42 protein-coding genes and 1 tRNA gene are annotated in these 53,431 nt (G+C 69.3%); 18 read left to right on the plus strand and 25 right to left on the minus strand.

Annotation, left to right across the window (positions count from 1 at the left end; translation table 11 throughout):
- The 4 genes from dnaG to argA all read right to left on the minus strand — a co-directional run.
- A partial coding sequence (dnaG, locus tag FJ694_RS24415; RefSeq protein WP_157269927.1) for a DNA primase occupies positions 1-1,312 on the minus strand: 1,312 nt, incomplete at its 3' end.
- A gap of 177 nt (positions 1,313-1,489) precedes the next feature.
- On the minus strand, positions 1,490-1,819 hold the full coding sequence (locus tag FJ694_RS24420; protein WP_157269928.1) for an H-NS histone family protein: 330 nt from the start codon (positions 1,817-1,819) through the stop codon (positions 1,490-1,492).
- A 131-nt stretch (positions 1,820-1,950) separates the two neighbouring features.
- A complete protein-coding gene (locus FJ694_RS24425) occupies positions 1,951-2,223 on the minus strand; it encodes an oxidative damage protection protein (protein WP_157269929.1) in 273 nt (90 codons plus the stop codon).
- A gap of 58 nt (positions 2,224-2,281) precedes the next feature.
- A complete protein-coding gene (gene argA / locus FJ694_RS24430) occupies positions 2,282-3,622 on the minus strand; it encodes an amino-acid N-acetyltransferase (RefSeq protein ID WP_157269930.1) in 1,341 nt (446 codons plus the stop codon).
- Positions 3,623-3,809: 187 nt separating this feature from the next.
- Between argA and hrpA the strand changes: the two genes are divergently transcribed.
- Entirely contained in the window at positions 3,810-7,832 is a 4,023-nt protein-coding gene (gene hrpA, locus FJ694_RS24435) for an ATP-dependent RNA helicase HrpA (RefSeq protein WP_198320971.1), read from the plus strand.
- Positions 7,833-7,851: 19 nt separating this feature from the next.
- Here the strand turns inward: hrpA and FJ694_RS24440 are convergent, their stop codons facing one another.
- On the minus strand, positions 7,852-8,370 hold the full coding sequence (locus tag FJ694_RS24440) for a DUF3617 family protein (protein WP_157269931.1): 519 nt from the start codon (positions 8,368-8,370) through the stop codon (positions 7,852-7,854).
- Between the two features lie 227 nt (positions 8,371-8,597).
- Between FJ694_RS24440 and asd the strand changes: the two genes are divergently transcribed.
- The 4 genes from asd to nirD all read left to right on the plus strand — a co-directional run bounded on the left by asd (position 8,598) and on the right by nirD (position 14,382).
- On the plus strand, positions 8,598-9,443 hold the full coding sequence (gene asd / locus FJ694_RS24445; protein WP_157269932.1) for an archaetidylserine decarboxylase: 846 nt from the start codon (positions 8,598-8,600) through the stop codon (positions 9,441-9,443).
- Positions 9,444-9,477: 34 nt separating this feature from the next.
- Positions 9,478-10,881: a PAS domain-containing sensor histidine kinase gene (locus FJ694_RS24450; protein ID WP_157269933.1), complete on the plus strand. Its 1,404-nt coding sequence runs from the start codon at positions 9,478-9,480 to the stop codon at positions 10,879-10,881.
- Positions 10,882-11,316: 435 nt separating this feature from the next.
- Positions 11,317-13,854: a nitrite reductase large subunit NirB gene (nirB, locus tag FJ694_RS24455; RefSeq protein WP_157269934.1), complete on the plus strand. Its 2,538-nt coding sequence runs from the start codon at positions 11,317-11,319 to the stop codon at positions 13,852-13,854.
- Between the two features lie 195 nt (positions 13,855-14,049).
- A complete protein-coding gene (gene nirD / locus FJ694_RS24460; RefSeq protein WP_157269935.1) occupies positions 14,050-14,382 on the plus strand; it encodes a nitrite reductase small subunit NirD in 333 nt (110 codons plus the stop codon).
- A 14-nt stretch (positions 14,383-14,396) separates the two neighbouring features.
- On the opposite strand, the gene FJ694_RS24465 is transcribed toward nirD, so the two are convergent.
- The 3 genes from FJ694_RS24465 to mfd all read right to left on the minus strand — a co-directional run bounded on the left by FJ694_RS24465 (position 14,397) and on the right by mfd (position 20,564).
- Complete coding sequence (locus tag FJ694_RS24465; protein WP_198320972.1) at positions 14,397-16,187, minus strand: sensor histidine kinase; 1,791 nt, start codon at positions 16,185-16,187, stop codon at positions 14,397-14,399.
- 167 nt (positions 16,188-16,354) lie between these two features.
- Positions 16,355-17,071, minus strand: coding sequence for a phosphoserine phosphatase SerB (gene serB, locus FJ694_RS24470; RefSeq protein WP_157269937.1), 717 nt, complete (start codon positions 17,069-17,071; stop codon positions 16,355-16,357).
- A gap of 46 nt (positions 17,072-17,117) precedes the next feature.
- Entirely contained in the window at positions 17,118-20,564 is a 3,447-nt protein-coding gene (gene mfd, locus FJ694_RS24475; protein WP_157269938.1) for a transcription-repair coupling factor, read from the minus strand.
- Between the two features lie 68 nt (positions 20,565-20,632).
- Here mfd and ispD point away from each other — a divergent pair, with 68 nt between their 5' ends.
- Together ispD and ispF are read left to right on the plus strand one after the other, a co-directional pair.
- Complete coding sequence (gene ispD / locus FJ694_RS24480; protein ID WP_157269939.1) at positions 20,633-21,430, plus strand: 2-C-methyl-D-erythritol 4-phosphate cytidylyltransferase; 798 nt, start codon at positions 20,633-20,635, stop codon at positions 21,428-21,430.
- Positions 21,427-21,912 carry a 2-C-methyl-D-erythritol 2,4-cyclodiphosphate synthase gene (ispF, locus tag FJ694_RS24485; protein ID WP_157269940.1) on the plus strand — a complete coding sequence of 162 codons (486 nt, stop codon included), beginning with the start codon at positions 21,427-21,429 and terminating at the stop codon, positions 21,910-21,912. The genes ispD and ispF overlap by 4 nt, the downstream gene beginning before the upstream one ends.
- 138 nt (positions 21,913-22,050) lie before the next feature.
- On the opposite strand, the gene FJ694_RS24490 is transcribed toward ispF, so the two are convergent.
- Together FJ694_RS24490 and ompR are read right to left on the minus strand one after the other, a co-directional pair.
- Positions 22,051-23,424, minus strand: coding sequence for a sensor histidine kinase family protein (locus FJ694_RS24490; RefSeq protein WP_157269967.1), 1,374 nt, complete (start codon positions 23,422-23,424; stop codon positions 22,051-22,053).
- Positions 23,425-23,503: 79 nt separating this feature from the next.
- A complete protein-coding gene (gene ompR, locus FJ694_RS24495) occupies positions 23,504-24,238 on the minus strand; it encodes an osmolarity response regulator transcription factor OmpR (protein ID WP_157269941.1) in 735 nt (244 codons plus the stop codon).
- Positions 24,239-24,413: 175 nt separating this feature from the next.
- On the opposite strand from ompR, the gene FJ694_RS24500 reads away from it, so the two are divergent.
- Entirely contained in the window at positions 24,414-25,130 is a 717-nt protein-coding gene (locus FJ694_RS24500; protein ID WP_157269942.1) for an SIMPL domain-containing protein, read from the plus strand.
- Positions 25,131-25,177: 47 nt separating this feature from the next.
- Here the strand turns inward: FJ694_RS24500 and FJ694_RS24505 are convergent, their stop codons facing one another.
- Positions 25,178-25,948 carry a 3-hydroxybutyrate dehydrogenase gene (locus FJ694_RS24505; protein ID WP_157269943.1) on the minus strand — a complete coding sequence of 257 codons (771 nt, stop codon included), beginning with the start codon at positions 25,946-25,948 and terminating at the stop codon, positions 25,178-25,180.
- Positions 25,949-26,002: 54 nt separating this feature from the next.
- Here FJ694_RS24505 and FJ694_RS24510 point away from each other — a divergent pair, with 54 nt between their 5' ends.
- From FJ694_RS24510 to FJ694_RS24520, 3 genes are all read left to right on the plus strand, one after another.
- Entirely contained in the window at positions 26,003-26,878 is an 876-nt protein-coding gene (locus FJ694_RS24510) for an alpha/beta fold hydrolase (protein WP_157269944.1), read from the plus strand.
- On the plus strand, positions 26,875-29,124 hold the full coding sequence (locus FJ694_RS24515; protein ID WP_198320973.1) for a RelA/SpoT family protein: 2,250 nt from the start codon (positions 26,875-26,877) through the stop codon (positions 29,122-29,124). The genes FJ694_RS24510 and FJ694_RS24515 overlap by 4 nt, the downstream gene beginning before the upstream one ends.
- Positions 29,125-29,247: 123 nt before the next feature.
- Positions 29,248-29,324: transfer RNA gene (locus tag FJ694_RS24520), tRNA-Val, on the plus strand.
- Between the two features lie 106 nt (positions 29,325-29,430).
- On the opposite strand, the gene FJ694_RS24525 is transcribed toward FJ694_RS24520, so the two are convergent.
- Positions 29,431-30,291 carry a lytic transglycosylase domain-containing protein gene (locus FJ694_RS24525; protein WP_157269945.1) on the minus strand — a complete coding sequence of 287 codons (861 nt, stop codon included), beginning with the start codon at positions 30,289-30,291 and terminating at the stop codon, positions 29,431-29,433.
- A gap of 276 nt (positions 30,292-30,567) precedes the next feature.
- On the opposite strand from FJ694_RS24525, the gene FJ694_RS24530 reads away from it, so the two are divergent.
- Entirely contained in the window at positions 30,568-32,133 is a 1,566-nt protein-coding gene (locus tag FJ694_RS24530) for a UbiD family decarboxylase domain-containing protein (RefSeq protein WP_157269946.1), read from the plus strand.
- Positions 32,134-32,364: 231 nt separating this feature from the next.
- Here FJ694_RS24530 and FJ694_RS24535 read toward each other — a convergent pair whose 3' ends face one another.
- Positions 32,365-33,162 (minus strand): YdcF family protein, encoded by a 798-nt coding sequence (locus FJ694_RS24535; RefSeq protein ID WP_157269947.1) that lies wholly within the window; start codon positions 33,160-33,162, stop codon positions 32,365-32,367.
- A 75-nt stretch (positions 33,163-33,237) separates the two neighbouring features.
- On the opposite strand from FJ694_RS24535, the gene FJ694_RS24540 reads away from it, so the two are divergent.
- The 3 genes from FJ694_RS24540 to msrA all read left to right on the plus strand — a co-directional run bounded on the left by FJ694_RS24540 (position 33,238) and on the right by msrA (position 39,111).
- Positions 33,238-36,987: a DUF748 domain-containing protein gene (locus FJ694_RS24540; RefSeq protein WP_157269948.1), complete on the plus strand. Its 3,750-nt coding sequence runs from the start codon at positions 33,238-33,240 to the stop codon at positions 36,985-36,987.
- A gap of 177 nt (positions 36,988-37,164) precedes the next feature.
- Entirely contained in the window at positions 37,165-38,472 is a 1,308-nt protein-coding gene (locus tag FJ694_RS24545) for a PQQ-dependent sugar dehydrogenase (protein ID WP_157269949.1), read from the plus strand.
- A 105-nt stretch (positions 38,473-38,577) separates the two neighbouring features.
- The gene (gene msrA, locus FJ694_RS24550; RefSeq protein ID WP_157269950.1) at positions 38,578-39,111 is read left to right on the plus strand and encodes a peptide-methionine (S)-S-oxide reductase MsrA; all 534 of its coding nucleotides are present in this window, start codon (positions 38,578-38,580) and stop codon (positions 39,109-39,111) included.
- Between the two features lie 245 nt (positions 39,112-39,356).
- Here msrA and pdxH read toward each other — a convergent pair whose 3' ends face one another.
- Entirely contained in the window at positions 39,357-39,995 is a 639-nt protein-coding gene (gene pdxH, locus FJ694_RS24555; protein ID WP_157269951.1) for a pyridoxamine 5'-phosphate oxidase, read from the minus strand.
- Between the two features lie 137 nt (positions 39,996-40,132).
- Between pdxH and FJ694_RS24560 the strand changes: the two genes are divergently transcribed.
- On the plus strand, positions 40,133-40,780 hold the full coding sequence (locus FJ694_RS24560) for a nucleotidyltransferase family protein (protein ID WP_157269952.1): 648 nt from the start codon (positions 40,133-40,135) through the stop codon (positions 40,778-40,780).
- 219 nt (positions 40,781-40,999) lie between these two features.
- Here FJ694_RS24560 and FJ694_RS24565 read toward each other — a convergent pair whose 3' ends face one another.
- Positions 41,000-41,626, minus strand: coding sequence for a gamma-glutamylcyclotransferase (locus tag FJ694_RS24565; RefSeq protein WP_157269953.1), 627 nt, complete (start codon positions 41,624-41,626; stop codon positions 41,000-41,002).
- A 114-nt stretch (positions 41,627-41,740) separates the two neighbouring features.
- Here FJ694_RS24565 and edd point away from each other — a divergent pair, with 114 nt between their 5' ends.
- The gene (gene edd, locus FJ694_RS24570) at positions 41,741-43,549 is read left to right on the plus strand and encodes a phosphogluconate dehydratase (RefSeq protein ID WP_157269954.1); all 1,809 of its coding nucleotides are present in this window, start codon (positions 41,741-41,743) and stop codon (positions 43,547-43,549) included.
- The gene (gene eda / locus FJ694_RS24575; protein ID WP_157269955.1) at positions 43,540-44,172 is read left to right on the plus strand and encodes a bifunctional 4-hydroxy-2-oxoglutarate aldolase/2-dehydro-3-deoxy-phosphogluconate aldolase; all 633 of its coding nucleotides are present in this window, start codon (positions 43,540-43,542) and stop codon (positions 44,170-44,172) included. The genes edd and eda overlap by 10 nt, the downstream gene beginning before the upstream one ends.
- Before the next feature lie 268 nt (positions 44,173-44,440).
- On the opposite strand, the gene FJ694_RS24580 is transcribed toward eda, so the two are convergent.
- The 10 genes from FJ694_RS24580 to FJ694_RS24625 all read right to left on the minus strand — a co-directional run.
- Positions 44,441-45,064, minus strand: coding sequence for an FMN-binding negative transcriptional regulator (locus FJ694_RS24580; RefSeq protein WP_157269956.1), 624 nt, complete (start codon positions 45,062-45,064; stop codon positions 44,441-44,443).
- A gap of 170 nt (positions 45,065-45,234) precedes the next feature.
- Positions 45,235-45,636, minus strand: coding sequence for a lactoylglutathione lyase (gene gloA, locus FJ694_RS24585; RefSeq protein ID WP_157269957.1), 402 nt, complete (start codon positions 45,634-45,636; stop codon positions 45,235-45,237).
- Between the two features lie 471 nt (positions 45,637-46,107).
- Positions 46,108-46,899, minus strand: coding sequence for an SDR family NAD(P)-dependent oxidoreductase (locus FJ694_RS24590; RefSeq protein ID WP_157269958.1), 792 nt, complete (start codon positions 46,897-46,899; stop codon positions 46,108-46,110).
- A 181-nt stretch (positions 46,900-47,080) separates the two neighbouring features.
- Complete coding sequence (locus FJ694_RS24595; protein WP_157269959.1) at positions 47,081-48,865, minus strand: ATP-binding protein; 1,785 nt, start codon at positions 48,863-48,865, stop codon at positions 47,081-47,083.
- A gap of 1 nt (position 48,866) precedes the next feature.
- Positions 48,867-50,039: a hypothetical protein gene (locus FJ694_RS24600; RefSeq protein ID WP_157269960.1), complete on the minus strand. Its 1,173-nt coding sequence runs from the start codon at positions 50,037-50,039 to the stop codon at positions 48,867-48,869.
- A 207-nt stretch (positions 50,040-50,246) separates the two neighbouring features.
- Positions 50,247-51,194, minus strand: a complete 948-nt coding sequence (locus FJ694_RS24605) for an MBL fold metallo-hydrolase (protein ID WP_157269961.1) — start codon at positions 51,192-51,194, stop codon at positions 50,247-50,249.
- A gap of 32 nt (positions 51,195-51,226) precedes the next feature.
- On the minus strand, positions 51,227-51,649 hold the full coding sequence (locus tag FJ694_RS24610) for an ExbD/TolR family protein (protein WP_157269962.1): 423 nt from the start codon (positions 51,647-51,649) through the stop codon (positions 51,227-51,229).
- Between the two features lie 24 nt (positions 51,650-51,673).
- On the minus strand, positions 51,674-52,111 hold the full coding sequence (locus FJ694_RS24615; RefSeq protein WP_157269963.1) for an ExbD/TolR family protein: 438 nt from the start codon (positions 52,109-52,111) through the stop codon (positions 51,674-51,676).
- Between the two features lie 23 nt (positions 52,112-52,134).
- Complete coding sequence (locus FJ694_RS24620) at positions 52,135-52,956, minus strand: MotA/TolQ/ExbB proton channel family protein (protein ID WP_157269964.1); 822 nt, start codon at positions 52,954-52,956, stop codon at positions 52,135-52,137.
- 46 nt (positions 52,957-53,002) lie between these two features.
- A partial coding sequence (locus tag FJ694_RS24625; protein ID WP_157269965.1) for an energy transducer TonB occupies positions 53,003-53,431 on the minus strand: 429 nt, incomplete at its 5' end.

Below are 53,431 nucleotides of genomic sequence, written 5' to 3' on the forward strand. Positions count from 1 at the left end.
GCCCCCGCGGCTGCCCCTGCCACAGTGCCGCGAGCTCTTCCGGCGCCAGCGCGCCGCGCCGCGCCAGCTCGCCCAGCAGCTGCAGCCGCAGTGCGCCTTCGGGCAGCGCGCTCCACAGCGGCTTCGCCTGCGCCAGCATGCGCGCGCGCCCCTCGGCGCTGGCGAGGTCGCAGTCCTGCGCCGCCAGCTCCTGCAGCTGCTGCGATAGCGGCACCGCCTGCGCCACGGCCTGCTCGAAGGCTTCGCGCCCGTGCTCGCGCACGAAGGAGTCCGGGTCGTGCTCCGGCGGCAGGAACAGGAAGCGGAACACGCGCGTGTCGTTGGCATGCGGCAGCGACGCTTCCAGCGCGCGCCCGGCGGCGCGGCGCCCGGCGGCGTCGCCATCGAAGGCGAACACCACCTGGTCCGTGAAGCGCAGCAGCTTGGCCACGTGCTCCGGCGTGCAGGCCGTGCCCAGCGTCGCCACCGCGTGCGGCAGGCCCAGCTGCGCCAGCGCCACCACGTCCATGTAGCCCTCGGTGACGAGCACGTAGCCGCTGTCGCGCAGCGCCGCGCGCGCCTCGAACAGGCCGTAGAGCTCGCGCCCCTTGTGGAACAGCGGCGTCTCCGGCGAGTTCAGGTACTTGGGCTCACCCTTGTCGAGCACGCGCGCGCCGAAGGCAATGACCTCGCCCTTGACGCTGCGGATCGGGAACATGATCCGGTCGCGGAAGCGGTCATAGCGCTTCTGCTCCGGCCCGTCCTCGCCCTGCACGACGACCAGCCCGGCCTCGGCCAGCAGCGGGTCGTCGTAGCGCGGGAACACGCTGGCCAGGCCGCGCCAGCCGTCGGGCGCATAGCCCAGCGCGAAGCGCGCGGCGATCTCGCCCGAGAGGCCGCGGCCCTTGAGGTAGTCGATGGCGCGCGGGCTGGCCTTGAGCTGCTTGCGGTAGTGCGCCGCGGCACGGCCGAGCACGTCGGCCAGTGTGGCCTCGCGCTCGCGCTGCTGCGCGGCGAGCTCCTTGCGGCGCGGGTCGGCGTCGTCCTCGGGCACGGTCAGGCCCACCTGCTGCGCCAGGTCCTTGACCGCCTCGACGAAGTTCAGCCCGTGCTGCTCGGTGAGGAAGCGGATGGCGTCGCCGTTCGCCCCGCAGCCGAAGCAGTGATAGAACTGCTTGCTCGGGCTGACGGTGAAGCTCGGGCTCTTCTCGCCGTGGAAGGGGCACAGCCCGACGTAGTTGGCCCCCGTCTTCCTGAGCTGGACCTGGCGACCGACGATCTCCACGATGTCCACGCGCGAGAGCAGTTCCTGAATGAAGCCGGGTGGGATCATGGCTTGAGTCTAGGCGCAAGCGCCGCCGCCACCGGGCGGGCATGCTGCCCGGACGGGATATTCACGTGGGTTTTCCATGAAGAAAAGCCGCCTCGGGGCGGCTTTTCTTGCGTTGCGGCAATCATTGCCGGGCAAAACTTCGGCAAAACCATGCCGAAAATGCGCCCGCGGACGGCTTCAGGCCGCGTCGGAAATGCTGAAGTCCGACAATTGCTTGCCCTCGGCCAGCGCGGCCTTGAGCCAGCGCGGCTGCAAGCCGCGGCCCGACCAGCTTTCGCCGGTGGCGGGATTGCGGTATTTGGCCGGCACCTTGGCCCGCTCGCCCGAAGCCCCCGCGGCCGCCTTGGCCGAGCGGCGCCCGGCGGTGACATCCTCGACGGACAGGCCATGCTCGGCCATCAGCCGGCGCACGGTCTCGATGGCCTCGGTGCGCTCCTGGTTCTGGGATTCGGCAATCCGGCGCTCCAGTTCCTCGCGCCGTTGCAGCAGTTCCTGCAGGGTGGTCAATCCAGGCTCCTCTTATTGATCGAAGTGACGCCTGAATATATCACCGCCGCAGGTCCGGTTGCCGCGATTCAATTGCCGCGATATTGCCGCCGGGGCCCGCTGCGCCATATTGGAGCGGGCCCCGCTCAAACTCAGGCCGAGGGCGGCACGAAGCCCGTGGGCTGGTCCGCGCCTTCGCCGAAGAAGAAGCGCTCCATCTGCCGCGCCAGGTATTGGCGCGCGCGCGCATCGGCCAAGTTGAGCCGGTTCTCGTTGACCAGCATCGTCTGGTGGCGCTTCCACTGCTCGAAGGCTTCCTTGCTGACGTTGTCGTAGATGCGCTTGCCCAGCTCGCCGGGGTAGGGCGCGAAGTCGAGGCCCTCGGCCTCCTTCTTCAGGTAAATGCACTGGACCATGCGTGCCATGTCGTTTCTCCTCGGGGAAAAGGGGTTCTCGGAAAAATGTGAAGGGTGAAGGCGAAGCTCAGTTCAGCTTCTTGACCAGCACCAGCGAGCGCCGGTCCCAGTTGTACTTGCGCTTGCGGGCTTCGGGCAGCCAGTCCGGATCGACCTGCTGGAAGCCGCGCTTGACGAACCAGTGCTTGGTGCGCGTGGTCAGCACGAAGATGCTCTCCAGCCCCAGCGCCCGGGCGCGCTGCTCCACGCGCTTCAGGATGCGCTCGCCGTCGCCCTGGCTCTGCACCTGCGGCGAGATGGTCAGCGCCGCCATCTCGCCGGTGCGCGCTTCCGGGTAGGGATACAGCGCCGCGCAGCCGAAGATCACGCCGTCGTGCTCGATGACGGTGTAGTTGGCGATGTCGCGCTCGATCTCCGTGCGCTCGCGCCGCACCAGCGTGCCGTCGCGCTCGAAGGGCTCGATGAGCTGCAGGATGCCGCCGACGTCGTCGCTGGTGGCCTCGCGCAGGCTCTCCAGCTTCTCGTCCACGACCATGGTGCCAATGCCATCGTGCGTGAACACCTCCATCAGCAGCGCGCCGTCCACCGAGAAGGGCAGGATGTGGCTGCGCTCGACGCCGCCGCGGCAGGCGCGCACGCAGTGCTGCAGGTAGAAGGCCGGGTCGCTGGGCAGCGTCGGGCGCGGCAGCGCGGCCAGCAGCCGCTCGGCCTCGGCCAGCGACAGCTCGGTGTCGATGGGGCTTTCCGGGTCGGCCAGGTTCTCGCGCAGGCCCGGCATCTCGGTCACGAACAGCAGCTTGTCGGCCTGCAGCGCGATGGCCGTGGCGGTGGCGACTTCCTCCATCGCCAGGTTGAAGGCCTCGCCGGTGGGCGAGAAGCCGAAGGGCGACAGCAGCACCAGCGTGTCGGAGTCGATGGCGCGGCGGATGGCCGCGGCGTCCACCTTGCGCACCACGCCGCTGTGCATGAAGTCCACGCCGTCGACGATGCCCACCGGGCGCGCGGTCAGGAAGTTGCCCGAGACCACGCGCACCGTGGCGTTGGCCATGGGGGTGTTGGGCAGGCCCTGGGAGAAGGCGGCCTCGATCTCGAAGCGCAGCTGCCCCGCGGCCTCCTGCGCGCAGTCCAGCGCCACCTCGTCGGTGATGCGCAGCCCGTGGCTGAAGCGCGAGGTGTGGCCCTTGGCGGCGAGCTGCTCGTTGACCTGTGGCCGGAAGCCGTGCACCAGCACCAGCTTGATGCCCATGGCCTGCAGGATCGAGAGGTCCTGCGCGAACTGGTTGAGCTTGCCCGCGGCAATGGCCTCGCCGGCCAGGCCGATCACGAAGGTCTTGCCGTGGTAGGCGTGGATGTAGGGCGCCACCGCGCGGAACCACGGGACGAAGGTGTGCGGAAAGACAAGGCTCACGGCGGGGCAGCGGGCGGACGTTTAATCCGGAATTCTTGCATGCCCCTGAAAGGGGGAGTGCCGCGCGGGGCGCCGGCCCGCCCGCTTCCCCCGCCGGGGCGCTTGACGCGGCGATGCGTCGCGGCCAAGGGCTTCCCCGCGCCGCGGCGCGGCCCGGCACGGGGGCTGCGGATAATCCCGCCCCGTAATGCCCCCCATCTCCCCCGATACCCGCCCCGCCGCCGCCCCGTCCGCGCCCGCTGCCGCGTCTTCCGCCGCGCCCGCGCCGGCGCCCGCCGCGAACCGCCGTCCCGATGCCGCCCCGCGCCCGCCGCGCGAGCCCCGTGAACCACGTCCGCCCCGCGAAGCGCGCGCGCCCGCCGCCCCGCGCCCGGCCAACCCGATCCCGCCGATCACCTTCCCGGAGAGCCTGCCCGTCAGCGCCCGGCGCGACGAGATCGCGCGCGCGCTGCGCGAGCACCAGGTGATCATCGTCAGCGGCGAGACCGGCTCGGGCAAGACGACGCAGCTGCCCAAGATCGCGCTGGCCCTGGGCCGCGGCCGCGGCAACGGCGGCCGGCTCATCGGCCACACCCAGCCGCGGCGCATCGCCGCCTCCAGCGTGGCCAAGCGCATCGCGCAGGAGCTGAACTCGCCGCTGGGCGACGTGGTCGGCTACAAGGTCCGCTTCCAGGACCGGCTGCAGCCCGGCGCCTCGGTGAAGCTGATGACCGACGGCATCCTGCTGGCCGAGACGCAGGGCGACCCGGAGCTGCGCGCCTACGACACGCTGATCATCGACGAGGCCCACGAGCGCAGCCTCAACATCGACTTCCTGCTGGGCTACCTGCGCCAGCTGCTGCCCCGGCGGCCCGACCTCAAGATCATTGTCACCTCGGCCACCATCGACGCCGACCGCTTCGCGAAGCACTTCGAGTCCGCCAAGGGCCCGGCGCCGGTGATCCACGTCTCGGGCCGTCTCTACCCGGTCGAGCAGCGCTGGCGGCCTTTTGAAGAGGGCAAGGACTTCGACCTGAACGACGCCATCGCCGACGCGGTCGACGAGCTCTGGCGCCAGGGCCCGGGCGACGTGCTGGTGTTCCTGCCCGGCGAGCGCGAGATCCGCGAGGCCGCCGAGCACCTGCGCAAGCACCACCCGCCGGGCGTGGAGATCCTGCCGCTGTTCGCGCGGCTGTCGCAGCAGGAGCAGGACCGCGTCTTCGAGACCGGCGCGCGCCCGCGCATCGTGCTGGCCACCAACGTGGCCGAGACCTCGCTCACGGTGCCCGGCATCCGCTACGTGGTGGACTCGGGCCTGGCGCGCGTCAAGCGCTACAGCTACCGCAACAAGGTCGAGCAGCTGCAGATCGAGCCGGTGAGCCAGGCGGCGGCGAACCAGCGCGCCGGCCGCTGCGGCCGCGTGTCCAACGGCATCTGCATCCGCCTCTATGACGAGGCCGACTTCGCCGGCCGCACGCGCTTCACCGACCCGGAGATCCTGCGCAGCTCGCTGGCCGGCGTGATCCTGCGCATGAAGAGCCTGCACCTGGGCACGGTCGAGGATTTCCCGTTCCTGGAGCCGCCGCCGCGCAAGGCGATTGCCGACGGCTACGCGCTGCTGGCCGAGCTGGGTGCCGTTGACGAGCGCAACGAGCTCACGCCCGTCGGCCATGAGCTGTCGAAGCTGCCGCTGGACCCGCGCATCGGCCGCATGATCACCGAGGCGCGCCAGCGCCACGCGCTGACCGAGGTGCTGATCATCGCCAGCGCCTTGAGCGTGCAGGACGTGCGCGACCGCCCGCTGGAGCAGCAGCAGACGGCCGACCAGCGTCATAAGCCGTTCGACGACGAGAAGTCCGAGTTCAACGGCTACCTGAAGCTGTGGAAGTGGCTGGAGACCTCGCGCGGCGGCGACGGCACGGCGCACCGGCTGTCGGCGCGCAAGCACGAGGCGCTGCTGCGGGAAAACTTCATCAGCCCGCGCCGCGTGCGCGAGTGGCGCGACATCCACTCGCAGCTGCACACCGTCGTGGCCGAGCACGGCTGGCGCCTCAACGACGGCCCGGCCACCTACGAGCAGGTGCACCTGTCCATGCTGGCCGGGCTGCTGGGCAACATCGGCCTGAAGAGCGATGAGGACGACTGGTACCTGGGCGCGCGCGGCATCAAGTTCTGGCGCCATCCGGGTGCGCACCTGAGCAAGAAGCCCGGGCGCTGGATCGTCGCGGCGGAGCTGGTGGAGACCACGCGCCTGTTCGGCCGCGGCATCGCCGCCATCGAGCCGCAGTGGCTGCCGGGCATTGCCGGCCACCTGATCAAGACGCAGCTGCTCGACCCGCACTGGGAGAAGAAGGCGGCCGAGGTCGTGGCGCTGGAGCGCGCCACGCTCTACGGCATCGTCATCTACAACAACCGGCGCGTGAACTACGCCAAGCTCGACCCCATGGGCGCGCGCGAGATCTTCATTCGCCAGGCGCTGGTGGCGGGGGAGTGGGACACCAGGCTGCCCTTCCTGGCCCACAACCAGAAGATGGTGCGCCAAGTGCAGGAACTGGAGCACAAGTCGCGGCGCCAGGACGTGCTGGTGGACGAGGAGCTGATCTTCGCCTTCTACGACCGCCACGTCCCGGCCGACGTGCACAGCGGCGCGAGCCTGGAGCGCTGGTTCCGCCATGCCGGGCGGGCCGACCCGAAGCTGCTGCAGATCAGCAAGGAAGAGCTGATGCGGCACGAGGCCGCCGGCGTCACCAGCGAGGCCTTCCCGAAGACGATCCGGCTGGGCGGCATCGACTGCGCCGCGGCCTACCTGCACGAGCCCGGCGACGCGCGCGACGGCGTGACGGTGACGGTGCCCATCTACGCGCTGAACCAGGTCAGCGAGGACCGCTGCGAGTGGCTCGTGCCCGGCATGCTCGCGGCCAAGGTGCAGGCGCTGCTCAAGAGCCTGCCGCAGCGCCCGCGCGCGCGGCTGGTGCCGCTGCCCGACACGGCGGCCGAGTTCGTGGCGCTCACGCCCTTCGGTGACGGCGGCCTGACCGACACCTTGCTGAAGTTCGTGCGCGAGCGCACCCAGCTGGCGGTGCAGCGCGCGGACTTCAAGCTCGACATGTTGAGCCCGCACCTGTTCATGAACTTCAAGGTGGTGGACGAGCATGGGCGCCAGCTCGGCATGGGGCGGCACCTGCCCACGCTCAAGGCCGAGCTGGGCAGCCAGGCGCGCTCGGCGTTCCAGGCGCTGGCGGCCTTGAAGGTCAAGGCCGCGGCGCCGGCGCCGGCCGCACCGGCTTCAGCGCCTGCCGCGGCGCCGGCTGCCGGCGGTCCGGGCGGACGCGCCGAGCGTGTCGCCAAGGCGCCCGCGCCGGCCCCGGCGCCGGCCGAGCCCGCGAAGTACACGGCCTGGACCTTCGGCGAGCTGCCCGAGCTGATGGAGCTGAGCAAGGGCGGCCAGACGCTGGTGGGATTCCCGGCGCTGATCGACAAGGGCGCGCACGTCGAGATCGAGGTCTTCGACGAGCCCGAGGTCGCGGCCGCGAAGCACCGCGCCGGCTTGCGGCGGCTGGTGGCGCTGCAGATCCGGGAGCCCTTGAAATACCTGGAGAAGAACATCCCCGACCTGCAGAAGATGGCCGTGGCCTACATGCCGCTGGGCACGCAGGAGGAGCTGCGCGAGCAGATCATCGACGTGGCGCTGGACCGCGCCTTCCTGGGCGAACCGCTGCCCGCCGACGAGTTCGCCTTCAAGCGCCGCATCGACGAGGGCCGCGGGCGGCTCAACCTGATCGCGCAGGAGGTGGCGCGCCAGGCGCTCACGGTCCTGGTCGAGTACGCCGCGGCGGTGAGGAAGCTCAAGGACGCGCGCAACCTGCCCAGGGACGCGGCGGACGATATCCAGGCGCAGCTGCAGCGCCTGGTGCCCAAGCGCTTCATCGTGCAGACGCCGTGGAACGCGCTGCAGCACCTGCCGCGCTACCTGAAGGCGATCGTGATGCGGCTGGACAAGTGGCGCGCCGACCCCGCGCGCGACGCGCAGCGCTTGGCCGAGTTGCGCCCGCTGGAGCAGCGCTTCCTGCGCCGCCTCGCCGACCTGAAGGGCCAGCACGACGCGCGGCTCGACGAGTACCGCTGGCTGCTGGAGGAGCTGCGCGTGAGCTTCTTCGCCCAGGAGCTGCGCACGCCGCAGCCGGTGAGCGTCAAGCGGCTGGACAAGGCGTGGGGGCAGATGTCGAGTTGAGCCGGTTTCCGACTCGCGCCTACCTCCCCAACTCCCCACACCCCGCAGAGAGCCAGCTCGCCTGCCCGCTCGCCCGCACCGTGCGTGTGCCGCTGCCGGTGGTGACGGTGGTGGTCGTGCCGAGCGTGTAGTGCTCGGCGTCGAGGAAGCGGGCCTCGCCCTCGGTGTCGCTGGGCACGGGGGCAGTGCAGCGGGTGTGGAAGCGCGCGCCGCCGGCGCCGGGCGTCACGGTGGTGGTGCACGCGCCGCCGCGCGGCGCGCCCGTCCAGCCGCCGCCGGCCAGGTCCGCCGCGCCCAGGCACAGGTGCACGCTGTCGCCGCCGGCCCAGGCCGCGCCCTGCTGCTGCAGCATCGACTCGGCCAGCTGGCGCAGCTGCGGCGGCGCGTCCTTGAGCCGCGCCTGCAGCTCGCGCAGCCGCGCCGCCACGGCCGGGTCGTCGGGCTGCATGCGCAGCAGCCACAGGCCGGGCTTCAGGGTGGGCGTCGGCGGGGGGGCCGCGTGGGCGGTGCAGGCCAGGAAGAGTGCGGCGGCGGCCACGGCAAGGCGTCGGCAGGAAGGCATGGCGGCGAAGGAGAAGACGGCGAAGGGAGCGGGAAAACGGGAGCGGCGGGACCAAGGCCGCCGGCGAACGCGGCGGGGCAGGGCGGGCGAGCATAGGCGGCCCGGCCCGCACACGGTGCAGCGGCCTGCTCGGATGTCCCCCGAAAGCGTGATTGCTGCTCGCTACACTTTCCGGTTTTGCCGCGCCGCACCGGACCACCGCCTTGATTGACCGCCTCTCCGTCCTTGTCCAGTACCTGCTGCCCAAGCAGGCGATGACCGTGTTTGCCGGCAAGGTCGCGTCCTGGCGCGGCGGGGCGGGGACCACGCGCATCATCCGCTGGTTCGTCAAGCGCTACGGCGTGGACATGGGCGAGGCGCTCAACCCCGACATCGCCAGCTACGCCAGCTTCAACGAGTTCTTCACCCGCCCCCTGAAGCCCGGCGCGCGGCCGCTGGCGGTGGCCGACCTGATCTGCCCGGTGGACGGCGCGGTGAGCCAGTTCGGCGACGTGGACAAGGGCCGCATCTTCCAGGCCAAGGGCCACGACTACACCGCCACCGCGCTCGTGGGCGGCGACGCGGCGCTGGCCGCGACCTTCGAGGGCGGCAGCTTCGCCACGCTCTACCTCAGCCCCAAGGACTACCACCGCGTGCACATGCCCTGCGACGGGCGCCTGGTGCGCATGGTGCACGTGCCCGGCGAGCTGTTCTCGGTCAACCCGGTGACCGCGCGCGGCGTGCCGGGCCTCTTCGCCCGCAACGAGCGCGTGGTGTGCGTGTTCGAGGGCGCGCACGGGCCCTGGGTGCTGGTGCTGGTGGGCGCCACCATCGTCGGCAGCATGGCCACCGTCTGGCACGGCGTGGTGAACCCGCCGCGCCCGGGCCGGGTGCGCGAGTGGACCTACCGCGACGGCGCGCCGGTGGAACTGAAGCAGGGCGAGGAGATGGGCCGCTTTTTGCTGGGCTCCACGGTGGTGATGCTGTTCCCTCAGCGCGGACTGAAGTGGAACCCGGCGTGGAAGCCGCTGCACTTCATCCGGCTGGGCGAGCCCATGGCGGCGCGCTGAGCGCGGCGCCCTCCAACAGCCGAGAGACGAGGCAATGGACGAGGCCCTGTGGTGGCCGGCGCCGCACCCGGCGCTGGCGGTGTGGCGGCAGCCCGACGGTTCGCTGCGCTGGCGCTGCAACCCGGCGGCGCAGCGCTGGGGCGAGCGCGCCGGGGTGGGCGAGGCCGACTGGGTGCGCTGGGCGCTGGCCTGCGCCGCGGCACTGCGTAACGGCGACACGGCCGCGGGCTCCTCGCTGGGCCTGCCGGGCACGCCCGCGCTGGACGCCACGCTGTGCCCGCAAGGCGACGACGCGGTGCTGGCCTGGCTGGCGCCGGTGGCCGAGAGCCAGGCCCGGCACGAGCTGGAGCGGCTGGCGCTGGCTGTGCAGGCCGCGGGGCTGGGCGTGTGGGAGTCCGACCTCGACGGCCGCACCCTCTACTGGAACGAGGCCATGTACCGGCTGCGCGGGCTCGACCCGGCCGATCCGCGCCCGGTGTGGCAGCTCTCGCGCCTGAGCAACCATCCCGAAGACCAGAGCCGCCTCAGCGCGCTGCCGCGCCGCCACGTCGAGCACGGCGAGCCCTACGACATGGACCTGCGCGTGCGCTGGCCCGACGGCTCCGAGCACTGGCTGACCACGCGCGGCCGCGCGCTGGCCACCGGCCCCGGCCAGGCCGTGCGCATGGTCGGCATCAACGCCGACATCACCGACCGCGCCCGCGCCCAGGCCGCCGAGCTGCAGCGCGAGCGCGCGGAGCAGGCGAACCAGGCCAAGAGCGCGCTGCTGGCGCGCGTCAGCCACGAGCTGCGCACGCCGCTGAACGCGGTGCTGGGCTTCGCGCAGCTGCTGCAGATGCCTCGCGGCGGGCCGGCCCTGGCCCCGGCGCAGCGGGAATGGGCCCGGCAGATCGACGAGGCCGGGCAGCACCTGCTGGCACTGATCGACGACCTGCTGGAGCTGGCCCGCCCCGACGCCGAGGCCGCCCGCGCCGAGGCCGTGGCGCTGGCGCCGCTGGTGGAGGACGCGCTGCGCTGGAGCGCCACGCAGGCGCGCCAGGCCGGCGTGCGCGTGGTCGCGGAGCTGATGGAGGGCCACGTGGTGCGCGGCGACACGCGCCGCGTGCGCCAGGTGCTGCTGAACCTGGTGTCCAACGCCATCAAGTACAACCGCCCGGGCGGCGAGGTGCGCCTGAGCGGCTGCCGGGACGGCGAGGGCCAGGGCGCGCGCTGCGGCCTGTGCGTGGCCGACACCGGAGCCGGCCTCACGCCGGAGCAGGTGCGGCAGATCGGCCAGCCCTTCAACCGGCTGGGTGCCGAGCGCAGCGGCATCCCGGGCACCGGCATCGGGCTGGCCATCAGCCACGAGCTGCTGCAGCGCATGGGCGGCGCGCTGGAGGTGCACAGCACCCCGGGGCAGGGCAGCCGCTTTACCTTCTGGCTGCCGGCGGCGCAGTGAGCTGAACCCGCTGCCGGGCGCACGCCGGGCGTGCGCCCCCGCACCGTGTCCTTGCGTCGCCTTGGTGCGCCGTGGCCGCCCTTGGTGCGTGCAAACCCCGATGGCCGGGCGCTTCCCCCTTGAGGAGGACTTGGCACAGCCCTTGCGAAGGATGGACCACTCTCCAGCGCAATGCATTGGGGCCCGGCAAATGACTGCCGGCCAACCCCCCGGCCGCGACGATGCGGCCGGTCCTTGAGTCAGCGGCGACTCCCGGCATTGCGAGGCTCCCCTACCTGAATTCGTCCGAAGCCGGCGCCAACCGGTCGCGCCGCCGCATGGCCATTTCGGAGCGATTCGGCGCGGGAAGCACTGGAACCCGGTTTCCAAACCCCTTTCCCACACACCGGCCTGGCGCCGGCCTTTTGAACCTTTCGCATCGGGAAGCAGCGCGTCATGAAAATCCTCGTCATCGGTCACGGCATGGTCGGGCAAAAATTCCTGGAAAGCCTGGTGGACTCCGGCATCGAGCATGCGGAAGTCACGGTGCTGAGCGAGGAATCGCGCCCGGCCTATGACCGGGTACACCTGTCCGAATTCTTCTCGGGCAAGAGCGCCGACGACCTGTCGCTGGTGCCGGCTGGATTTTTCGAGCGTGACAACCTGCTGCTGAAACTCAATGCGCGCGCGACGATCATCGACCGGGAAAACAAGTGGGTAACGGCGTCCACGGGTGAAACGCTGACCTACGACAAACTGGTCATCGCCACCGGCTCCTACCCGTTCGTGCCGCCGATCCCGGGCAAGGACCGCACCGACTGCTTCGTTTACCGCACCATCGACGACCTCGAGGCCATGCTCGAATGCGGCCGGCGCTCGCAAAGCGGCGTGGTGGTCGGCGGTGGTTTGCTGGGCTTGGAATGCGCCAAGGCCCTGCGCGACATGAAACTGCAGACGCACGTCGTCGAATTCGCGCCGCGCCTGATGGCCGTGCAAATGGACGAGGGCGGCGGCCGCATGCTGCGCACCAAGATCGAGGGCCTGGGCGTGGGCGTGCATACCCAGAAGAATACCGTCGAGATCACCACCGGTGAAACCGCCCGGCACCGCATGGTGTTTGCCGACGGCTCGCACCTGGAAACCGACATGATCGTGTTTTCGGCGGGTATTCGTCCGCGCGACGACCTAGCCCGCCAGTGTGGTTTGACGGTCGGCCCGCGCGGCGGCATCGTCATCGACAACCAGTGCCGCACCAGCGATCCGGACGTGTTTGCCATCGGCGAATGCGCCTCCTGGAACGGCCAGGTCTTCGGCCTGGTGGCCCCGGGCTACGACATGGCGCGCGTGGTGGCCAAAACCCTGGCCGGCGAGGCGGCCGATTTCAACGGCGCCGACCTCAGCACCAAGCTCAAACTCATGGGCGTGGACGTGGCCAGCGTGGGCGACGCCATGGGCCAGACCCCGAAAAGCCGGTCGTACCAGTTTGCCGACGAGCGCAAGCAGGTTTACAAGAAAATCGTGGTGTCGGAGGACGGCAAGCAGTTGCTGGGCGCCGTGCTGGTGGGCGATGCCAGCGAATATGGCACCCTGCTGCAGATGATGCTGAACCGCATCGAATTGCCGGAGGCGCCGGAATTCCTGATCCTGCCGCAATCCGACGGGCAAGCCAAGCCGGGTTTGGGCGCTGACGCGCTGCCGGATTCGGCGCAAATCTGCTCCTGCAACAGCGTGACCAAGGCGCAGTTGTGCCAGGCCGTGGCCGGCGGCGTGACGACCATTGGCGCCTTGAAATCGTGCACCAAGGCCGGCATGACCTGTGGCGGCTGCGTGCCGCTGGTGACCCAGGTGATGAAGGCCGAGATGAAGAAACTCGGCGTGGCCGTCAACAACCACCTGTGCGAGCATTTCGCCTATTCCCGCCAGGAACTGTTCCACTTGGTCAAGGTCGGCAAGATCAGGAGTTTCGAGGAACTGCTGTCGAAGCACGGCCAGGGCCTGGGCTGCGACATCTGCAAGCCCACCGCCGCGAATATCCTGGCCTCGGTCTGGAACGAGTTCGTGCTCAAGAAGGAGCATGCCAGCCTGCAGGATTCGAACGACTATTTCCTGGGCAACATCCAGAAGGACGGCACCTATTCCGTGGTGCCGCGCATGGCCGGCGGCGAGGTCACGCCCGAAGGGTTGATTGCCGTGGGCCAGGTGGCGAAGAAATACGGCCTCTACACCAAGATCACCGGTGGCCAGCGCGTGGACCTGTTCGGTGCCCGCGTCGAGCAGTTGCCGCTGATCTGGGAAGAGCTGATTGCAGCCGGTTTCGAATCCGGCCATGCGTATGGGAAATCGCTGCGCACCGTCAAATCCTGCGTGGGCTCGACCTGGTGCCGCTATGGCGTGGACGACAGCGTCGGCCTCGCGGTGGAACTGGAAAATCGCTACAAGGGCCTGCGCGCGCCGCACAAAATCAAGTTCGGGGTTTCCGGCTGCACCCGGGAATGCGCCGAGGCGCAGGGCAAGGACGTGGGCGTGATCGCCACGGAAAAGGGCTGGAACCTTTATGTCTGCGGCAACGGCGGCATGAAGCCGCGCCACGCGGAATTGCTGGCCTCGGATTTGTCCAAGGCCGAACTGGTGCGCATGATCGACCGTTTCCTGATGTTCTACGTGCGCACCGCCGACCGGCTGCAGCGCACCAGCGTCTGGCGCGACAATCTCGAAGGCGGGCTGGATTATCTGAAGCAGGTCATCATCAACGACAAGCTTGGCATTGCGGCCGAACTGGAAGCCGACATGCAGCACGTGGTGAATACCTACCGCTGCGAGTGGAAGGAAGCCGTGACCAACCCCGAAACCCGCAAGCGTTTCCGCCAGTTCGTCAACAGCGACGCCGGCGACCGCCACGTGATTTTCATCCAGGAGCGCGGGCAGATCCGGCCGGCGACGGTGGAGGAAAAGAAGGTGCAACTGGAAAATGCTTCGGCGGCGCAGATGGTCTGACCCGCCAAATCATATCGACGTGCATTCTCTTTTCCGTTCGCCCTGAGGTGTCGAAGGGTGAACGGCCCGCACCGCGTGCGGGCATCCGAGCCTGACGGCTTCACCCTTCGATACCTCAGGGCGAACGGGGTGGTGTTCGCAGACCTGATGCGGTGCGTACAACGCCGAAATTTTTAGTATTCAAGGAATCACGACATGGAAACCACCTGGACCCCCGTGTGCGCCATTGACGACATCGTGCCCAACACCGGCGTGTGCGCCCTGGTGCAGGACCGGCACGTGGCGGTGTTCCGCGTCGAGGACGACGTGCAGCGCATTTTCGCCATCGACAATTTCGATCCGAATTCCCAGGCCAGCGTGCTGTCGCGTGGATTGATCGGCAACCTGGGCGCGCGGATCGTCGTGGCCTCGCCGATCTACAAGCACCATTTCGACCTGAGCAGCGGCGAATGCCTGGAAGCGCCTGACAAGTCGGTCCAGGCTTATGCCGTGCGGGTGCAGGACGGCGTGGTCAGCGTCGCCGTTTGATCACCGGCGGCTCGTCACGGCAGCGCCTCCACCCCGGCCTCCTTCAGGGGCAGCTCGCACCAGAACTCCGAGCCCTGTCCCGGCGTGCCGCGCGCGTCCAGCGTGCCGCCGAGCAGGTGCACCAGGCGCTGCACGGCAGCCAGGCCCAGCCCGGCGCGCTGCGCATCCGGCGCCGCGGCACCGTCGTCGGCCGCGAAGGGCTTGAACAGGTGCTCGCGCTGCCGCGGCGTCAGCCCCACGCCGGTGTCGCGCACGCTGAAGCGCCAGCGGCCGGGCGCGCGCCGCGCGATGCGCAGCGTCACGCTGCCCGCGGGCGTGAACTTCACGGCGTTGGACAGCAGGTGGTTGAGCAGCTGGCTCAGCCGCAGCGGGTCGGCCAGCACCTGCGTGCCGCCGCCCTCGGCTTCGACCTCCAGGCGCAGCGACAGGCCCTTCACGTGCGCCTGCGGCTCGAACAGCCCGATGCAGTCCTGGCCCAGGTCGGCCAGGTCCACGCACGCGTGCTCCAGCGCCTGCGGTCCGGCCGACACCGACTTCGTGAAATCCAGCGCCTCGTCGATCGTGTCCAGCAGCATGCGCCCGGAGCGCTCGATGACCTGCGCCTGCAGCCGCTGCGCGGGCTGCAGCGGCGACTCCAGCAGCCGCCGCGCCAGCCCCTGCAGCCCCTGCAGCGGGGTGCGCACCTCTTGGCTCAGCTGCGCCAGGAAGCGCGACTTCGCGTCGGCAGCCGCCTCGGTGGCGGCGCGCGCGGCGTCGAGCTGCGCCAGCGCGGCACGCCGCCGGCGCAGCAGGCGGTGGATGTAGAGCGTGCCGGCGGCGATCACGGCATCGAGCAGCAGCACGCCCAGGGCCGTGAGCCAGGCGGTTTCGCGCCATCCCGCAAGCATGAGCTGCTCGCGCGTGGTGACGCTCAGCGCCAGCGGGAAGCCGTCCACCAGGTGCGCGGCTGCCACGCGCGGCAGCGTGTCGGCGGGGTCCAACGTGCGGGGCGCGTCGGTGCGCACGGTGGCTGACTTGCGGCCCTGGGCCATCGCCTCGGCCAGCGCGCGCATCGAGGGCGCGTTGCGGTAGGACGTGCCCAGCGCTTCGGGCCGCGGCGGGTGCCGCGCCATCAGCGTGCCGTCGGTCTTGATCAGCAGGATGGCGGTGTCGGCCTCGCTGAGGTTGATGCCGCGGTAGAAGTGCTCGAAGTAGCTGCTCTGGATGCCGGCCAGCGCCAGCCCGATGGGCTGTCCCGACGGCGCGCGGATCTTGCGCGCCAGGTAGAAGGTCCAGCGCCCGGTGCCGCGGTTGCGCACCGGCGCCGACACGAACAGCGCCAGGTCCGGGTCGGCCAGGTGCGCCTTCACGTAGTCGCGGTCGGCCAGGTTGATGGCCGGAGGCGGGAAGCTGCGGCTGAAGTTCAGCACCTCGCCGTCCAGTGCCACCAGGGTGGTCACGTCCAGCAGCGCGATCTCGGCGGCGCGCTCGCGGATGAGTTCGAACGTCGCCCGGCTGCGCGCCAGCTCGCGCAGCCGCTGCTCGCTGTCCACGCCCTGCGCCTGCACGCGGTCCACGATGGCGCCCAGCGCGTAGTCGGCGGTGCGCAGCGACTGCGCGGCATGCTCGGCCGCGGTGGCGGAGAAGTTCTGCAGGTACAGCCGCCAGGTGGACAGCGCGTCCTCGCGGCTGCGCCACAGCATCAGCGCCGCCGCGGCGCTCAGCGCCACGATCAGGAACGCGCCGAAGGCCAGCACCAGCGCCTCGCGGCACAGCTCGGTCAGCAGCGGGGCGCGGGGCGCGCCCGGGGGAACGGCGATCGACATCTCGGGAAAGGCGGGCGGCCACGGGCCGGAGAGCGGGCGGCGCATCCTAGCCGTGCCCGTTCGGGGACGACCCGGCAAAAGAACCGGTTTCCGTGCCGCGTCCGCCAGCAAGCGTTCAGGGCGTGAAGCGCGTCACGCCCGGCTCCCGCGCAGGCGGGGCCCGGCGCTCAGGGCCGCACCACCTCCAGCAGCCGGTCCAGCCCGCCCGTCTCGATGGCGACCATGGCCTGCTCGCGCACCCTGGGCTTGGCGTGGTAGGCCACCGACAGGCCGGCCGCGCCCATCATGGGCAGGTCGTTGGCGCCGTCGCCCATGGCGATGGCCTGGTCCGGGCGCAGGCCCAGCTGGGCGCAGGTGGCCAGCAGCATGCGGCGCTTCTCGGCGCCGTCGCAGATGTCGCCCCAGTCCTGGTCCACCAGGCGCCCGGTGAGCTTGCCGTCCACGATCTCCAGCACGTTGGAGCGGGCGAAGTCGATGCCCAGCAGCGCGCACACCCGCTCGGCGAAGAAGGTGAAACCGCCGGAGACCAGCAGCGTCTTCAGGCCCGCGGCGCGGCAGGTGTCGATGAGCTCCTTCGCGCCGGGATTGGGCTTCAGGCGCTGCTCGAACACCTCGTGCAGGAAGCCTTCGGGCACGCCCTGGAGCATGGCGACACGGCGGCGCAGGCTGTCCTTGAAGTCGGTGATCTCGCCGCGCATGGCGGCCTCGGTGATGGCCGCCACCTCGGCCTTGCGCCCGGCGGCGTCGGCGACCTCGTCGATGCACTCGATGTTGATCAGCGTCGAGTCCATGTCGAAGGCGATGAGGCCGTAGTCGCTCAAGCGCAGCGGCGGCGTGAAGCCGCGGAGGGTCAGGCCGGGGGCGAAGGCGAGGGCGTCGGACATGGCAGCAGGCAGCGGGTCAGGCAAAACCCGTGATTATCCCGGCCCGCTACGCCGTCTCCCGCGCCGGCGCGCCCAGCGAGCGCAGCACGTCGCGGATGAACTGCGCCCGGTCGCGCGCTTCGGGCGTGGCGCGCTCGATGCGCAGCTTGTCGTTGCCCGCAAGCTTGATGTGCCGGTTCTTCTGCACCAGCTCGATGATGCGCATCGGGTCCACCGGCGCGTTGGGCCGGAACGTGATCACCATCGCCGCCGGCGCCGCGTCGATCTTGAGCACGCCATACGGCTTGGCCAGCACGCGCAGCCGGTGCGTGTCGAACAGGGTCTGGCCCTGCGGCGGGAGCTTCCCGAACCGGTCCGTTACTTCCTCCAGCAGCTGGTCGATCTCGCTGGCGCGCTCGGCGCTGGCCAGGCGCTTGTAGAGGTTCAGCCGCACGTGCACGTCGCCGCAGTAGCTGTCGGGCAGCAGGGCCGGGGCGTGCAGGTTGATCTCGGTGGAGGCGCTGAAGGGGCTGAGCAGGTCGGGCTCCTTGCCGTTCTTGAGCGCCTTGACGGCCTCCGACAGCATGTCGTTGTAGAGCTGGAAGCCGACCTCCTGCATGTTGCCGCTCTGGTTCTCGCCCAGCACCTCGCCGGCGCCGCGGATCTCCAGGTCGTGCATGGCGAGGTAGAAACCGCTGCCCAGCTCCTCCATGGCCTGGATCGCCTCCAGGCGCTGCGCGGCCTGCTTGGTCAGGCCCTCCACGTCGGGCACCAGCAGGTAGGCATAGGCCTGGTGGTGGCTGCGCCCGACGCGCCCGCGCAGCTGGTGCAGCTGCGCCAGGCCGAACTTGTCGGCGCGGCTGATGACGATGGTGTTGGCGCTGGGCACGTCGATGCCGGTCTCGATGATGGTCGAGCACAGCAGCACGTTGTGGCGCTGCGCCACGAAGTCGCGCATCACCCGCTCCAGCTCGCGCTCGGGCATCTGCCCGTGCGCCACGGCAATGCGCGCTTCGGGCAGCAGCTCGGCCAGCTTGGCCCGGCGCGCCTCGATGGTCTCCACCTCGTTGTGCAGGAAGTACACCTGCCCGCCGCGCTTCAGCTCGCGCAGCACCGCCTCGCGGATCACGCCCTGGCTCTCGCCGCGCACGAAGGTTTTGATGGCCAATCGCCGCTGCGGCGCGGTGGCGATCACGGACAGGTCCCTCAAACCCTCCAGCGCCATGCCCAGGGTGCGGGGAATGGGCGTGGCGGTGAGGGTGAGCACATCCACCTCGGCGCGCATCGCCTTCATCGCCTCCTTGTGGCGCACGCCGAAGCGGTGCTCCTCGTCGATGATCAGCAGGCCCAGGCGCTTGAACTTCACGTCGGGGCTCAGCAGCTTGTGGGTGCCGATGACGATGTCGATGGTGCCGTCGGCCAGCCCCGCCATCGCCGCCTTGATCTCCTTGGCGGAGCGGAAGCGGCTCATCTCCGCCACCCGCACCGGCCACTTGCCGAAGCGGTCGGTGATGTTCTGGTAGTGCTGCTCGGCCAGCAGCGTGGTCGGCGCCAGCAGCGCCACCTGCTTGCCGCCGGTGACGGCCACGAACGCGGCGCGCAGCGCCACCTCCGTCTTGCCGAAGCCCACGTCGCCGCACACGAGGCGATCCATCGGCTTGGGGCTGATCAGGTCCTGGATCACGGCGTGGATCGCCGCGCGCTGGTCCGGCGTCTCCTCGAAGCCGAAGCTCGCCGCGAAGGCCTCGTAGTCGTGCGGCGAGAAGCGGAAGGCGTAACCCTCGCGCGCGGCGCGCCGGGCGTAGAGGTTGAGCAGCTCCGCGGCCGTGTCGCGCACCTGCTCGGCGGCCTTGCGCTTGGCCTTGTCCCACTGCGCCGAGCCCAGCTTGTGCAGCGGCGCCTCCTCGGCGCTGACGCCGGTGTAGCGGCTGATCAGCTGCAGCTGCGACACCGGCACGTACAGTGTGGCCTTGTCGGCGTACTCCAGGTGCAGGAACTCGGAAGGGCCGTCGCCCAGGTCGATGTTGAGCAAGCCCTGGTAGCGCCCGATGCCGTGGCTCATGTGCACCACCGGGTCGCCGATCTTGAGTTCGGACAGGTCCTTGATCAGCGTATCGACGTTGCTGACCTGCTCCTGCTTGCGGCGCCGGCGCGCGCCGCCGCCGGCCGCGGCGAAGAGCTCGCTCTCGGTCAGGAATTCCAGCTGCCGGCCCTCGGCCGCTTCTTGCCAGAGGAAGCCCGCGGCCAGCGGCGCGGCCGTGATCGCCACCTTCTCGTCGCCGGCCTCGAACTCGGCCAGCGTCGCCACGCTGGGCACCTCGATGCGGTGGTCGCGCAGCAGCTCCAGCAGGCTCTCGCGCCGGCCCTCGCTCTCGGCCACGAGCAGCACGCGTGCGCTCGTCTCGCGCAGGTGCGCTTCCAGCCGCGCCAGTGGCTCGGTGGCGCCGCGGTCCACGCTCACGTCGGGCAGCGGCCGGGCCCAGCCGGTCTCGCCCGCGCCGCGCAGCGAAAGCGTGGCGTGCTCGTTGGCGCGGCCGTAGAAATCCTCGACGCGCAGGAAGAGGGCCTCCGGCGGCAGCAGCGGGCGCTCGGGGTCGTGCTGCAGGAAGCGGTGCCGCTCGCGCGTGTCGGTCCAGAAGCGCTGCAGCGCGTCATCGACCTCGCCGTGCAGCGCCAGCGCGGCGGTGTCGCCCAGGTATTCGAAGATGTCGGCGACCTGGTCGAAGAACAGCGGCAGCCAGTACTCGATGCCGGCGCTGGCGACGCCGGCGGCAATGTCCTTGTAGATGCGCGAGCGCGTCGGGTCGCCTTCGAGCCGCTCGCGCCAGCGGGCGCGGAAGGCGGTGCGCGCGGCCTCGTCCATCGGGAACTCGCGCCCGGGCAGCAGCCGCACCTCCGGCACGGGGTAGAGGCTGCGCTGGCTGTCGGGGTCGAAGGTGCGGATCGAATCGACCTCGTCGCCGAACAGGTCCACCCGGTAGGGCACGGTCGAGCCCATGGGGAACAGGTCGATCAGCCCGCCGCGCACCGCGTACTCGCCGGGCGACACCACTTGGCTGACGTGCTGGTAGCCGGCTAGCGTCAGCTGGCTTTTCAGCGAGGCCTCGTCCAGGCGTTGCTTCTGCTTGAAGTTGAAGGTGTAGGCGGCCAGGAAACTGGGCGGCGCCAGGCGCGCCAGCGCCGTGGTGGCGGGCAGCAGCACCACGTCCACGTCACGCTGCAGGATGCGCCAGAGCGTGGCCAGGCGCTCGGAGATCAGGTCCTGGTGCGGGCTGAAGTTGTCGTAGGGCAGCGTTTCCCAGTCGGGGAACACGGCCACGCGCAGGCCCGGTTCGAAGAAGGCGAGCTCGTCGGCCAGGCGCGGCGCGTCGGCGGGGTCGGCGGTGACGATGGCCAGCAGCCGTTTCGCGTCGGCGTGCTGGCGGGCGCTGCGCGCCAGCAGCAGGGCGTCGGCCGAGCCCGGCGGGCGCGGCAGCGTGAATCGTTTGCCGGGGGCGATGGCGGGCAGTTGCATCGTGAGGGGGGTTGCAGCAGGAGGCGCGCCCGGGGATGGGCGGGGGGCAAATTCTAGAATCCGGCCCGATGACCACCCTCGATCACGGGACGGCGCCGCGCTGCTGGGCGCTCGTGCCCTGCGCCGGCACCGGCAGCCGCTCCGGCGCCGACCGGCCCAAGCAGTACGTATCCCTCGCCGGCCGCACGCTCGTGGCCCACACCCTGGACGCCTTGTCGCGCGTGCCGCGCCTGGCCGCCACGCTGGTGGTGCTGGCGCCGGACGACGACCTTTTCGAGTTGGCCGTGCCCCGGGCCGGCGCCGACGCGCGCCTGTGGACCGCCCGCGTCGGCGGCGCCACCCGTGCGGCCACGGTCGCGGCCGGGCTGGAAGCGCTGCTGGCACGCGGCGCCGCCGAGGCCGACTGGGTGCTGGTGCACGACGCGGCGCGCTGCCTGGTCCGGCCGGAATGGGTGCTGAACCTGATCGCCGCCTGCGAGCACGACGACGTGGGCGGGCTGCTGGCGCTGCCGGTGGCCGACACGCTCAAGCAGGAGGAGGCCGGGCGCGTCGCCGCCACCATCGACCGCGGCGGCAAGTGGGCGGCGCAGACGCCGCAGATGTTCCGCATCGGGCTGCTGCGGCGCGCGCTGGCCGAGGCGGGCGATGCGGTCACCGACGAGGCCAGCGCGGTCGAGGCGCTGGGCCTGCGCCCGCGGCTGGTGCCCGGCGCGCTGGAAAACTTCAAGCTCACCTGGCCGGCCGACTTCGGGCTGGCGGAAAGACTGCTGCAGACCATGGCTCCCGCCACTTCCTCCGCCTTGTCCCCCGCTGACGACGATCGCCGAATGCCCGGCGCCGCCGCCGTGAACGGAGGCGCGCGGTGATCCCGCAGCTTCGCATCGGCGAGGGCTGGGACGTGCACCAGCTGGTCGAAGGGCGGCCGCTGGTGCTCGGCGGCGTGACGGTGCCGCACACGCACGGCCTGCTGGGGCATTCGGACGCCGACGCGCTGCTGCACGCGCTCACCGACGCGCTGCTGGGCGCGGCGGGGCTGGGCGACATCGGCCGCCATTTCCCCGACACCGATGCCGCCTTCAAGGGCGCCGACTCCGCCGTGCTGCTGGCCGAGGCCGCGCGCCGGGTGCGGGCCCAGGGCTGGGACATCGCCAACGTGGACTCCACCATCGTGGCCCAGGCACCCAAGCTCGCGCCGCACATCGACGCCATGCGCGCGCGCATCGCGCAGGTGCTGGGCATCGAGGCCGGGCGCGTCAACGTCAAGGCCAAGACGGCGGAGAAGCTGGGGCCGGTGGGGGAGAAGCGGGCGATCGAGGCGCGGGCGGTGTGCCTGCTCTACAAGGCGTGAGCCGCTGTTGAGGGCGCAACGGTGGCCCGGCTCGCTGACCGAAGTGGAAATGTCGTCATGCCCGCCAAGGCGGGGATGACGAAGTAACTATCGAACCGCAACAGCTACCGGCTCACAAAGGGCGCTTGCCGTCCTGCCTCACGGCGCCCGCTTCAGCCGCACGTGCGCGATGAGGCCGCCGTCGGGCGCGTTGGCCAGCTCCAGCCGCCCGCCCATGCGCTGCAGCGACTTGTCGACGATCGCCAGGCCCAGCCCCGCGCCGGTGGCCGCGGTGCGGGCCGTGTCGCCGCGGTAGAAGGGCGTGGTCAGCTGCGCCAGGCGCGCCGGCGGCACGCCGGGGCCGTGGTCGCGCACGCTCACCACCACCCACGGGCCGCTGCGCGTGTAGCTCACCAGCACCAGCGCCGGGCCGCCGCCTTCGCCGCGGCCGTAGCGGCGCGCGTTCTCGAACAGGTTGGCGAAGACGCGGCCGAGCTCGGTGTCGTCGGCCAGCACCATCAGGTCGATGGCCACGCGCGCGCTGATGCGGATCTGCGTCGGGTCGCGGAACGCGGCGGCCTCGCGCTCGATCAGCCCGGACAGGTTCACCGGGATCAGCGGCGCGTCGCCCGGGCGGGCGTAGTCCATGAACTTGTCGATGATGGCGTCGAGCTGGTCGATGTCCATGGCCATGTTGCGCCGCGCTTCCTCGTCGTTGACGCTCATCTCGGCTTCCAGGCGCAGCCGCGCCAGCGGCGTGCGCAGGTCGTGCGAGATGCCGGCGAGCATCACGGCGCGGTCTTCCTCCACCTTGGCCAGCTCGCGCGCCATGCGGTTGAAGCCCATGTTCACCTCGCGGATCTCGCTGGTGAGCGTGTTCTCGTCAAGCTGCGACTCGTACTCGCCCTCGCGGATGCGGCTGGCGGCAAAGGACAGGTCGCGCAGCGGCTGGTTGATCAGCCGCGCGATCGCCGCCGAGCCCAGCAGCGTGGCGATGAAGGCGATGCCGACCCAGACGAACCAGGTGCCGCCGGTGAGCGGGTACACGCGCGTGGCCTCGGCCTGCAGCCAGTAGGCGTCGCGCTCGATGGTGAAGCCCACCCACAGCCCGTCCACGCCGTTGACGCTGCGCGCCAGGATGGTGTCCTCGTCCAGCCGCGCGCGCAGCTCGCGCCCGATGCGGCGCGTGAAGCGGTCGGTCTCGAAGGGCTCCCATCGATGGCCGGGCTCGCGCGGCAGCACCTTGACCGCCTCCTCCTCGCTCATCGTCTTGACGACGGCGACGCGGTGGATGCTGTCGGAGTAGCGCAGCGCCGCGCGCGACAGGTTCACCAGGCTGGCGATCTGCTGCGCCGACTGCACCGCGCGCGGCTCCAGCTCCAGCGCGCGCAGCGTCTGCACCCACGCGAAGATGCCGCCGCCCAGCAGCAGCGCCAGCAGGAAGAAGGTGCGCCAGAACAGGCTCAGCGCCACCGACTGGCGCGGCCGGCTCGGCGCGCGCCGCGGCCACAGCCGGCGCAGCCGGCGGCGCATGGCCCGCAACTTCGTGGTGGGCGCCGGGGGCTGCCGCGTCACACCCTCGGCCGAGGACATGGTGGAGGTGTGGCCCGGCTCAGCTCGCGCCATCGGGGACGAAGACATAGCCCACACCCCACACGGTCTGGATGTAGCGCGGCTGCGCCGGGTCGGGCTCGATCATCTTGCGCAGGCGCGAGATCTGCACGTCGAGGCTGCGGTCGAAGGGCTCGAACTCGCGCCCGCGCGCCAGCTGCGCCAGCTTGTCGCGCGACAGCGGCTGGCGCGGATGCCGCACCAGCGCCTTGAGCATCGAGAACTCGCCCGTGGTCAGCGCCATCTGCTCGCCGTCCTTGGTCAGGCGGCGCAGCGACAGGTCGAACTCGAAGGGCCCGAAGGTCACGATCTGCGGCTCCTTCGACGGCGCGCCCGGCGCCTCCAGCGCGGGGCGCCGCCGCAGCACGGCATGGATGCGCGCCAGCAGCTCGCGCGGGTTGAAGGGCTTGGGCAGGTAGTCGTCGGCGCCGACTTCCAGCCCGACGATGCGGTCCACGTCCTCGACCTTGGCCGTGAGCATGATGATCGGCGTAGAGTCGTTGGCCGCGCGCAGCCGGCGGCAGATCGACAGCCCGTCCTCGCCGGGCAGCATCAGGTCCAGCACGATCAGGTCGATGGTCTCGCGCGTGAGCACGCGGTTGAGCGCCTTGGCATCCTCGGCCAGCAGCACTTCAAAGCCTTCCTGCGTCAGGTAGCGGCGCAGCAGGTCGCGGATGCGCGCATCGTCATCGACCACGACGACGCGGTCCGGTCGGGGGTTGGCAGGGGTGTTCATGGCAGGCTCCCTATTTGTAACGGCGGCATTGTGAACAGGTTGGCAAGCAGGTTTTGACCGGTTTCCCACCTCTGTTACAACTCTTTCGGTGCCAACCTTGGCACGGCGGCGTTACAGAGTGTCGCCTCGCTACCCCTAAAAGAGGCATGTCCACCCCCTCCATGGAGCCCCCCCAATGAGAGTTTTGACGTTCCTGCCATCCTTGGCATTGGTTGCGCTGGCCACCTTCGGCATGGCCGCTCAGGCGCAGACGACGCTCAACGTCTCGCCGCCACAGCGCGTGCTCACGCTCAGCGCCAGTGCCAGCATGGACGTGCCCAATGACTGGCTCACGCTCGCCTTCAGCACCACGCGCGACGGCGCCGAGGCCGGCGCGGTGCAGTCGGCGCTGCGCCAGGCGCTGGACGCGGCGCTGGCCGAGGCGCGCAGGGTCGCCAAGCCCGGCCAGGTCGAGGTGCGCGCAGGCAACCTGTCGGTGTTCCCGCGCTACAACGCCAAGGGCGGCATCAGCGGCTGGCAGGGCAGCACGGAGCTGATCGTCGAGGGCCGCGACATGGCGGCCATCGCGCAGCTGGCGCCGCGCATCACGAGCATGACCATCGCGCGCGTGGGCTACTCGCTGTCGCGCGAGGCGCGCGAGCAGCTCGAGAGCGAGGTCGGCGCGCGCGCCATCGAGCGCTACAAGCAGCGTGCCGCCGAGGTCACGCGCCAGTTCGGCTTCAACCGCTGGAACCTGCGCGAGGTGCAGATCAACACCGACGCGGCCACGCCGCCGATGCCCGTGTTCAAGGCCCGCGCCATGGCCGCGCCGATGGCCGACGAGTCGCTGCCGGTGGAGCCCGGACGCGGACAGGTCAGCGCCACGGTCAGCGGCTCGATCCAGATGGAGTAGGACCGCGCCCGCGCCCGCGCTTGCGGCGCGGGCAGGCGGGCCGCGCCTTACTGCGCGACCCAGCCCCCGTCCACGTTGAAGGCCGCGCCGCGGATGTTGTTGGCCGCCGGTGAGCACAGGAACACGGCCAGCTCGCCCAGCTCCTCGGCGGTGGTGAACTGCATCGAGGGCTGCTTGTCGCCCAGCAGCCGGCGCTTGGCCTGTTCGTGGTCGATGCCGTCGGCCTGCGCGCGCGCGGCCACCTGCTTCTCCACCAGCGGCGTGAGCACCCAGCCCGGGCAGATGGCGTTGGCGGTGACGCCGGTGGAGGCCGTCTCCAGCGCCACCGTCTTGGTGAAGCCGATGAGCCCGTGCTTGGCCGCGACATAGGCCGACTTCTCGGCCGAGGCCACCAGGCCGTGCACCGAGGCAACGTTGATGATGCGGCCCCAGCCGCGCTGCGTCATGCCCGGCAGCGCCAGCCGCGTGGTGTGGAAGGCCGAGCTCAGGTTGATGGCGATGATCGCGTCCCACTTCTCGGGCGGGAAGCTGGCCACCGGCGCCACGTGCTGGATGCCGGCGTTGTTGACCAGGATGTCCACCGCGCCGAACTCGGCCTCGGCGGCCCGCATCATTTCCTCGATCTCCGCGGGCTTGCTCATGTCGGCGCCGTGGTAGGCCACGCGCACGCCCAGCGCGCGCACCTCGGCCAGCGCTGCCTCGGTGTCGCCGAAGCCGTTGAGCAGGATGTTGGCGCCCTGGCGCGCCAGGGCCTTCGCGATGCCCAGCCCGATGCCGCTGGTGGAGCCGGTGACGAGGGCGGTCTTTGCCTTGAGCATGAATACCTCTTGAGGGGGATTGATAGGATGAGCCGAGGGAAAACGGGAGCCATCATGAACGATTCGCCGCGCCTGATTCACGTGCCTTGCCTGCGCCCGGGCGCGATCTACCGCATGGCCTGCTGGGAATGGGGCGATCCGGCCAACGAGCGCGTGCTGGTGTGCGTGCACGGCCTCACGCGCCAGGGGCGCGATTTCGCCACGCTGGCGCGCGCCATGGCCGGCGAGTACCGCGTGGTGTGCCCGGACGTGCTGGGGCGCGGGCGCTCCGACTGGCTGAAGGATCCGATGGGCTACGCGGTGCCGTACTACGTGGCCGACATGGTCAGCCTGCTGTCGCGGCTGGATGCGCGCGAGGTGGACTGGGTGGGCACGTCCATGGGCGGGCTCATCGGCATGAGCCTGGGCGCGCTGGCCAATGCGCCGCTGCGGCGCATGGTGATCAACGACGTCGGCCCGGACATCGAGGCCGAGGGCCTGGCGCGCATCGGCGACTACGTGGGCGTGTACCGCCACTGGGACACCGAGGCCGAAGCCGCGGAGTTCCTGCACGGCATCTCCGAGAGCTTCGGCCCGCACACCTCCGAGCAGTGGCTGGAGCTGTGCCGGGCACAGCTGCGCCCGGACGACGGCGGCGGCGTGACGCTGCACTACGACCTGCGCATCGCCGAGGTGTTCAAGAGCCTGCCGCCGGAGCAGGTGGCGCGCACCGGCTCGGCCGCGCTGTGGCAGGCCTACGAGGCCATGCGCTGCGAGGTGCTGCTGCTGCGCGGCAAGGAGTCTGACCTGCTGTCGCCCGCCACCGCGCAGGCCATGACGCAGCGTGGACCGCGCGCGCGGCTGGTGGAGTTCGAGGGTGTGGGCCATGCGCCGATGCTGGTGCAGCCGGACCAGGTGCAGGCGGTAAGAGACTTCCTGCTGTCCCCATGAAGAGCCTGCAGTCCGAATGGGTCACGGCGCGGCCGGCGACCATCGTCGAGCTGGCCGAGCTGCCGCCCGATGCCGACGCGGGGCAGCTCTCGGCCGAGGATGCCGGGATGCTGGCGCTGCAGCGCGCGCGCGCCTTCGCCGAGCCGCTGCTGTGGCAGCGCGTGCTCGACACCGGCGAGGACGCGCTGGCGCATGCCGACGGCGTGTGCGCGGTGCTGCGCAGCATCGGCGCGGCGCCGGCGATGCAGGCCGCGGCCTACCTGGTCTATGCCGGCGACTACCTGCAGAAGCCCGAGGAGGTGGTGGCCAAGGCGTTTGGCGAGTCCTACGCGAGCCTGGTGGCGCACACGCGGCAGCTGGTGCAGATCCAGCGCGCGGCGCGCCAGGCGCGCGTGGAGGAGGGCGCGCGCGCGCAGCAGACCGAGCGCGTGCGCAAGATGCTGCTGGCCTTCTCGCGCGACCTGCGCGTGGTGCTGCTGCGCCTGGCCTCGCGGCTGCAGACGCTGCGCTGGTTCGCCGCGAGCAAGCAGCCGTGCCCGCGCGAGCTGGCGCTGGAGTCGCAGCAGGTGTTCGCGCCGCTGGCCAACCGGCTGGGCATCTGGCAGATCAAGTGGGAGATCGAGGACCTGGCCTTCCGCTTCCTGCAGCCGGGCGAGTACAAGCGCATCGCCACGCTGCTGCACGAGAAGCGCAGCGAGCGCGAGCAGGGCGTGGAGCGCTTCCGCGCCGAGCTGGCGCAGGAACTGGCCGAGGCCGGCGTGCAGGCCACCGTGCAGGGGCGCCCGAAGCACATCTACAGCATCTGGAAAAAGATGCAGGGCAAGCGCCTGGGCTTCGAACGCGTGCTGGACCTGCGCGCGCTGCGCGTCATCGTGGCCGACGTGCCGGCGTGCTACGCGGCGCTGGCGCGCGTGCACGAGCGCTACCGGCCGCTCGAAGGCGAATTCGACGACTACATCGCCAAGCCGAAGCCCAACGGCTACCAGTCGCTGCACACCGTGGTGCTCGACGACGAGGACCGGCCGGTGGAGGTGCAGATCCGCACTCGCGTCATGCACGAGCACGCCGAGTACGGCGTGGCCGCGCACTGGGCCTACAAGGAGGCCGGCGCGCGCGGCTATGCCGGCGTCAGCGCCGCGGGCGCGTTCGAGGAGCGCGTGGCCGAGGCGCGCAAGGCCGTGCTGCGCCAGCTGCTGGAATGGGAGCGCGACTATGCGCACTCGGGCAAGGGCGGCGGCTTCGACGATCGCATCTACGTCTTCACGCCGCAGGCCTCGGTGGTCGAGCTGCCCGCGGGCGCCACGCCGGTAGACTTCGCCTACACCGTGCACACCGACCTGGGCCACCGCTGCCGCGGCGCGCGCGTGGACGGCGCGCTGGTGCCGCTGAACACGCCGCTGCGCAGCGGGCAGACCGTGGAGGTCAACACCTGCAAGGAAGGCGGCCCGTCGCTGGACTGGCTCAATGCCGAGCTGGGCTACCTAGCTAGCCCGCGCGCGCGCGCCAAGGTGCGCGCCTGGTTCAACGCGCTGGCGCAGCGCGACACCATCGCGCGCGGGCGCGAGGCGGTGGAGAAGCTGCTGCAGCGCGAGGGGCGCACGGCGCTCAAGCTCGAAGAGCTGGCCGCGCGGCTGGGCTTCAAGAGCGCGGATGCGCTGTTCGAGGTGGTGGGCAAGGACGAGTACTCGCTGCGCAACATCGAGCAGCTGCTGCGTCCGGCCGAGCCGCCGCCCACGCCCGACGAGCTTGTCACCAAGCGCGCCACGGTGCCCGAGGGCGGGCCGCGCGGCGGCGTGCTGGTGGTGGGGGTGGAGTCGCTCCTGACCACGCTGGCGCGCTGCTGCCGCCCGGCGCCGCCGGACGCCATCGGCGGCATCGTCACGCGCGGGCGCGGCGTGGCGGTGCACCGCGCCGACTGCACCAACTTCCGCCACGCGGCGCGCCAGGCGCCCGAGCGCGTCATCGCCGTGGCGTGGGGCAAGCCGCGCGGCGACGGGACTGCGCTCTACCCGGTGGACGTGACGGTGGAGGCGGCCGACCGCCCCGGGCTGCTGCGCGACATCTCCGAGCTCTTCGCCAAGGAGAAGATGAAGATCACCGACCTGAAGATGCAGTCGTTCAAGGACGTACACGGCGGCAGCACGCGGCTGGGCTTCACCGTCGAGGTGGGCGACGCGGCGCGGCTGGCGCAGGTGCTGGCGCAGGTGCAGCGCATCGGCGGCGTGCGGCGCGCGGCCAGGCGCTAGGAAGCGTTTCGGGGCGTCCCGAAGCATCTCGAAGCGCCCCGGAACGATTTCTTCAAATTTTTCGCTAAAGGTGCTTGCGCAACGCCCAAAACCTGTCCTAGAATAGCGTCTTCAGCAAACGACAGGCGCGTAGCTCAGCTGGTTAGAGCACCACCTTGACATGGTGGGGGTCGTTGGTTCGAGTCCAATCGCGCCTACCAATCGCAAGCCCCTGATGGTGATCCATCAGGGGCTTTTTGCTTTGGGCCGGTCGCCGGCGCGACGACAAAAAAGGCGCCTGCGCGCCTTCGGTTCAGTCCAGCGGGTTCAGCGCACGGCGATGACGGCATCGCCGGCCGGGGCGGTGGCGGCCTGTTCCGCCGCGGCCACCGGGGCGCTGCGCACGGGTGCTACCACCGGCATCGGCGCGTTGAAGGGCACGCCGCGGCCGCTGGCGACCTGGCGCAGGTAGGCCTGCTCGGCCAGCACCTTGCCGGCGTAGCCGCCGTCGTCTTCCAGGTTGGCCGCGCCGACGTAGTAGCGCAGCCCGGCTTCGAGGCCGCCGGCGCGCTGGATGCATTCCTTGAGCACCTGCACGCCCACGCGCAGGTTCGTCACCGGGTCGAAGGCCGCCAGCGTGCCGCCGAAGCGCTCGTACTTGTCGTCGTGCACCCGCGTCATCACCTGCATCAGTCCCTGCGCGCCGACGGCGCTCTGGGCGAAGGGGTTGAAGCTGGATTCCACGGCCATGATGGCCAGGATCAGCGTCGGCTCCAGCCCGGCCTGGCGGCCCACCTGCCACGCCTCCTGCACCAGGCGGCTCACCGGCTCGGGCGCGACGCGGTAGCGGCGCGACAGCCACTTGGCCACCGCCGCCTGCTGGCGGTCAAGCTCCTTGGGGTCCGTCGCGGTGGCGCGGGCCACGCCTTGCGGGTCCGCCAGCGACACCAGCAGGTTGCCTTCGCGCTCGGCGCGCGCCTCGTAGCGCGACTGCAGCCAGCCGAAGGCGGCGCGCTCCGCCTCGTGGCGCAGCTCGGGATGGCTGCCAGCGAAGGCCAGCACCGCCACCACGGTCAGGCCCAGCAGGGCCAGGGTGCTGTGGCTGACCTGGATCAGCCCGGATACGACGTCGCGCACAAAAACGGCGACCGAGGCGCGCACGGCGCGCAACATGACAAGCGCTGTCATTGCTCTCCTTTCGTCCACCGGTGCAGCGTCCGGCGCCGTCTCCAGCGGGAGGGAGGCGGCTTCCGGGCGCCGCGAGGGCGGCGGCGATAATGGTTCGGCAGCCGGTCCGCTCGAAAGCGGACCCCAGCGCGGCGCCGAAGGCGCCACGGGCTGCGAGGCAGCGGTACCCCTGAAGAGGGATCGGGACAACCCTGGTCTCAGCCAGGTGAACCCATTCTAGGAACGGTTGAAATAACCGGTCAAGGATATACAACCCATTCTTCATAACGGCGGGTAATGAAGTACCGTGATCTGCGCGACTTTGTCGTGCAACTTGAACGCTTGGGCGAGTTGCGTCGCGTCAGCGAGCCGGTGTCGCCCAAGCTCGAAATGACGGCCTTGTGCGACCGCGTGCTGCAGGCCGGCGGGCCGGCGCTGTGGTTCGAGAAGCCCGTCGGGCACGACATGCCGGTGCTGGGCAACCTGTTCGGCACGCCGCGGCGCGTGGCGCTGGGCATGGGCGCGCAGGACACGTCGGAATTGCGCGACATCGGCCGGCTGCTGGCCAGCCTCAAGGAGCCCGAGCCGCCGCGCGGCCTGAAGGACGCCGGGCGGCTGCTGCAGATGGGCAAGGCGCTGTGGGACATGAAGCCGGCGCGCGTGTCCTCGCCGCTGTGCCAGGCGCAGGTGCTGCAGGGCGACGAGGTGGATTTGCACCGGCTGCCGATCCAGCTGTGCTGGCCCGGCGACGCCGGCCCGCTGCTGACCTGGGGCCTCGTGATCACGCGCGGGCCGCAGTCGGTGGCGCAGCCGCGCACGCGCCAGAACCTGGGCATCTACCGCCAGCAGCTCATCGGGCGGCGCGAATTGATCATGCGCTGGCTGGCGCACCGCGGCGGCGCGCTCGACTTCCGCGAGTTCGCCCGCGCCAACCCTGGCAAGCCGTTCCCGATCGCCGTGGCGCTGGGCGCCGACCCGGCCACGCTGCTGGGCGCGGTCACGCCGGTGCCCGACACGCTCTCCGAATACCAGTTCGCCGGCCTGCTGCGCGGCAGCCGCACCGAGCTGGCCGACACCTCGGTGGGCGAGGGCGCGCTCAAGCTGCAGGCGCCAGCCAGCGCCGAGATCGTGCTGGAGGGCCACATCCCGACGGCCGAGCCGGGCTTCGAGGGCGTGAGCGAGGACGGCGTGCCGCTCAGGGAGCGCGGCGGCTACCTGCATGCGCTCGAAGGCCCGTTCGGCGACCACACCGGCTACTACAACGAGCAGGACTGGTTTCCGGTGTTCCGCGTGGACCGCCTCACGCAGCGGCGCGACCCGGTCTACCACTCGACCTACACCGGCAAGCCGCCCGACGAGCCCGCGGTGCTGGGCGTGGCGCTCAACGAGGTGTTCGTGCCGATCCTGCAGAAGCAGTTTCCGGAGATCGCGGATTTCTATTTGCCGCCCGAAGGCTGCAGCTACCGGCTGGCGGTGATCTCGATGCGCAAGGCCTATCCGGGCCACGCCAAGCGGCTGATGTTCGGGCTGTGGAGCTTCCTGCGCCAGTTCATGTACACGAAGTTCATCGTGGTCACGGACGAGGACGTGAACATCCGCGACTGGCGCGACGTGATCTGGGCTATCACCACGCGCATGGACCCGGTGCGCGACACCACGCTGGTGCCCGACACGCCCATCGACTACCTCGACTTCGCCTCGCCCGTGAGCGGGCTGGGCGGCAAGATGGGGCTGGACGCGACCAACAAGTGGCCTGGCGAGACCAGCCGCGAGTGGGGCCGCACCATCACCATGGAGCCGGCGGTGCAGGCGCGCATGGACAGCCTTTTTGAGCGTCTCATGTCCGGCCGCGCCGGGGGCTGAAGCCCCTGCGCCGGCCGTCGCCAAGCTTGTAGCGGCTCATGCGCTGAGCTACCTTTGCCTTGCCTGCTTCGCGCAGGTTCATGCAAGTGGCGCAGTCTCTGCGCTCCAGGAGCCCCGGACCGCCTACCTCCGGAGCCCCATCGGCGGTGGCAATCGCCCGTCCCCTCCGCACCGCAAGGTCCGGAGGGGTTCGCTTTTTGGGGCCCGCCTTTCAGCGCTGCGCAGCGGTGCTCAGGACCCCATCAGCAGCCCGATGCGCTCGCGCAGCACCTGGCGCAACAGGGTGAAGCCTTCACTGCTGGGCAGCCAGCGCAGCAGCGGCTGCTCGACGCGCGGCGCCAGGCCCACGGGCGCCGCGATCAGACGCAGCGCCATGCCCTGGGCCGCGGCGGCCTGCTCGAAGGCGCGCAGGGCGCGCGGCATGTGCCAGTCCTGCGTCACCACCACCAGCTCCGTGATGCCGCGGGGCCGCAGCAGCGCTACGGTGCGCGCGGCGTTCTCGCGCGTGTCGCGTGAGCCGTCCTCGACCCAGCGCAGCGGATGCCCGAACTCCTCGCGCGCAATGCGCGCGGCCACCACGGCCTCGGCCACGCCGGGCTCGCCCGCATGGCCCACGCCGCCGCTGAAGCCCACGCCCAGCCCGCTGGCGCGCGACAGCCACACGCCGTAGCGCAGCCGCTCCAGCGACAGGTGCGTCAGGCTGGGCCCGCCGTACTCCGGCGCCCGGGCCTCGCGCCCGCCGCCGAGCACGACGATGGTGGCGCGCGCCGCGGGCAGCCGCTGCAGCGCGGCCGGGTCCACGGCCGGCGGCGGCTGCAGCAGCACCTCGCGGGCGCGCTCTGCCACGACGTCGGTGGCGCCGAACCACAGCAGCAGCGCGCTCAACACCAGCAGCGCCAGGCCGGCGCGCGTGCGCCGCCACAGCAGCCCCAGCAGCAGCACCAGCAGCGCCGGCACCGGCGGCAGCAGCAGCGTGCCCAGCGCCGGCTTCCAGGCCTCCAGGCCCAGCCGCATCACAATCTCGTTCATTGTTGGAAATCCCTCTCCCGGGTGGCGCGCATTGTGCGCATGGCTGCCCGCCCAGTTCCGTACGGAAAACAAAAGATGCTCAAGGGAAAGCGTGCAGCGCGTCGCGTTGCGGCCGTATCGATCGCGCTGGCGCTGCTGTGGCTGCTGAGTGCCCTCTACGTGCCGCCGCTGCTGAAGTGGCAGCTGCAGCAGCGCGGCAGCGCGCTGCTGGGCCGCGAGCTCAGCGTCGAGCGGGTGCGCTTCACGCCCTGGAACCTGCGCCTGGTGGCCGAGGGCGTCGCGCTGGCCGGCGCGCCGCAAGCCGCCGCCCCGGGCGCGTCCGCGCCGGCGCCGGCGCCGGTGCCGCAGGCGCGAATCGGGCGCCTGGCGCTGAACCTGGAGATCAGCTCGCTGTGGAAGCGCGCCCCGGTGCTCAGCGAGCTGGAGATCGACGCGCCGCAACTGCGCGTGAAACGCCTGGCCGGCGGCGGCACCGACCTCGACGACCTCCTGGCGCGGCTGAGCCCGGCCGAGGAAGCTCCCCAGCCCGACGGCCCGCCGCCGCGCTTCGCGCTGCACAACCTGCGCCTGGCGCAGGGCGCGCTGGACGTCGAGGACGCGGCCCGCGGCGCGCGCCACGAGCTGCGCGAGCTGCAGCTGGCGCTGCCCTTCATCTCCAGCCTGCCGGCGGACGTGGCGACGCAGGTGCAGCCGCGCCTGGCCTTCGTGCTCGACGGCAGCCGCTTCGACAGCGGCGCCAGCGCCACCCCGTTCTCGCAGCACCGCGACAGCAGCCTGGAGCTGCGCTTCGACGCGCTGGAGCTCGCGCCCTTTGCCGCCTACCTGCCGCCGGCATGGAAGCTGCGCGATGGCCGGCTCGGCGCCCAGCTGCAGCTGCGTTTTCGCCTGGCCGAAGACGGCGCGCCGCAGCTCGACCTGCAAGGCCGCATCAACGCGCAGGACCTGGCCCTGCATGACGGCCGGGACGCGCCGCTGCTGGCCTGGAAGTCGCTGCAGGTGGAGATCGAACCCTCGCAGCCGCTGCAGCGCCGCATCGCCCTCGGCCCCGTGCTCCTCGACGGTCTTACCTTGCACGCCGGGCGGGACGCGAGGGGGCGGCTGTTGCCGGCGCTGGCGCCGGAGCGCAAGCCCGCCGACAAGCCCGCCGACAAGGTCGCGCCGGCCGGCGCCGCCGAGCCCGGCTGGGCCGTGTCGGCCAAGACGGTGGAGGTCAAGGGCGCCGCGCTGCACTGGCGCGACGAGATGTTGAAACTGCGCTGGCGCGTGGAGCAGCTCGACGCCCAGGCGCAGGCCCTCCAGTGGCCGCTGGACAAGGACAAGGTCCTGCCCTTCGAGGCGCAGGCGCTGCTGCGGCCCGAAGAAGGCGAGGGCATCCCGCCCGCCAGTCTGAAGCTCTCCGGCGAGGCCGCCGCCGCGGGCGGCGCGCTGGGTTTCGAACTGAAGGGGCTGCCGCTGGGACCGCTCGCCCCCGTGCTGGCGCAAGCGCTGCGCCCGCGGCTGGAAGGCCGCCTCGGCGCCCAGGGCCGGCTGCGCTGGACCCGTGACGGCCTGCAGAGCGCGGAGCTGGCGCAGGCGCGCCTGGAGGCGCTGCGCCTGCTCGACCCCGACGCGCCCCGCGCCGCGGCGCCGCTGGCCGCCTGGGACGCGCTGGCGCTGGAGGAGGTGCGCGTGACGCTGCCGCGGCGCGAGGCCGAGATCGGCCGGCTGCGCCTGCAGGCGCCGATGCTGCAGCTCGCGCGCGACGCGCAGGGCCGGCTCAACGCGGCGTCCTGGGGTCCGCCGGCCGCGGCCTCCGCCCCCGCGCCGGCGCCCGCCGCCTCCGCGTCCGCGTCCGGGGGCTGGGCGGTGAAGCTGCGCCAATTGCAGATCGACGACGGCCGCGTGGACTGGCGCGACGCGCAGCCCGCGCCGCAGGCGCCGCCCGTGCAGCTGGCCGCGAGCCGGCTGCAGCTGGCGCTGCAGGACCTGCAGTGGCCGCTGGCGGCCGGACAGCGCGCCGGCAGCCTGTCACTGGAGCTGCGCGAGATCCGCGACCCGCGCCGGCGCCAGCCCGAGGCCGCGCGCGTGCAGTGGCGCGGCCGGCTGCAGCCCGCGCCGCTGGCGCTGGACGGGCGCTGGCGCATCGAGCGGCTGCCACTGCACCTGCTGCAGTCCTACGCCGGCGCCGACCTGCCGCTGGTGCTGCGGCATGCCGAGGGCGGCTTCGACGGCGAGCTGGCCCTCGCCAACGCCGCCGACGGCCTGCGCGTGCAGGTGCGCGGCGACGCGCTGCTGGGTGGCGTGCAGGCCGTGGCCGCGCGCGACCGGGCTTCGGGCGACGAGCTGCTGAGCTGGCAGGCGCTCACGCTCAAGGGGCTGGACGCCGCCGTGCAACCCGGTGCCAAGCCGCGCGTGCGGCTGGACGCCGCGACGCTGTCGGACTTCTATGCGCGCGTGGTCGTCACGGAGGAGGGGCGCTTCAACCTGCAGGACCTGCGCGGGCGGCCGGTGCAGCTGGACAGCGCAGCCGCCGCGGCGCCGGCGGCGTCGGCGCCGGCGGCCGCGCCCGCCACGGCGCGCGGCAACGTCACGGTCGGCCCGGCGGTGAACCGCACGCGCGAGCTGCCCGTGGACCTGGCGCTGGGCACGACCACGCTGGTCAACGGCCGGGTGGACTTCAACGACCGCTTCGTGCGCCCGAACTACAGCGCCGAGCTCACCGAGCTGAGCGGCACGCTGGGGCCCTTGCGCTCGGACCAGCCCGCCATGGCGGCGCTGAGCCTGCGCGGCCGCGCCGCCGGCAGCGCGCTGCTCGACATCCAGGGCGCGCTCAACCCGCTGGCCGATCCGCCCGAGCTCGATTTGCGCGCGCGCGCCACCGGGCTGGAGCTGCCGCCGCTCACGCCCTACGCCGCCAAGTACGCCGGCTACGCCATCGAGCAGGGCAAGCTCAGCGTGGACCTGGGCTACAGGATCGACAACGAGGGCCGGCTGCAGGCCAGCAACCGTCTCACGCTCAACCAGCTGACCTTCGGCGAGCGCGTCGAGTCGCCCAGCGCCACCAGGCTGCCGGTGCTGCTGGCGGTGTCGCTGCTCAAGGATCGCAACGGCAACATCGACCTGGACCTGCCCATCAGCGGCAGCCTCAACGACCCGCAGTTCAGCATCGGCGGCATCGTGCTGCGCCTCATCGGCAACCTGCTGCTCAAGGCCGTGACCTCGCCCTTCGCGCTGCTGGCCGGCGCGGGCGGCCCGGACCTGAGCCGCGTGCCCTTCGACCCCGGCAGCGCGCTGCCCGCGCCCGCCGGCCAGGAGGTGCTGCAGCGCGCGGCCGAGGCGCTCAAGGAAAAGCCCTCGCTGCAGACCACCATCACCGGCGAGGCCGACCCGGTGGCGGAAGGCGACGGCATCCGCCGCGCGCAGCTGGAGGCACGCATCCGCGCCGAGCAGCGCAAGCTGGCGCTGCGCGCGGGCACCTCCACCGGCCAGGCCGAGCTGGCGCCGCCCACGCCGCAGGAGCGCGAGCGGCTGCTGCGCCGCGTCTATGCCGACACGGCGCTGCCCGACAAGCCGCGCAACTTCATCGGCCTGGCGCGCGAGCTGCCGCCGGCGGAGATCGAGCAGCGGCTGCTGGCCGCCATTCCCGTCACGCCCGAAGGCGCGCGCTCGCTCGCGGTGCAGCGCGCGCTGGCGGTGCGCGACGCGCTCACGGCCGCGGGCGTGGACGGGCAGCGGCTGTTCGTGGCCGCGCCGCGGCTGCGCGAGCCGGACACGAAGAAGGACGAGGACGGCGCGGACGGGCGGGCCGGCCCCTGGACACCGCGGGTGGAACTGTCACTGCGCTGAAACGGCACGCCGCGGCGGCACCAGCACGGCGCACGGCGCCGCGGCATTGGGGCTTGTCCCATCTGACACGTGGTTGCGGGCGCGCTCACAGTGGCCTCGCCCGGCGCGGCAAGACGCCGGGCTCCCGTGGCGGCCCGTGTGGCGGCCGCCGCGGCCCACTGGTGGAGACAAGAACCGATGAAGTCCATCCGTCACCCGTTCAAGCCGGGCCTGCTGGCCACCGCCGCGGCCGCGGCCGCGCTGCTGGCCGGCGCCTCGCTGCAGGCGCAGGCGCAACAGGCGCCGCTGCCGCCCAACGTCAACATCGAAAAGCTCAAGCAGTTCAAGGTCTCGGGCACCGACCTCAACATCCCGCCCGTGCCGCAGGAGGGGCGCAACGCCAACGCCATCCGCGAGAACCTCAAGCGCGTGAAGCTGCCGCCGGGCTTCAAGATCGACCTCTATGCCGTCGTGCCCGACGCGCGCCACATGGCCGTGGCGCCCACGGCCAACATGCTGTTCGTGGGCACGCGCAAGACGACGGTCTGGGCCGTCACGGACCGCAACTCCGACGGCTATGCCGACGAGGTGAAGGCCTTCGCGCCGAGCCTGAAGTTCACCAACCCCAACGGCGTGTGCTGGACCAAGGACGGCTTCCTGATCGTTGCCGAGCACAACCGCATCCTCAACTTCCCCGCGGCCGAGTTCTTCTACGAGGGCCCGGACGTGGCCGTGATCGAGGTCGTGCCGCAGGGCGGGCTGATCCCGGTGGAGGACGAGAGCTTCAACCACGGCGCGCGCACCTGCCGCGTCGGGCCCGACGGCATGCTCTACGTCACGCTGGGCCAGCCCTTCAACGTGCAGCCGCGCGACAAGCTGGCGCACTACAACAAGTGGGGCATCGGCGGCATCGTGCGCATGAACGCCTTCGACGGCAGCAAGCGCGAGGTCTATGCCACGGGCATCCGCAACTCCGTGGGCCAGGCCTTCAACCCCAAGGACGGCTCGCTCTGGTTCACCGACAACCAGACCGACGGCATGGGCGACGACATTCCCCACGGCGAGATCAACCGCGCCACCAAGCCGGGGCAGTTCTTCGGCTACCCGTGGATCCAGGGCAAGACCCGCATCACCGAGCACGGCTACGACAAGGACCCGCTGCCGCCCAACATCACGGCCGCGCAGGTGCTCACCGAGGCGCACGCCGCCGACCTGGGCCTGACCTTCTACACGGGCCGGCAGTTTCCGGCGAAGTACCAGGGCGGCATCTTCTCGGCGCAGCACGGCTCGTGGAACCGCACCAAGCCCAACGGCGCGCAGCTGCTGTTCACCTCGCTCAAGCCCGACGGCACCGCCGACAAGACCGAGGTCTTCGCCAGCGGCTGGCTCGACGAGGAGGGCACGCTGCGCGGCCGCCCGGTGGACGTGGCGGTGATGAAGGACGGCTCGCTGCTGGTCTCCGACGACTACGTCGGCGCCATCTACCGCATCACCTACCAGCCGTGATGCACTGAGCCGGAACCCGGACCCGCCCGCAAGGGCTCTGGTCCGGGCCGCAGAATCGTCCCGAAGCGGCCGCATGGAGCGGCCGCACTTGCGAAAGGACGACGCATGGCTTCCGAGACGATCACCCTGGGCGGCGGCTGCTTCTGGTGCCTGGAGGCGGTGTACGAGCTGGTCGATGGGGTGCTGGCGGTGGAATCGGGTTACAGCAACGGCCACGTGCCGCGCCCGACCTACGAGCAGGTGTGCAACGGCGACACCGGCCACGCCGAGGTGGTGCGCGTCACCTTCGACCCGGAGCGCATTTCGCTGCGCGAGGTGCTGGAGATCTTCTTCACCATCCACGACCCGACCACGCGCAACCGCCAGGGCAACGACGTGGGGCCGCAGTACCGCTCCGGCATCTACACCCACGGTGAAGAACAGGCGGCGGTGGCGCGCGAGGTGCTGGCCGAGGTCAACGCGGCATCGGGCGGCCGGGTGGTGACGGAGCTGATGCCCGAAGCGAGCTACTCCCGCGCCGAGGACTACCACCAGCACTACTTCGCGAACCACCCCGGCCAGGGCTACTGCGCCTTCGTGGTGGCGCCGAAGGTGGAGAAGTTCAGGAAGACGTTCAGGGAGCGGGTGAGGGCGGCGTGATGCCTGCGCATTCGTCTTGAGCAACTCACTCCGTTCGCCCTGAGGTATCGAAGGGTGGACGGCCCGCACCGTGGTGCCGCCATTCGAGCCTACCGGATTCGGCCTTCGATACCTCAGTCCGAACGGTTCATGAAACCGACGGCTCCTGGCCTGCAGGCCAGCCTTGCGGCTTCACCCTTCGATACCTCAGGGCGAACGGGTTGTTTCGCGAGCAAGTAACAAGCGGGCGGAGGACCCCAGTCAAGTCACGGCGCCAGCCGCTCCCTGATCCACGCCCCGCCCTCCAGCCGGTACTGCAGCCGGTCGTGCAGCCGCGACTTGCGGCCCTGCCAGAACTCCCAGCGGTCCGGCACCAGGCGGTAGCCGCCCCAGTGCGGCGGGCGCGGCGGGTTCAGGCCGAAGCGCACGCCGGCCTTGGCGGCGTTGGCCACCAGCACGGCGCGGCCGCTGATCACCTGGCTCTGCGGCGAGGCCCACGCGCCCAGGCGCGAGTCCAGCGGGCGCGAGGCGAAATAGGCGTCCGATTCCGCGTCGCTGACCTTCTCCACCCGGCCCTCGATGCGCACCACGCGCTCCAGCTCGACCCAGTGGAACTGCAGCGCCGCGAAAGGGTGCGCGGCCAGCTCGCGGCCCTTGCGGCTGTCGTAATTCGTGTACCAGACGATGCCGCGCGCGTCGCAGCCCTTGATCAGCACCACGCGGGTCGAAGGCCGCCCGTCGGCGCCGACGGTGGCCACCGTCATCGCGTTGGGCTCGGGCAGCTGCGCTTCCAGCGCTTGCTGCAGCCAGAGCTCGAATTGCTGCAGCGGGTCGGCCTGGGAGGCGGTCTCATCGAGCTCGGCGCGCTCGTAGCTCTTGCGCAAATCTGCAAGTCGGGTGTCCATCGCCACAGGATAAACCCGGGGACAGGGCATCCCCCTTGCGAGGTCCCCCCTAGGGGCGATTCCCACTGTGATTCTTGCTGCACTGCAACGAGACTGCGCCCATTGCACGCCGGACGGGTGTTGCGGAGGATTCTCAAATGGTGCTGGACCGGGCGTTCTGCCCCACGATCGTCGTGCTTGCCGCAGGCCGGGGCAGCCGTTTCTACGGGCCGCTGCGCGCCCCGCGCCAGCTCGATGACGCCGAGATGCTCGACGCCACGCTGCGCCAGGCCGTGGCCAGCGAGCTGCCGGTGCTGGTGGTGACCACGCCGGTGCTCGAGGCCAGCGCTCGCGCGCTGGTGGCCGCGCGCGACGTGGTGGTGCTGCCGGAAACGAGGCTGCCCGACGGCCGCAAGGTCGCCCCGGGCCTGGGCGAGTGCATCGCCGCCGGCGTCGGCACGCGGCCCGACGCCTCGGGCTGGGTCGTGCTGCCGGCGGACATGCCGCTGGTGCAGCCGGCCACGCTCAAGGCCGTGGCGCAGGCGCTGCGCGTGCATGCCGTGACCTACGCGCAGCACGCCGGCCGGCGCGGCCACCCGGTGGGCTTCGCCGCCGAGCTGTACTCGGAGCTGGTCCAGCTGCCCGACGACAGCGGCGCGCGCCGCCTGGTGGCGCGCTACCCGTCCTGCGGCGTGGACGTGGACGACCCCGGCACGCAGCTCGACCTGGAGTCGCTGCAGGACGCGCACCGGCTGCACCAGGTGCCCGCGCCCCGCGCCTTCGCGCCGGCGCCGCCGGCGTTCTGACGGCGGGTTTTCCTTCTCGACAAGTCCATGCAGGCCCAAACAAGGACAGGCAAGTATTCCGTTCGTCCTGAGGTATCGAAGGATGAACGGCCCGCACTGTGTGCGGGCATCCGAGCCTGACGGCTTCACCCTTCGATACCTCAGGGCGAACGGGTGGGGATTCGGGGCGAAGGGATGTGTGGGGCGAACGTGTAGGTTCACGTTCAAACGCAGCCGAAATCACTCCCTGTCGATCAACCGATGCCTTCGCGCCAGCGCCAGCAGCCGCTCGCTCTCGCGGTCGGGCATGCCGTGGCGGCGCAGGGCGGTGGCCGTGAGGTGCACGTACTCCAGCGTGGTGCCGAAGCAGCCACGCGCGTGGCGCAGCACCTCCAGCAGCTCGTCCTCGTTGAGCTGGCCGGTGTAGGCCGGGCTGCGCCGGCTCAGCGTGAAGGCCAGCGCCCGCACCGGGCCCTGCGCCGTGGCGCAGCGCAGCCAGCGCGGGTCGTACACGCCGGTCGGCATCTCGCGCGCCCACAGCCGCGGCAATTCCTCCTCGACGCGCCCCGCCGCCAGCCGGTACACCACGCCGCGGCAGCAGCCGCCGGGCACCAGCGCATAGACCAGGCCCGGGCGCTCCGGCGTGCCACGGTTGATGCGCGAGCGCATGCGCAGCGCGCGGTGGTAGCCGAACACCTGCGCCTGCCGCGACTCCTCGGCCTCGAACTCCGGGCGCCAGATCAGCGACGCATAGCCGAACACCCACAGGTCGCCGCGCCCGAAGTCCTCCCACTGCCGCAGCACCTGCGCCAGCAGCGCGGCCGGGTCGCGCAGCCGCAGGGCTTCGTGCAGAACAGCCTCGTTCATGACAGGCAGCGTAGCGGGTGCCTCGCTTGCCCGCCCCCAAAAACTCCACACGATTGACCATGTAACCCGGTTACGCCAGAATGAGTAACCGGGTTACAGGACGCCGCCACGCTCATGAAGAACGCCATCCTCGACATCACCGATCGCATCCGCGAGCGCAGTGCCGCCACGCGCGGCGCCTACCTGGCGCAGGTACGGCGCCTGGCCGGCCGCCAGCGCGGCAGCGACCGCCTGGGCTGCGCCAACGTCGCGCACGCCTTCGCCGCGCTGCCGAGCAGCGACAAGTTCAAGATCGTGGCCGAGCGCGCGCCCAACCTCGGCGTGGTCACGGCCTACAACGACATGCTGTCGGCGCACCACCCGTACGAGAGCTACCCGCCGCTGCTGCGCGACGAGGCCCGCAGGAACGGCGCGACGCTGCAGGTGGCCGGCGGGGTGCCGGCGATGTGCGACGGCGTCACCCAGGGCACGCCCGGCATGGAGCTCAGCCTCTTCTCGCGGGACACCATCGCCATGGGCACGGCCATCGCGCTCAGCCACGACGTGTTCGACGCGGCGCTGCTGCTGGGCATCTGCGACAAGATCGTCCCGGGCCTGCTCATCGGCGCGCTGCACTTCGGGCACCTGCCCTGCGTGTTCGTGCCCGGCGGGCCGATGAGCAGCGGCTTGTCCAACACCGAGAAGTCGCACGTGCGCGAGGAGTACGCGCAAGGCAAGGTGGGGCGCGACGCGCTGCTGCAGGCCGAGAGCGCCGCCTACCACGGCCCCGGCACCTGCACCTTCTACGGCACGGCCAACAGCAACCAGATGCTGATGGAAGCCATGGGCCTGCACGTGCCCGGCGCCGCCTTCATCCAGCCCAGCGACCCGCTGCGCGAGGACCTCACCCGCGAGGCCGTGCGCACCGCCTTGTCGCTGGTGCAGCGCAAGCAGTGCATCGGCGAGCAGGTGGACGAGCGCGTGATCGTCAACGCGCTGGTGGCGCTGCTGGCCACCGGCGGCTCGACCAACCATCTCATCCACTGGGTGGCCGTGGCGCGCTCGGCCGGCATCCTCATCAACTGGAGCGACTTCGCCGACCTCTCCGCGGTGGTGCCGCTGCTGGCGCGGGTCTATCCGAACGGCAGTGCCGACGTGAACGAGTTCCAGCGCGCCGGCGGCCCCGGCTTCGTGCTGCGCGAGCTGCTCGAAGGCGGCTGCCTGCACCCGGACGTGGCGACCGTCTCGCCCGGCGGCATCGGCGCCTACACCCAGGTGCCGGTGCGCGACGACGGCCGGCTTTCCTGGCGCGCGCTGCCGCCGTCGCCGATCGACCCGGCCATCGTGCGCACGCACGGCGCGCCGTTCTCGGCCACGGGCGGACTGAAGCTGCTCACCGGCAACCTGGGGCGCAGCGTCATCAAGGTGTCGGCGGTGCCGGCGGACCGGCACGTGGTCGAGGCGCCGGCGCGCGTCTTCGACTCGCAGGAAGCGCTCATGGCCGCCTTCAAGGCCGGCGAGCTGGATCGCGACGTGGTCACCGTGGTGCGCTTCCAGGGCCCGCGCGCCAACGGCATGCCCGAGCTGCACAAGCTGACGCCGCCGCTGGCGGTGCTGCAGGGCAAGGGCTACATGGTGGCACTGGTCACCGACGGGCGCATGAGCGGTGCGTCGGGGAAGGTGCCCGCGGCCATCCACGTCACGCCCGAGGCGCTGGACGGCGGGCCGCTGGCGCGGGTGCGCGACGGCGACCTGATCCGGCTCGACGCCGTCGCCGGCACGCTGCAGGTGCTGATCGACGATGCCGAATGGGCCGCGCGCCCGGTTGAAACCCTCTCTCCGGAACAGGCCGCGGACAACGCCCACGGCCTGGGCCGCGAGCTTTTCGGCGGCATGCGCCGCAACGTCAACAGCGCCGAGGAGGGCGCCTGCACATGGCTGTGAACAACGCTTTGGAGCTGGCCGGGTATGGGCCGGTCATTCCCGTCATCGTCCTGCAGCGCGTGCAGGACGCCGTGCCGATGGCGCAGGCGCTGGTGGCCGGCGGCGTGCGCGTGCTGGAGGTGACGCTGCGCACCCCGGTGGCGCTGGAGTGCATGGAGCTGATCGCGCGCGAGGTGCCGGAGGCCATCGTCGGCGCCGGCACGGTGCGCTCGGTGGCGGATGCCCGCGCCGCGCGCGACGCCGGCTGCCAGTTCGCGGTGACGCCGGGCTACGTCTCGGAGATCAGCCTGGAGTGCCGCGAGATCGGGCTGCCGCTGCTGCCCGGCGTCGCCACCGCCAGCGAGGTGATGGCCGCCAATGCGGACGGGCTGAGCTTTTTGAAATTCTTCCCGGCGACGGCGGCGGGCGGCATCCCGATGCTCAAAGCCCTGGGCGGGCCGTTCACCGACGTGGTGTTCTGCCCCACCGGCGGCCTGACGCCGCAGAACGCGCCGGAGTTCCTGGCGCTGCCCAACGTCAAGGTCTGCGGCGGCTCCTGGCTGACGCCGGCGGACGCAGTGGCGGCCGGGGACTGGGGACGGATCACGCAGCTGGCGCGGGAGGCGCAGGCGTTGCGGGGGTGACGCGGCTTCTCTCCGGGCCACTCTTGGCCTTGACGTGGTAGCCCGTCAGTACGGGCCTCCCGCACCCCGATCCGTCATTCCGGCGAAAGCCGGAATCCACGAATGCCGGGGTGCCTCGCTGGCCGGCGCAGGCATCTGCCAGGGTCGGCCGTTCCACCGCCACGGTGCGCGTGGATTCCGGCTTTCGCCGGAATGACGAAGTAGAGGGCGCAGCCGGCCAGCTATCGGCTGTCGTCTGCCTCGACCAGGTACAGGGCGCAGCCGCCGCTCACCGCGTCGCCCGCATGCTCGCCAGCAGCGCCGCTGCCCCCAACCCTTCCAGCCCCCGCTCCACCCCATCCCGATTCACCCCCGGCTGGTTCTGGCTGAGCTTGAACTTGCCTTCCAGGGATTCAATGAGGATCTCGATGCCGACGATGGCGCCGAGCATCTTCTCGACGTAGTCGGCCGGCGCGTCGGCGAGGCTCCAGTCGCCGCCCACCGCCGCCTCGTGCCGGCTGCTCAGCCGCGTCAGCTCGGCGCGCAGCCAGGCGGCGTCCTCGACGGCGCGCAGCGGGCCGCGCGCCTGCGCCAGCGCGTAGTTCCAGGTCGGCACCACGCGCGGGTCCTGCGCCTTGGACGGGTACCAGCCCGGGCTGACGTAGCCCTGCGGCCCGTGGAACAGCAGCAGCACCGTCTGGCCGTCGGCCTCGCGCCACAGCGGATTGGCGCGCGCCACGTGGCCGCGCAGCGTGCCGTGCGGGCCAGCGTCGGCGACCAGTTCCAGCGGCATCACGTCGGCGACGGGCACGCCGTCGGCGCCGGTGCGCACCAGCGTCGCCAGCGGGTGCGCGCGCATCAGCGCGTGCAGGGTGGCGGGGTCGTGCTGCTGGAAGTGCTTGGGCTGGTACATGGGGAGATCGCTGGGCGCTGGTGGGTCGGGTGGATCGAAGCCGCAGCGTTTCCCCGTCATTCCGGCGAAAGCCGGAATCCACGCCGGCCGGGATGCGGCCCGGGGTTCGTGGATCCCGGCTTTCGCCGGGATGACGGGATCTGTTTGATCGCTGCCGCGATCGGGACCGTTCAGGTCCCCCGCTGGATCAGCTCCACCTTGTACCCATCCGGGTCGGTGATGAAGGCGATGACGGTGTTGCCGCCCTTGACCGGGCCGGGCTCGCGGGTGATGGCGCCGCCCAGGGCCGCGGCCTTCTCGCGCACGGCGGCGCAGGTGGCGGCCACGTCCTCGACGCCGATGGCGATGTGGCCGTAGGCCGTGCCCAGCTCGTATTTCTCGGTGCCGTAGTTGTAGGTCAGCTCGATCTCGGCCTGGCCCGGGTTGCCGCCGGCGTAGCCGACGAAGGCCAGGTCGTACTGCTGCTCGGGCCGCTGCGTCGTGCGCAGCAGCTCCATGCCCAGCACCTGCGTGTAGAAGTCGATGGAGCGCTGCAGGTTGCCCACGCGCAGCATGGTGTGGAGGAGTCGCATGTTTAGTCCTCTGAGTAATGCAAGGGGGAGCGGGGGAGTGTGCCAGCCGTCGCGCGCCAGTAAGGGCGGCCGGAGACGAAACGTCGTCATTCCGGCGAAAGCCGGAATCCACGAACGTCGCGGTGCCTCGCTGGCCGGCGCAGGCATGTGCCGGCATTGGCCATTCCAGCGCATCGGCGCGCGTGGATTCCGGCTTTCGCCGGAATGACGGCGCAGGAGGCGCAGCTGGCCGGGCATCGGCTGCCGTCTGCAGCCCGTCAGTACGGGCGGCCCGCACCTTGATCCGTCATTCCGGCGAAAGCCGGAATCCACGAACGCCGCGGTGCCTCACTGGCCGGCGCAGGCACGTGCCGTTGGTGGCCGTTCCAGCGCATCGGCGCGCGTGGATTCCGGCTTTCGCCGGAATGACGGAGCAGGGGACGGTCCGCCCATGCCTCCAGGCTGTCAGGCTGCCGCCGAAATCTGACGGTCTTAGTTGGCCGGCATCGTGTAGTTCAACGCCATCCGCCCCCCATCCACCACCACGACCTCCCCGGTGACGTAGCTGGCCGCGTCGCTGAGCAGGTAGGCCACCGTGTTGGCCACCTCCTCCGGCTCGCCCAGCCGCCCCATCGGCGTGCGGCTGAGGATGCGCGTCTTGGCCTCCTCGCTGGTGAGCACCGCCTGGCGCGCCAGCTCGGTGGCGATGGTGCCCGGCGCCACGGCGTTGACGCGGATGCGCTGCTTCACGAGCGAGAGCGCCATGGCGCGGGTGAGCTGGTCGATGCCGCCCTTGCTGGCGTTGTAGCTGGCGATGCTAGGGATGGCGGTGCGGCCGTTGACCGAGCTCATGTTGACGATCGCGCCGGGCGTGCCCTGGCGCACGATCTCGCGCGCCACGGCCTGCCCGACCAGGAAGGCGCCTTTGAGGTTGACGTTGAGGACGGCGTCCCAGTCGGCCTCGGTGACGTCGAGGAACTCCGCGGCGCGGAAGATGCCGGCGTTGTTGATCAAACCGTCCACGCGGCCGAAGAAGGTCAGCGTCGCGGCCATGGCGGCCTGCACGTCGGCGGCGCTGGACACGTCGCAGCGCTGGTACAGCGCGAGGCCGTCCTCGCTGCCCAGCTCGTCGGCCAGGGCGCGGCCGGCGTCGTCGGCGAGGTCCCACAGCGCCACGCGGGCGCCGTCGATCACCAGGCGCCGCGCGCAGGCGGCGCCGATGCCTTGGGCGGCGCCGGTGATCACGAAGACTCGTTCATCCAAACCGAAGGCGATGTCTGCCATGAGGGGCCTTTCGTTTCACAAAAGAAAAATTGAGCCGAAAGTGGTTAGGGATTCTCTTGGCACAAATATTATCTAGCCATTGTTATGTGTTGAGCTTTCCTGATGCTAAGGATTTGAAAAGGCTGTCTCCGCAGGTCGCGAAAATCTGAGGGCTGAAGGTGAATTTTGAGTTGCGTCTAGTTTAGCTCCAAAGAATTTCTAGATTTACATCCTCGCTCGCTGGCTGTTTATCATGCGGCAGTCGATCCACCTGAAGTAGCATTGGAAGTTCAAATGCTGTTCCTGTTGCAACACAACTACCTTGGGCAAGTCCGGGAATCAAGCTCCTTGAAATATTATCCAGAGTGCTTATGGAGTTGTCCATAAGAAAAAGATCTCTCTCATTAACAAGCCGATGTATGAAGAAGTTATGGAGCTGTGAGACGATAGTTGGCGAAATGTCAGCGGGGCGTTGACTAGATACTGTGATAAATACGCCAAATTTCCGACCTTCTTTTATAATCTCTTCAAACTGCTCTAGTCGGTAGTCTTTCCAACTTTCACTTTCACGATTGGACTGCTGGGATAGAATGTTATGTGCTTCATCAATAATGAGATGCATCGTTTTATCTGGAGGGGTATTGACCGTGTGGCGGTGAGAGTTGTAGTAGTGCTTCGCGAAAAGTAACGGAAGTACCTTTTTGATTTCATTATTGCAGCGTCGGAGAGATATTACGGTGACGAGTTTTTCAATGGCAACTCCATCTCCTACGCTTATCACCCTTCTTAAACTCACCAGCGAGGATTCGATTCTTTTTAAAAGGGGTTGAATGTGATCGAATTGAACATAGCCGTTAATGAGGTCTCCAATTAGCTGCAAGTTAACTCGAATAATTAACTGATCAAATGCATCAAGTGTGGATACATCCAAGGAGTCAACGGTGGTTAATATATTTTTGTCGTATTCCGAACCGTCAGTGTTAAAGTAAATGTTTCCTTGAAAAAATTTTGAATACAACGAGTGCCAATTTACATTCTTAAGTGCTTGGATTAACTCTTGATTGTTGGCGACTCGAGCTATGGTTCTCATTAAATCTAGAGTGGCTGCCTTGGGTTGTCCTGCGCAAAAGGCATCTCGAAATTTTTTCTTGGCATATGCATTAATGGAGTCGTTGCTTTTTTCATAGCGTCGCCTTCCTTCAATTACTCGATTAAGAAAAGGGCGTTGAGTATTGGTGGTGGCTTGAAAAAGAAGGGATAGTGTTTCAGTATCCCAGAATTCATCGCTTTCTAAAGGAAAAACAGATTTATTGTTCTGCTGTTCGGTGTCTTTCAAAGGGCGGGTTGATAGGGAATAAACAATCTTTTCGGTGTTGGGGGCAAGTTGGTTTCCAGTGTATTCGCCGTTAAAGTCAATAATAACAAATCTGCTTTTCCCCACTATCGAGTGAAGTTTGTTGTTAAATAGAACTGTATAAAGCTTTGCCAATGTGTTGGACTTCCCGCTGCCCGTGTTTCCAAAAATACCAATGTGACTATTGAATAAGCGTCGCCATGGCAAGCTGACTGGGATATCCTCTTTTAACATCTTTCCGATTTGGAAATTATCGCCTGCCTTGCTTCGGTCAAAAATTGAAGCAATTTTGCTTTCAGGCAAAAGATATGCGGGATCTTGGATCATCGGCATAAACTTAATGCCTTGCTGGAATCCATCTGTATCAAAAAATCCGATAGGCCTTGCTTCAACTTTGCGTATATAACCTAATTTTCCGTTGCTGCTTTCAACTCTGCTTTCGTCTAAATATTCTCCTTCAATAATGCAAATTATGTCGCGAAAGCCGCGCTGTATGGATATATATTCTCGAATGGAGACGCCCTTATATTTCTGTCCTTCATAAAATAGTACTTCATGATTGGAGTCTTCATCAATTCTTAGGGTAATCCTGATGCCTTGGACACCAATAACTTCTCCAATGCGAATGCTCATGTTATTTTGCTTTCAAAAAATCATTGTCTGTGTCTTCAGTCTTTTCTGCAGACGACGTTTTTTCGGAATCAATGCTTGATTGTTTTATGCGAAAAACTTGGTTATTGAATTCGGTAAAAGACATAGGTATGCCTTCTTGGAGGGTTAGGCATGTTACATTAGGATGTTGGCAAAAGTGCTCTAACATTCTGCTGTGAGATGCGGCGTCATAGCAGCATACATATACTTGGAGACGTGGATTTGAAAGGGAGCGTTTGACTAGATTAAGAATATGTTCGTCAGCAAAAGAAAAGCCGAATGTAATGAGCACGGCGTTCGGCTTTTCTAATTCGTAGCTGAGCATGCGAAGCATTTGATAATAATGTTCATCATAAACTGTCTCGTGAAATTTCCATTTGGTAGGGTTTACTATCGGTATTTGATCGTATGCTGCCTTGAACTTCTCAAGTTCTGGCTTGGAAAATTCTGGCATTGGTAAGTCTGACACACTTTTTTTGGGATTGCCTAAAACATTTGAAAATGCGGATAACTTCTCTGTTGCAACGCTGTCTAGCAAAGGTGTTTGTTGAGTGTTGTAATCTACTTCAATGCGGCCACGCGACTTTTTCCAGTAGACTGATCCATGCAAGTGAATTAAGTTAATTTGTGGGATGCTGCTGCTGTGTCGGTCGAAAACGCCACTGTGACATAAATAACTGTTGAAATTTCGCGCTTCCAATATCTTTGTGCGAAACCCTCGTGTGCCGTCATTGATCAAAAAGTCATGTGTGCCTGAGTTGATAAGGTCATCTGCTACAAGAGGAATGCAGCCATCATAGTTTGTGGTAAAGACGTTGCATCTTTTGTCCAATGACTGACGGCGCTGAACGAGCGCAAGTAGTGTTTGCAAGAACAACCGATAATTTTCGATGACAGTTTTACCAGTATTGTCTGTGGTGGATGGAATGGAAAAGCGTTGCGCTGGAAGAATGCACTGTGTGTAATAATGCATAAACAACGGAATATATCGCTGATCTTCTGTTAATTCAAATACTGTAGCAAGTTCTTCTAAAGTCCAACTTTTCCCTGATTCATTCGTAATTCCAAGTTGCAATGTTGGGAAAAGGCCAAACGAAGCGCCTGATCCAAGCAATAGATTAACGCCTTTGTTGTATATGTCCTCAAGCGGTATCATGCTGACTCCTTATGCAAAGATTGCTGTAGGCAACACATTGTAGCATGCTTGGTTGAGGATAACGGGTTAAATATGCAGAATTTCAATATTATTTTTATGTGGGCATAATAGCGATCGCTTATTTTAAATATGTTGGTGCGTAAAGTTTTAATTGTTTAAATTATATGTTGATAGAGATCGCCAGCGATTTTCATTAAAGACATTGTTTTAAATTTTCAACAACCAAACCCCAATCCCCTGCGCATTAAGCTCCAGATCCATTTCCAGCAGGGAATGGATCTGCTCGTCCGTCAGCCCGCACCCATGCACCCGCAGACTACCCAGATACAGATCAAACAACTCCTCCTTCAGCTTCTCATGCCGCTCCGGCGCCTCCCGCAGCAGCAGCGCCAGCGTCACCATCCCGTCGAGCAATTCCAGGAACAGCCCCTCCAGCCGCGCCACATCCCGCACGCACCCAAAGTGCGTGAGATAGAGCTTCTCCGGATTCAAAGCCGCAATCCGCCTCACCGACTCCCCCAGCGGCCCCGGCTCGAACTGCACCGGTGTGGAGGTCGGGAATATCCAGGCGCGGCCGTCCACGTCGAATTCCCGGTAGCTCAGCCCGAAGGTGTCGCCGGTGAAGACGCCGCGGCTGGTCTCGTCCCAGAGGCAGTGGTGGTGCCGCGCGTGGCCGGGCGTGTCCAGCACGCGCAACTTGCGGCCGGCCAGGTCCAGCACCATGCCTTCCTCGGTGGTGCGCACGCGCGCCGCGTCCACCGGCACCAGGCGGCCGTAGGAGCGCTGCATTTCCTCCTCGCCATAGACGGCCAGCGCGCCCTGGTACAGCGCGCGCGGGTCGATCAGGTGCCGCGCGCCGCGCGGGTGCGCCCACAGCGTCGCGGCGGGCAGCTCCTGCATCAGCCGCCCGACGCCGCCGGCGTGGTCCAGGTGCACGTGCGTGGGGATGACCATCTCCACCGCCTCGCGCGCGATCCCCAGCGCTTCCAGCGCCCCCAGCAGCCGCGGCACGGCGTGGTTCGTGCCGGTGTCGATGAAGGCGGCGCGGCCGTCTTCCACCAGCAGCCAGGCGGCGTCGAAGTGGTCGCGCTGGAAGGCGGTGTCGATGGCGTACACGCCGTCGCCGACGGCTTGCATGTAGTCGGGCAGGTCCATGCTCGTCTCTTCTCGGAATCTGGGGGAGGGTGTCAGGGCAGGAAGCGCTCGTTGCCCACCAGCGCGATGCGCGTGGCGCGCTGGCGCTGCGCGGCGGCCAGCACGCCGGCCACGGCGGCGTAGGGCGCGTCGGCCTCGGAGCGCAGGTGCAGCTCGGGCTGCGGCGTCTGCGCCGCGGCCGTGGCGAGCCGCGCTTCCAGCGCCTCGCGGGTCAGGGCCTCGCCGTCCCAGCTCACGGTGCCGGCCGCGTCCACGCCGATGCGCACGATGCGCGGCGGCTCCGGCGGGTTCGCCGGGGCGGCCACCGGCAGGTCCATCTTCACGGCGTGGGTCTGGATCGGGATGGTGACGATGAACATGATCAACAGCACCAGCATCACGTCGATCAGCGGCGTGGTGTTGATCTCGGCCATCAGGCCGTCCCCGTCGTCGTCGTTGCGGAACTGCATCGCCATGGGCGCTTGCTCCTCGTGTTCGCTTCAGCGCCCGCCGGCGGCCGGCGGCTCGGTGATGAAACCGACCTTGCGGATGCCCACCTTCTGGCACGCCGCCACCACGCGGCCCACGGCCTCGTAGCGCGCGGCCAGGTCGCCGCGGATGTGCACTTCGGGCTGCGGGTCCTTCACGGCCTCGGCGCGCAGCCGCGCCAGCAGCTGCTCCAGGCTCACCGGCTCCATGCTCCAGTACATCGCGCCGCCCTGGTCCACGGCCAGCACGATGTTCTCGGGCTTGGTCTGCGTGGGCTGGTTGCGCTCCAGCGGCAGCTGCAGCTTGATGGAGGCGGTGACCACCGGCACGGTGATCAGGAAGATGATCAGCAGCACCAGCATCACGTCCACCAGCGGCGTGGTGTTGATGCTGGAGATCATCGTCTCGTCGTCGCCCGCGCCGTCCTGCGGCGCCACGCCCATGGCCATGGCGAAAGTCCTCGGCGGGGCGTTCAGCGCTTGCCGGCCAGCAGCACGCTGTGCAGGTCGCTGCCGAAGCTGCGCACCTGCTCCATGGCAGCCTTGTTGCGCCGGATCAGCCAGTTGTAGCCCATCACCGCCGGCACGGCGACGGCCAGGCCGATGGCGGTCATGATCAGCGCCTCGCCCACCGGGCCGGCCACCCGGTCGATGCTGGCCTGGCCGCTGATGCCGATGGCCGTGAGCGCGTGGTAGATGCCCCAGACCGTGCCGAACAGGCCCACGAAGGGCGCCGTCGAGCCCACGGTCGCCAGGAAGGCCAGGCCGTCCTGCAGCCGGCTCGCGACGTTGTCGATGGCGCGCTGGATCGACATCGAGATCCAGGTGTGGCGGTCGATCTGCTCAGTGAGCTTGCCCTCGTGGTGCTCGCTGGCCTTCAGGCCCGCCTCGGCCACGAAGCGGAAGGCGCTGCGCTCCTGCAGCGTCTGCGTGCCGGCCTGCACGCTGTCGGCGTTCCAGAAGCTCTTGGCCGCGGCCTGCGCGCTCTTCATCAGCCGCTGCTGCTCGGCCAGCTTGGTGAAGATGACGTACCAGCTGCCCATCGACATCAGCAGCATCAGCACCAGCGTGCCGCGTGCCACCAGGTCGCCCTGTTCCCAGATGGCGGCCAGGCCGTAGGGGTTCTCCACGGCCTGCTGCGTGGTGGCGGCCGGCGCGGCGGTGGCGGCGGGCGAGGGCGCAGGGGCGGGCGCCGGTGCGGATGCGGTCTGCGCGCCGGCGTGCAGGGCCAGCGTCAGCAGCCCCGCGCTCAGCAGCCGGGGCCAGGAGAGGAACTTGTTCTTGGTGGAGGGCATGTTCGGGGGCGAGGGTCGATGAGGGCGGTCGGCCGGGGGGCGCGCGTCAGTCCAGCAGCTTCCAGACGTACTCGACGCGCGACCAGGAGCGCTCGGGCTGGCCGTTCACGCTGCCGGGCTTGAAGCGGCACTGCGACAGCGCCTCCACCGCCAGGCGGTCGAGCATCTTGTGCTCGCGCGTGGCGCCGGCGGAGCGGTCGATGCGGCTTTCCAGCACGCGGCCGTCGGTGTCGATGAGGAAGCTGATCAGCGTCGAGCCCTGCGCCTCGGCGCGGCGCGCGGCGGCGTTGTACTCGGGCTTGGCGCAGCCGGAGAAGTTGATGACCGGCGCCACGCGCACCGGCGGCGCGGGCGGGGCCGGCGGGGCCTCGGGCGGCGGGGCCGGGGGTGCGGGCGGAGCCGGCGGCGGCGCCACCGGCACGCTGGTGATGGCCGGCGCCTGCGGCGCGGGGCGCACCACCTCGGGCACGGGCAC

The organism is Azohydromonas aeria, assembly GCF_009760915.1.
GTDB classification, from domain to species: Bacteria; Pseudomonadota; Gammaproteobacteria; order Burkholderiales; family Burkholderiaceae_C; genus Azohydromonas; species Azohydromonas aeria.

Coding starts and splice junctions, on each gene's coding strand:
- FJ694_RS24510 (WP_157269944.1), top strand. CDS start 26,003: ATGAACGATTCGCCGCGCCTGATTCACGTGCCTTGCCTGCGCCCGGGC.
- FJ694_RS24605 (WP_157269961.1), bottom strand. CDS start 51,194: ATGGACCTGCCCGACTACATGCAAGCCGTCGGCGACGGCGTGTACGCC.
- ispD (WP_157269939.1), top strand. CDS start 20,633: ATGACCACCCTCGATCACGGGACGGCGCCGCGCTGCTGGGCGCTCGTG.
- FJ694_RS24450 (WP_157269933.1), top strand. CDS start 9,478: ATGGACGAGGCCCTGTGGTGGCCGGCGCCGCACCCGGCGCTGGCGGTG.
- FJ694_RS24615 (WP_157269963.1), bottom strand. CDS start 52,111: ATGGCCATGGGCGTGGCGCCGCAGGACGGCGCGGGCGACGACGAGACG.
- FJ694_RS24565 (WP_157269953.1), bottom strand. CDS start 41,626: ATGAACGAGGCTGTTCTGCACGAAGCCCTGCGGCTGCGCGACCCGGCC.
- FJ694_RS24610 (WP_157269962.1), bottom strand. CDS start 51,649: ATGGCGATGCAGTTCCGCAACGACGACGACGGGGACGGCCTGATGGCC.
- nirD (WP_157269935.1), top strand. CDS start 14,050: ATGGAAACCACCTGGACCCCCGTGTGCGCCATTGACGACATCGTGCCC.
- eda (WP_157269955.1), top strand. CDS start 43,540: ATGGCTGTGAACAACGCTTTGGAGCTGGCCGGGTATGGGCCGGTCATT.
- nirB (WP_157269934.1), top strand. CDS start 11,317: ATGAAAATCCTCGTCATCGGTCACGGCATGGTCGGGCAAAAATTCCTG.
- FJ694_RS24535 (WP_157269947.1), bottom strand. CDS start 33,162: ATGAACGAGATTGTGATGCGGCTGGGCCTGGAGGCCTGGAAGCCGGCG.
- serB (WP_157269937.1), bottom strand. CDS start 17,071: ATGTCCGACGCCCTCGCCTTCGCCCCCGGCCTGACCCTCCGCGGCTTC.
- msrA (WP_157269950.1), top strand. CDS start 38,578: ATGGCTTCCGAGACGATCACCCTGGGCGGCGGCTGCTTCTGGTGCCTG.
- FJ694_RS24600 (WP_157269960.1), bottom strand. CDS start 50,039: ATGATACCGCTTGAGGACATATACAACAAAGGCGTTAATCTATTGCTT.
- edd (WP_157269954.1), top strand. CDS start 41,741: ATGAAGAACGCCATCCTCGACATCACCGATCGCATCCGCGAGCGCAGT.
- FJ694_RS24530 (WP_157269946.1), top strand. CDS start 30,568: ATGAAGTACCGTGATCTGCGCGACTTTGTCGTGCAACTTGAACGCTTG.
- pdxH (WP_157269951.1), bottom strand. CDS start 39,995: ATGGACACCCGACTTGCAGATTTGCGCAAGAGCTACGAGCGCGCCGAG.
- FJ694_RS24525 (WP_157269945.1), bottom strand. CDS start 30,291: ATGACAGCGCTTGTCATGTTGCGCGCCGTGCGCGCCTCGGTCGCCGTT.
- FJ694_RS24515 (WP_198320973.1), top strand. CDS start 26,875: ATGAAGAGCCTGCAGTCCGAATGGGTCACGGCGCGGCCGGCGACCATC.
- hrpA (WP_198320971.1), top strand. CDS start 3,810: ATGCCCCCCATCTCCCCCGATACCCGCCCCGCCGCCGCCCCGTCCGCG.
- ompR (WP_157269941.1), bottom strand. CDS start 24,238: ATGAACACCCCTGCCAACCCCCGACCGGACCGCGTCGTCGTGGTCGAT.
- FJ694_RS24560 (WP_157269952.1), top strand. CDS start 40,133: ATGGTGCTGGACCGGGCGTTCTGCCCCACGATCGTCGTGCTTGCCGCA.
- FJ694_RS24505 (WP_157269943.1), bottom strand. CDS start 25,948: ATGCTCAAGGCAAAGACCGCCCTCGTCACCGGCTCCACCAGCGGCATC.
- FJ694_RS24490 (WP_157269967.1), bottom strand. CDS start 23,424: ATGCGCCGCCGGCTGCGCCGGCTGTGGCCGCGGCGCGCGCCGAGCCGG.
- FJ694_RS24465 (WP_198320972.1), bottom strand. CDS start 16,187: ATGTCGATCGCCGTTCCCCCGGGCGCGCCCCGCGCCCCGCTGCTGACC.
- FJ694_RS24595 (WP_157269959.1), bottom strand. CDS start 48,865: ATGAGCATTCGCATTGGAGAAGTTATTGGTGTCCAAGGCATCAGGATT.
- FJ694_RS24500 (WP_157269942.1), top strand. CDS start 24,414: ATGAGAGTTTTGACGTTCCTGCCATCCTTGGCATTGGTTGCGCTGGCC.
- FJ694_RS24545 (WP_157269949.1), top strand. CDS start 37,165: ATGAAGTCCATCCGTCACCCGTTCAAGCCGGGCCTGCTGGCCACCGCC.
- gloA (WP_157269957.1), bottom strand. CDS start 45,636: ATGCGACTCCTCCACACCATGCTGCGCGTGGGCAACCTGCAGCGCTCC.
- FJ694_RS24425 (WP_157269929.1), bottom strand. CDS start 2,223: ATGGCACGCATGGTCCAGTGCATTTACCTGAAGAAGGAGGCCGAGGGC.
- FJ694_RS24540 (WP_157269948.1), top strand. CDS start 33,238: ATGCTCAAGGGAAAGCGTGCAGCGCGTCGCGTTGCGGCCGTATCGATC.
- FJ694_RS24620 (WP_157269964.1), bottom strand. CDS start 52,956: ATGCCCTCCACCAAGAACAAGTTCCTCTCCTGGCCCCGGCTGCTGAGC.
- FJ694_RS24590 (WP_157269958.1), bottom strand. CDS start 46,899: ATGGCAGACATCGCCTTCGGTTTGGATGAACGAGTCTTCGTGATCACC.
- FJ694_RS24580 (WP_157269956.1), bottom strand. CDS start 45,064: ATGTACCAGCCCAAGCACTTCCAGCAGCACGACCCCGCCACCCTGCAC.
- mfd (WP_157269938.1), bottom strand. CDS start 20,564: ATGCAACTGCCCGCCATCGCCCCCGGCAAACGATTCACGCTGCCGCGC.